The sequence below is a fragment of the Pelomonas aquatica genome (genome assembly GCF_026712205.1).
GTDB lineage: Bacteria > Pseudomonadota > Gammaproteobacteria > Burkholderiales > Burkholderiaceae_C > Pelomonas > Pelomonas aquatica.
On record NZ_JAPPUW010000001.1, the window covers coordinates 330,286 to 383,633 of the forward strand.

General features: G+C 70.8%; 56 protein-coding genes (2 of these 56 only partly in view). 38 read left to right on the forward strand and 18 right to left on the reverse strand.

All coding sequences use genetic code 11. From position 1 onward, the window contains the following. From dgoD to NYP07_RS01655, 12 genes are all read left to right on the forward strand, one after another. On the forward strand, positions 1–93 hold the final stretch of the coding sequence (dgoD, locus tag NYP07_RS01600; protein WP_268146680.1) for a galactonate dehydratase. The gene continues 1,056 nt to the left of window position 1, outside the view; the window shows 93 of its 1,149 coding nt (coding positions 1,057–1,149); its start codon lies beyond the left edge, outside the window; it ends in the stop codon at positions 91–93. Further along, a complete protein-coding gene (locus NYP07_RS01605; protein WP_268146682.1) occupies positions 93–1,016 on the forward strand; it encodes a 2-dehydro-3-deoxygalactonokinase in 924 nt (307 codons plus the stop codon). Before dgoD ends, NYP07_RS01605 begins: the two co-directional genes overlap by 1 nt. Further along, positions 1,016–1,654, forward strand: coding sequence for a 2-dehydro-3-deoxy-6-phosphogalactonate aldolase (locus NYP07_RS01610; RefSeq protein ID WP_268146684.1), 639 nt, complete (start codon positions 1,016–1,018; stop codon positions 1,652–1,654). The genes NYP07_RS01605 and NYP07_RS01610 overlap by 1 nt, the downstream gene beginning before the upstream one ends. A 34-nt stretch (positions 1,655–1,688) precedes the next feature. Then, positions 1,689–4,088, forward strand: coding sequence for a beta-galactosidase (locus tag NYP07_RS01615; RefSeq protein ID WP_268146686.1), 2,400 nt, complete (start codon positions 1,689–1,691; stop codon positions 4,086–4,088). A 122-nt stretch (positions 4,089–4,210) separates the two neighbouring features. Beyond that, positions 4,211–5,143 (forward strand): SMP-30/gluconolactonase/LRE family protein, encoded by a 933-nt coding sequence (locus tag NYP07_RS01620; protein WP_268146688.1) that lies wholly within the window; start codon positions 4,211–4,213, stop codon positions 5,141–5,143. 21 nt (positions 5,144–5,164) lie between these two features. Then, a complete protein-coding gene (locus tag NYP07_RS01625) occupies positions 5,165–6,139 on the forward strand; it encodes a substrate-binding domain-containing protein (protein ID WP_268146960.1) in 975 nt (324 codons plus the stop codon). Beyond that, on the forward strand, positions 6,140–7,666 hold the full coding sequence (gene araG / locus NYP07_RS01630) for an L-arabinose ABC transporter ATP-binding protein AraG (protein WP_268146690.1): 1,527 nt from the start codon (positions 6,140–6,142) through the stop codon (positions 7,664–7,666). A 74-nt stretch (positions 7,667–7,740) separates the two neighbouring features. After that, complete coding sequence (gene araH / locus NYP07_RS01635) at positions 7,741–8,649, forward strand: L-arabinose ABC transporter permease AraH (protein ID WP_378989788.1); 909 nt, start codon at positions 7,741–7,743, stop codon at positions 8,647–8,649. Continuing rightward, positions 8,642–9,820: a glycosyl hydrolase 53 family protein gene (locus NYP07_RS01640; protein WP_268146694.1), complete on the forward strand. Its 1,179-nt coding sequence runs from the start codon at positions 8,642–8,644 to the stop codon at positions 9,818–9,820. Before araH ends, NYP07_RS01640 begins: the two co-directional genes overlap by 8 nt. After that, on the forward strand, positions 9,817–10,593 hold the full coding sequence (locus tag NYP07_RS01645; RefSeq protein ID WP_268146696.1) for an SDR family oxidoreductase: 777 nt from the start codon (positions 9,817–9,819) through the stop codon (positions 10,591–10,593). The genes NYP07_RS01640 and NYP07_RS01645 overlap by 4 nt, the downstream gene beginning before the upstream one ends. 15 nt (positions 10,594–10,608) lie before the next feature. After that, positions 10,609–11,574, forward strand: a complete 966-nt coding sequence (locus NYP07_RS01650; protein ID WP_268146698.1) for a LysR substrate-binding domain-containing protein — start codon at positions 10,609–10,611, stop codon at positions 11,572–11,574. Between the two features lie 43 nt (positions 11,575–11,617). Further along, a complete protein-coding gene (locus NYP07_RS01655) occupies positions 11,618–12,553 on the forward strand; it encodes a WD40 repeat domain-containing protein (RefSeq protein ID WP_268146700.1) in 936 nt (311 codons plus the stop codon). Between the two features lie 3 nt (positions 12,554–12,556). Here the strand turns inward: NYP07_RS01655 and NYP07_RS01660 are convergent, their stop codons facing one another. Continuing rightward, complete coding sequence (locus NYP07_RS01660) at positions 12,557–16,114, reverse strand: L-glutamate gamma-semialdehyde dehydrogenase (RefSeq protein ID WP_378989687.1); 3,558 nt, start codon at positions 16,112–16,114, stop codon at positions 12,557–12,559. 87 nt (positions 16,115–16,201) lie between these two features. On the opposite strand from NYP07_RS01660, the gene NYP07_RS01665 reads away from it, so the two are divergent. From NYP07_RS01665 to NYP07_RS01680, 4 genes are all read left to right on the forward strand, one after another. Then, a complete protein-coding gene (locus NYP07_RS01665; RefSeq protein ID WP_268146702.1) occupies positions 16,202–16,666 on the forward strand; it encodes an Lrp/AsnC ligand binding domain-containing protein in 465 nt (154 codons plus the stop codon). Between the two features lie 80 nt (positions 16,667–16,746). Continuing rightward, on the forward strand, positions 16,747–17,352 hold the full coding sequence (locus tag NYP07_RS01670; protein ID WP_268146704.1) for a TetR/AcrR family transcriptional regulator: 606 nt from the start codon (positions 16,747–16,749) through the stop codon (positions 17,350–17,352). Between the two features lie 53 nt (positions 17,353–17,405). After that, positions 17,406–18,227, forward strand: a complete 822-nt coding sequence (locus tag NYP07_RS01675) for an oxidoreductase (RefSeq protein WP_268146706.1) — start codon at positions 17,406–17,408, stop codon at positions 18,225–18,227. 26 nt (positions 18,228–18,253) lie between these two features. Then, positions 18,254–19,255 (forward strand): NADP-dependent oxidoreductase, encoded by a 1,002-nt coding sequence (locus NYP07_RS01680; RefSeq protein WP_268146709.1) that lies wholly within the window; start codon positions 18,254–18,256, stop codon positions 19,253–19,255. Here NYP07_RS01680 and NYP07_RS01685 read toward each other — a convergent pair. Both NYP07_RS01685 and NYP07_RS01690 read right to left on the reverse strand, forming a co-directional pair. Further along, a complete protein-coding gene (locus NYP07_RS01685; RefSeq protein ID WP_268146711.1) occupies positions 19,242–19,859 on the reverse strand; it encodes a uracil-DNA glycosylase family protein in 618 nt (205 codons plus the stop codon). The two genes, NYP07_RS01680 and NYP07_RS01685, sit on opposite strands and share 14 nt — an antisense overlap. 2 nt (positions 19,860–19,861) lie before the next feature. Beyond that, on the reverse strand, positions 19,862–20,557 hold the full coding sequence (locus tag NYP07_RS01690; protein WP_378989684.1) for a dienelactone hydrolase family protein: 696 nt from the start codon (positions 20,555–20,557) through the stop codon (positions 19,862–19,864). A gap of 97 nt (positions 20,558–20,654) precedes the next feature. On the opposite strand from NYP07_RS01690, the gene ribA reads away from it, so the two are divergent. The 3 genes from ribA to NYP07_RS01705 all read left to right on the forward strand — a co-directional run bounded on the left by ribA (position 20,655) and on the right by NYP07_RS01705 (position 24,404). Then, the gene (ribA, locus tag NYP07_RS01695; RefSeq protein ID WP_268146962.1) at positions 20,655–21,260 is read left to right on the forward strand and encodes a GTP cyclohydrolase II; all 606 of its coding nucleotides are present in this window, start codon (positions 20,655–20,657) and stop codon (positions 21,258–21,260) included. Positions 21,261–21,369: 109 nt separating this feature from the next. Further along, positions 21,370–23,097: an ABC transporter permease gene (locus NYP07_RS01700; protein ID WP_268146716.1), complete on the forward strand. Its 1,728-nt coding sequence runs from the start codon at positions 21,370–21,372 to the stop codon at positions 23,095–23,097. An 11-nt stretch (positions 23,098–23,108) separates the two neighbouring features. Beyond that, positions 23,109–24,404, forward strand: a complete 1,296-nt coding sequence (locus NYP07_RS01705) for an ABC transporter ATP-binding protein (RefSeq protein WP_268146718.1) — start codon at positions 23,109–23,111, stop codon at positions 24,402–24,404. Between the two features lie 36 nt (positions 24,405–24,440). Here NYP07_RS01705 and NYP07_RS01710 read toward each other — a convergent pair whose 3' ends face one another. Next, positions 24,441–24,962 carry a DUF1697 domain-containing protein gene (locus tag NYP07_RS01710; protein ID WP_268146720.1) on the reverse strand — a complete coding sequence of 174 codons (522 nt, stop codon included), beginning with the start codon at positions 24,960–24,962 and terminating at the stop codon, positions 24,441–24,443. A 78-nt stretch (positions 24,963–25,040) separates the two neighbouring features. Next, a complete protein-coding gene (locus NYP07_RS01715; RefSeq protein ID WP_268146721.1) occupies positions 25,041–25,817 on the reverse strand; it encodes a helix-turn-helix domain-containing protein in 777 nt (258 codons plus the stop codon). Between the two features lie 110 nt (positions 25,818–25,927). Between NYP07_RS01715 and NYP07_RS01720 the strand changes: the two genes are divergently transcribed. Beyond that, entirely contained in the window at positions 25,928–26,236 is a 309-nt protein-coding gene (locus tag NYP07_RS01720; RefSeq protein WP_268146723.1) for a DUF2834 domain-containing protein, read from the forward strand. Between the two features lies 1 nt (position 26,237). On the opposite strand, the gene NYP07_RS01725 is transcribed toward NYP07_RS01720, so the two are convergent. From NYP07_RS01725 to NYP07_RS01745, 5 genes are all read right to left on the reverse strand, one after another. Beyond that, entirely contained in the window at positions 26,238–27,905 is a 1,668-nt protein-coding gene (locus NYP07_RS01725; RefSeq protein WP_268146725.1) for a long-chain-fatty-acid--CoA ligase, read from the reverse strand. After that, entirely contained in the window at positions 27,902–28,777 is an 876-nt protein-coding gene (locus NYP07_RS01730; RefSeq protein WP_268146726.1) for a DMT family transporter, read from the reverse strand. The genes NYP07_RS01725 and NYP07_RS01730 overlap by 4 nt, the downstream gene beginning before the upstream one ends. Continuing rightward, the gene (locus NYP07_RS01735) at positions 28,774–28,998 is read right to left on the reverse strand and encodes a cysteine-rich CWC family protein (protein WP_268146728.1); all 225 of its coding nucleotides are present in this window, start codon (positions 28,996–28,998) and stop codon (positions 28,774–28,776) included. Before NYP07_RS01735 ends, NYP07_RS01730 begins: the two co-directional genes overlap by 4 nt. Next, positions 28,995–29,684, reverse strand: coding sequence for a hypothetical protein (locus NYP07_RS01740; protein WP_268146730.1), 690 nt, complete (start codon positions 29,682–29,684; stop codon positions 28,995–28,997). Before NYP07_RS01740 ends, NYP07_RS01735 begins: the two co-directional genes overlap by 4 nt. A 76-nt stretch (positions 29,685–29,760) precedes the next feature. Continuing rightward, on the reverse strand, positions 29,761–31,089 hold the full coding sequence (locus NYP07_RS01745) for a DUF4397 domain-containing protein (protein ID WP_268146732.1): 1,329 nt from the start codon (positions 31,087–31,089) through the stop codon (positions 29,761–29,763). Between the two features lie 181 nt (positions 31,090–31,270). Between NYP07_RS01745 and NYP07_RS01750 the strand changes: the two genes are divergently transcribed. After that, positions 31,271–33,322: an NADPH-dependent 2,4-dienoyl-CoA reductase gene (locus tag NYP07_RS01750; protein ID WP_268146735.1), complete on the forward strand. Its 2,052-nt coding sequence runs from the start codon at positions 31,271–31,273 to the stop codon at positions 33,320–33,322. Between the two features lie 3 nt (positions 33,323–33,325). On the opposite strand, the gene NYP07_RS01755 is transcribed toward NYP07_RS01750, so the two are convergent. Beyond that, entirely contained in the window at positions 33,326–33,532 is a 207-nt protein-coding gene (locus NYP07_RS01755) for a hypothetical protein (protein ID WP_268146736.1), read from the reverse strand. A 174-nt stretch (positions 33,533–33,706) separates the two neighbouring features. Next, a complete protein-coding gene (locus NYP07_RS01760; RefSeq protein ID WP_268146738.1) occupies positions 33,707–34,381 on the reverse strand; it encodes a DNA alkylation repair protein in 675 nt (224 codons plus the stop codon). A gap of 66 nt (positions 34,382–34,447) precedes the next feature. Here NYP07_RS01760 and NYP07_RS01765 point away from each other — a divergent pair, with 66 nt between their 5' ends. The 5 genes from NYP07_RS01765 to NYP07_RS01785 all read left to right on the forward strand — a co-directional run bounded on the left by NYP07_RS01765 (position 34,448) and on the right by NYP07_RS01785 (position 40,067). Beyond that, entirely contained in the window at positions 34,448–36,028 is a 1,581-nt protein-coding gene (locus NYP07_RS01765; RefSeq protein ID WP_268146740.1) for a thioredoxin family protein, read from the forward strand. A 127-nt stretch (positions 36,029–36,155) separates the two neighbouring features. After that, a complete protein-coding gene (locus tag NYP07_RS01770; RefSeq protein ID WP_268146741.1) occupies positions 36,156–37,628 on the forward strand; it encodes an alpha/beta hydrolase in 1,473 nt (490 codons plus the stop codon). Further along, complete coding sequence (locus NYP07_RS01775; protein WP_268146743.1) at positions 37,625–38,407, forward strand: ABC transporter ATP-binding protein; 783 nt, start codon at positions 37,625–37,627, stop codon at positions 38,405–38,407. Before NYP07_RS01770 ends, NYP07_RS01775 begins: the two co-directional genes overlap by 4 nt. Then, complete coding sequence (locus tag NYP07_RS01780; RefSeq protein WP_268146745.1) at positions 38,404–39,567, forward strand: ABC transporter permease; 1,164 nt, start codon at positions 38,404–38,406, stop codon at positions 39,565–39,567. The genes NYP07_RS01775 and NYP07_RS01780 overlap by 4 nt, the downstream gene beginning before the upstream one ends. Beyond that, positions 39,564–40,067, forward strand: coding sequence for a hypothetical protein (locus NYP07_RS01785; RefSeq protein WP_268146747.1), 504 nt, complete (start codon positions 39,564–39,566; stop codon positions 40,065–40,067). The genes NYP07_RS01780 and NYP07_RS01785 overlap by 4 nt, the downstream gene beginning before the upstream one ends. On the opposite strand, the gene NYP07_RS01790 is transcribed toward NYP07_RS01785, so the two are convergent. Then, complete coding sequence (locus NYP07_RS01790) at positions 40,064–40,564, reverse strand: hypothetical protein (RefSeq protein WP_268146750.1); 501 nt, start codon at positions 40,562–40,564, stop codon at positions 40,064–40,066. The genes NYP07_RS01785 and NYP07_RS01790 overlap by 4 nt on opposite strands. Positions 40,565–40,594: 30 nt before the next feature. After that, entirely contained in the window at positions 40,595–40,855 is a 261-nt protein-coding gene (locus tag NYP07_RS01795; protein WP_268146752.1) for a YkgJ family cysteine cluster protein, read from the reverse strand. Between the two features lie 252 nt (positions 40,856–41,107). On the opposite strand from NYP07_RS01795, the gene NYP07_RS01800 reads away from it, so the two are divergent. From NYP07_RS01800 to NYP07_RS24010, 5 genes are all read left to right on the forward strand, one after another. Then, on the forward strand, positions 41,108–41,581 hold the full coding sequence (locus NYP07_RS01800; protein ID WP_268146754.1) for a hypothetical protein: 474 nt from the start codon (positions 41,108–41,110) through the stop codon (positions 41,579–41,581). Positions 41,582–41,695: 114 nt separating this feature from the next. Continuing rightward, on the forward strand, positions 41,696–43,645 hold the full coding sequence (mnmG, locus tag NYP07_RS01805) for a tRNA uridine-5-carboxymethylaminomethyl(34) synthesis enzyme MnmG (protein WP_268146756.1): 1,950 nt from the start codon (positions 41,696–41,698) through the stop codon (positions 43,643–43,645). Further along, positions 43,642–44,268 carry a 16S rRNA (guanine(527)-N(7))-methyltransferase RsmG gene (rsmG, locus tag NYP07_RS01810; protein ID WP_268146758.1) on the forward strand — a complete coding sequence of 209 codons (627 nt, stop codon included), beginning with the start codon at positions 43,642–43,644 and terminating at the stop codon, positions 44,266–44,268. Before mnmG ends, rsmG begins: the two co-directional genes overlap by 4 nt. Positions 44,269–44,347: 79 nt before the next feature. Beyond that, positions 44,348–45,121 carry a ParA family protein gene (locus tag NYP07_RS01815; protein ID WP_268146761.1) on the forward strand — a complete coding sequence of 258 codons (774 nt, stop codon included), beginning with the start codon at positions 44,348–44,350 and terminating at the stop codon, positions 45,119–45,121. Further along, positions 45,118–45,864, forward strand: a complete 747-nt coding sequence (locus NYP07_RS24010; protein WP_268146763.1) for a GNAT family N-acetyltransferase — start codon at positions 45,118–45,120, stop codon at positions 45,862–45,864. Before NYP07_RS01815 ends, NYP07_RS24010 begins: the two co-directional genes overlap by 4 nt. Positions 45,865–45,937: 73 nt before the next feature. Here the strand turns inward: NYP07_RS24010 and NYP07_RS01825 are convergent, their stop codons facing one another. Continuing rightward, the gene (locus tag NYP07_RS01825) at positions 45,938–46,603 is read right to left on the reverse strand and encodes an OmpW/AlkL family protein (protein ID WP_268146765.1); all 666 of its coding nucleotides are present in this window, start codon (positions 46,601–46,603) and stop codon (positions 45,938–45,940) included. Between the two features lie 28 nt (positions 46,604–46,631). After that, the gene (locus NYP07_RS01830) at positions 46,632–47,720 is read right to left on the reverse strand and encodes an SGNH/GDSL hydrolase family protein (RefSeq protein ID WP_268146767.1); all 1,089 of its coding nucleotides are present in this window, start codon (positions 47,718–47,720) and stop codon (positions 46,632–46,634) included. A 369-nt stretch (positions 47,721–48,089) separates the two neighbouring features. Here NYP07_RS01830 and NYP07_RS01835 point away from each other — a divergent pair, with 369 nt between their 5' ends. From NYP07_RS01835 to NYP07_RS01845, 3 genes are all read left to right on the forward strand, one after another. Continuing rightward, complete coding sequence (locus NYP07_RS01835; RefSeq protein ID WP_268146768.1) at positions 48,090–48,404, forward strand: nucleotide pyrophosphohydrolase; 315 nt, start codon at positions 48,090–48,092, stop codon at positions 48,402–48,404. A gap of 10 nt (positions 48,405–48,414) precedes the next feature. Then, positions 48,415–49,068 carry a 3'-5' exonuclease gene (locus NYP07_RS01840; RefSeq protein WP_268146769.1) on the forward strand — a complete coding sequence of 218 codons (654 nt, stop codon included), beginning with the start codon at positions 48,415–48,417 and terminating at the stop codon, positions 49,066–49,068. A 108-nt stretch (positions 49,069–49,176) separates the two neighbouring features. Continuing rightward, positions 49,177–49,695, forward strand: coding sequence for a GNAT family N-acetyltransferase (locus NYP07_RS01845; protein WP_268146770.1), 519 nt, complete (start codon positions 49,177–49,179; stop codon positions 49,693–49,695). Between the two features lie 48 nt (positions 49,696–49,743). Here NYP07_RS01845 and NYP07_RS01850 read toward each other — a convergent pair whose 3' ends face one another. Continuing rightward, on the reverse strand, positions 49,744–50,787 hold the full coding sequence (locus tag NYP07_RS01850; protein ID WP_268146771.1) for a hypothetical protein: 1,044 nt from the start codon (positions 50,785–50,787) through the stop codon (positions 49,744–49,746). Between the two features lie 116 nt (positions 50,788–50,903). Between NYP07_RS01850 and NYP07_RS01855 the strand changes: the two genes are divergently transcribed. The 4 genes from NYP07_RS01855 to NYP07_RS01870 all read left to right on the forward strand — a co-directional run bounded on the left by NYP07_RS01855 (position 50,904) and on the right by NYP07_RS01870 (position 52,940). After that, a complete protein-coding gene (locus NYP07_RS01855; protein WP_268146772.1) occupies positions 50,904–51,878 on the forward strand; it encodes a helix-turn-helix transcriptional regulator in 975 nt (324 codons plus the stop codon). Positions 51,879–51,949: 71 nt separating this feature from the next. Then, the gene (locus tag NYP07_RS01860; protein ID WP_268146774.1) at positions 51,950–52,258 is read left to right on the forward strand and encodes an ElaB/YgaM/YqjD family protein; all 309 of its coding nucleotides are present in this window, start codon (positions 51,950–51,952) and stop codon (positions 52,256–52,258) included. Continuing rightward, the gene (locus NYP07_RS01865) at positions 52,255–52,644 is read left to right on the forward strand and encodes a phage holin family protein (protein WP_268146776.1); all 390 of its coding nucleotides are present in this window, start codon (positions 52,255–52,257) and stop codon (positions 52,642–52,644) included. Before NYP07_RS01860 ends, NYP07_RS01865 begins: the two co-directional genes overlap by 4 nt. Continuing rightward, complete coding sequence (locus tag NYP07_RS01870) at positions 52,641–52,940, forward strand: hypothetical protein (protein WP_268146778.1); 300 nt, start codon at positions 52,641–52,643, stop codon at positions 52,938–52,940. The genes NYP07_RS01865 and NYP07_RS01870 overlap by 4 nt, the downstream gene beginning before the upstream one ends. A 1-nt stretch (position 52,941) precedes the next feature. On the opposite strand, the gene NYP07_RS01875 is transcribed toward NYP07_RS01870, so the two are convergent. Further along, positions 52,942–53,348: the 3' portion of a cob(I)yrinic acid a,c-diamide adenosyltransferase gene (locus NYP07_RS01875; RefSeq protein ID WP_268146780.1), read on the reverse strand. It continues 178 nt past the right edge of the window; 407 of the gene's 585 nt are visible here — the last part of the coding sequence; its start codon lies off the right edge, out of view — the gene reads right to left on this strand; the stop codon is at positions 52,942–52,944.

The window sequence follows — 53,348 nt, forward strand, 5'->3', positions numbered from 1 at the left end:
GACGAGGACAAGGTCATCGCGGCCAGCCAGGCCGCGCCCGACTGGCGCAACCCGCTGTGGCGCCACGCGGACGGCAGCGTCGCCGAATGGTGATGGCGATGATCGGCCTGGACTGGGGCAGCAGCAGCCTGCGCGCGATGCGCCTGGGCGCGGGCGGCGAGGTGCTGGAGCTGCGCCAGTCCGCCGCGGGCGCGTCGACGCTGCACGGTCGCGCCGAGGAGTTCGCCGCGGCGCTGGATGCGCTGATCCCCGACTGGCACGAAGGCAGCGCGCCCATCCTCGCCTGCGGCATGGTCGGCAGCCAGCATGGCTGGCGCGAGGTTCCCTATGCCGACGGCCCGGCCGATGCCGGCGCGCTGATGCGCCTGTCCCTCGCGGTCGACTGGCGCGGCCGGCCCGTGCGCCTGCTGCCGGGCCTGCGCTGCAGCGGCGCGGCCGGCGCGCCCGACCTGATGCGCGGCGAGGAGACGCAAGTGCTGGGCGCGCTGCAGCTCGAACCCACTTTGGCCGCGCAGTCCTGCCTGGTGCTGCCCGGCACGCACAGCAAATGGGCGCAGGTGCAGGACGGCTGCGTGGCCGGCTTCGCGACGCAGATGACGGGCGAGCTGTTCGCCGTGCTGCGCCAGCACTCGGTGCTGGGCCGGCTGATGCCTGCCGAAGCCGACCCCTCGCCCGAGGCCTTCGAGCAAGGCGTGGCCGCCGCGCGCGACCACGGCGAGGCCGGCCTGCCGAACCAGCTCTTCGGCGTGCGCAGCCTGGGCCTGGCCGCCCGCATCGTGCCCGAGGGCCTGGCCGACTACCTGTCCGGCCTGCTGATCGGCCACGAGCTGCGCGCGGGCCTGGCCTGGCGCGAAGCCCGCGGCCTGAATGCCGCGCCGCTGCGCCTGATCGGCGAGCCCGCGCTCTGCGAGCGCTACGCCCACGCGCTGGCGCTGTTCGGCGAACCCGGCTCGCAAGCCCTGTCCAACACCGCGCCGGCCGGCTTGTGGCGGCTGGCCAACCAAGGAGGCCTGTGATGAGCAGCACCAGCCCCAACCGTTTCGACGCCGCCTTCGCGGCCCTGCCCCTCGTGGCCATCCTGCGCGGCGTGAAGCCCGGCGAGGTGCTGGCCATAGCCCAGACGCTCTACGACGCCGGCTTCCGGCTCATCGAGGTGCCGCTGAACTCGCCCGAGCCGCTGGACAGCATCGCCCGCCTCGCACAGGGCCTGCCGGGCGACGCCGTCGTCGGCGCCGGCACGGTGCTCGACACCGAGGCCGTGGCCCGTGTGCAGCAGGCCGGCGGCCAGCTCATCGTGATGCCGCATGCCGACACCCGCCTCGTCGCGCTGGCCAAGGCGCGCGGCCTGTACTGCGTGCCCGGCGCCGCCACGCCGACCGAGGCCTTTGCCTGCGTGGAGGCCGGTGCCGACGCGGTCAAGCTCTTCCCGGCCGAGCTGATCACGCCGCCCATCGTGAAGGCGCTGCGCGCCGTGCTGCCCAAGGCCCTGCGCCTGCTGCCCGTGGGCGGCATCACGCCCAACGGCATGGCCATCTACCGCCATGCCGGCGCCGACGGCTTCGGCCTGGGCGGCGCGCTCTACACGCCGGGCATGGGCGCGGCCGACGTGGCCGACCGCGCCGCCGCCTTCGTCGGCGCCTGGCAGCAGCGCTGACGGCGCCGCTCACAAGAACAAAACCGGAGACGCCGTGAACCGCCCCACCCGGCTGATCGCGCTGGCCGCGCTGCTGTGCGCGCACGCCCAGGGCCAGACGCTGCTCAGGCTCGATGCCAGCGCCCCCGCCGCCGTGCCGACGACGGGCCACCTCAAGCTCGGCAGCGCCGCCGCGCCCGGCGGCCACATGCTGGCGGCCAACAGCCAGTACCTGCTGCGCGACGGCCAGCCCTGGCTGCCGGTCATGGGCGAGTTCCACTATTCGCGCAGCCCGGCCGCGAGCTGGGCCGCCGAGCTGGCCAAGATGAAGGCCGCCGGCGTCGACATCGTCGCGAGCTATGTCATCTGGAACCACCACGAGGCCGAGGCCGGCCGCTTCGACTGGACGGGCAACCGCGACCTGCGGCGCTTCGTGCAGCTGGCGGCCCAGGCCGGGCTGAAGGTGCTGGTGCGCCTGGGGCCGTGGGCACACGGCGAGGCGCGCTACGGCGGCCTGCCCGACTGGATCGTCGACGCGCTGCCCACGCGCCGCGACGACCCCGACTACCTGGCCCATGTCGAGCACCTCTACGCACAGATTGGCGCCCAGCTGCGCGGCCAGCTCTGGAAGGACGGCGGCCCCGTCGTCGGCGTGCAGCTGGAGAACGAATACAACCTGACCGGCCCCGGCCGGGGCGAGGGCCATATCCGCACGCTGAAGGCCCTGGCGCTGAAGGCCGGCCTCGACGTGCCGCTGTACACGGTGACCGGCTGGGACGGCACCGTCTACCCCTCCGGCGAGGTGACGCCGGTGTTCGGCGGCTACCCCGACGAGCCCTGGGGCACCCCCACGACCGAGCTGCCGCCCAAGGAGACCTACGCCTTCCGCTTCGACACCCGCGTCAGCGGCGACCTCGGCGCGCAGACCCAAGCCCACGCGCCCGGCACGGCCGAGACCGACATGGACCGCGTGCCCTTCCTCGGCGCGGAATACGGCGCCGGCCTGCCCGCCATGTACCGCCGCCGCACGCTCGTCAGCCCCGACGACATCGCCTCCATGCTGCCCGTGCAGCTCGGCTCGGGCGTGAACCTGCTGGGCTACTACATGTTCCACGGCGGCCGCAACCCGGTCAGCGCCGCCGGCACCGGGCTGGAGGAGAGCACGCTCAGCGGCGGCTACAACGACACGCCCCGCATCAGCTACGACTTCAACGCCCCCCTCGGCCCCGACGGCCAGCAGCGCCCCGTGCTGCAGAGGCTGCGCCCGCTGCACTACTTCCTGCACGATTTCGGCGCCCGGCTCGCGACGATGACGGTGCGCAAGCCCGACGTGACGCCCGACTCGCCGGCCGACCTGGCGCGGCCGCGCTGGTCGGTGCGCAGCCGCGGCGACAGCGGCTTCCTGTTCTTCAACAACCATGTGCGCCAGTACCCGATGCCGGCGCAGCGGGCCGTGCGCTTCAGCCTCCAGTTGCCGGGCCGCACGCTGACGCTGCCGAGCCGGCCGGTCGACATCGCCGACGGCGCCTACTTCGTCTGGCCCTTCGGCCTGGACCTCGACGGCGTCGCGCTCGACTACGCGACCGCCCAGCCCATCGCGCGGCTGGACGCCGGCCGCGACGGCATCGTCTACCTGTTCTCGGCCAGCGACGGCATCCCGGCCGAGTTCAGCATCGGCGGCGCGCTGCGCACGCTGGAGGCCGGCACCGGCATGCTGCAGCGCATCGGCGAGGCGAAGGGCCGCGCGGTCAGCGTGCTGCTGCTGAGCCCTACCCAGGCCCGCCAGCTCAGCATCGTCGAGCTGGGCGGCCAGCGCCGCGCGGTGCTCAGCGCCCAGCAGGTCAGCGTCGAACAGGGTCGGCTGCAGCTGCGCTCCGTCGGCGAGCCCAGCATGAGCCTGGCCGTCTACCCGGCGCTGGCCCGGCCCCGTGCCGACGGCGCCACGCTGAGGGCCGCACAGCGCCAGGGCGTCCTGCAATGGCTGGAGGCTGCGCTGCCGGCGCGCGACATCGCCGTCACCCCCCGCCTCGTGCGCGCGGCCGGCAGCGCGCCGCCGGTGCAGCGCGGCGGCCTGGCCGGCGCCGCGCTGCAGCCCGTCCCCGAGGCCTTCGCGCAGGCCGCGAGCTGGCGGCTGGAGCTCTCCGGCACATCGCTGCAAGGCCTGGACGACGCGCTGCTGGAGCTGGACTTCGTCGGCGACATCGGCCGCCTGTTCGCCGGCACGCGGCTGCTGGACGACTGGTATTTCAACGGCCAGCGCTGGCAGGTCGGGCTGAAGAACATCCAGGCCCTGCTGAAGCAGCCGCTGAGCCTGAGCGTGCTGCCGCTGCGCGCCGATGCGCCCATCTACATCGACCGTGCCCACCGCCCCGATTTCGCGGACAAAAAGCCACAGGTCGCCGAACTGCGGGGGGCCAGCGTGAAGCCGGTCTACCGCCTGGCCATCGCGCCCTGAGCGCGAGCTATTCCAGCGCCGGATAGCTCGACCGAAAGAATTCAGTAGTCCGATATGGAACGGCTCCGTAACTTAGCGAGCCTGGGCCGACAGCCCACGACACGAGACCGGAGACCCGCCCCATGACCCGCCCCGCCCCGCGGCCCGCCACGATTGCCGAAGGCCGACTCGACCTCGCGCTGCCGCAGGCCGCCACCCTCGGCGAGAGCCTGATCTGGCAGGACGGGCGCTGGTGGTGGACCGACATCGAGGCGGCCACGCTGTTCGCGTGGCGGCCCGGCAGCGAGGCGCCGCAGTCCTGCCGCCTGCCGGACCGGCTGGGCAGCTTCGCCCACTGCCGCTCGGGCCGCGTGCTGCTCGGCCTGGCCAAGCGCCTGTGCCTGGCCACGCTGGGCGACGGGCTCGCGCTGGGCCAGCTGCAGACGCTCGCCCCGGTGGACGCGGCCGAGCCGCGCACCCGCATCAACGACGGCCGCACCGACCGGCGCGGCCATTTCGTGTTCGGCACGCTGAACGAGGCGCGCGAGCGCCGGCCAATTTCCACGATCGCGAGCTTCTACCAGTTCTCGCTGCGGCACGGCCTGCGCCGCCTGGCCCTGCCGGCGGTGGCCATCGCCAACAGCATCTGCTTCAGCCTGGACGGCCGCACGATGTACTTCTGCGACACGCTGTCCCGGCGCATCCAGCAGTGCGACTACGACGCCGAGACCGCCCAGGTGGACAACGTCCGCCCGTTCGCCGAGATGGACCGCGCCGACGCCTGGCCCGACGGCTCCGTCATCGACGCCGAAGGCTGCCTGTGGAACGCGCAATGGGGCGCCGGCCGTGTGGCACGCTACGACCCCGACGGCCGGCTGCTGGACAGCTTTGCCGCGCCGGCCGCACACACCAGCTGCCCCGCCCTCGGCGGTGCGGGCGGCGACCAGCTGATGGTCACCACCGCCCGCGCGGAGCTGAGCCGCGAGGCCCTCGCCGCCCAGCCGCTGTCCGGCAGCCTGTTCGCGCTGGGCCTGCCCAAGGCCCTGGCCGTGCCCGACGCCCTGTTTGAAGATTGAGAACAAGGAGACAACATGAAGATGCAAAGACGCGCCGCACTGGTCCTCGCGCTGCTGGCCGCACCGCTGGCCGCGCTGGCGGCCGAGCCGGTCAAGGTCGGCTTTCTCGTCAAGCAGGCCGAGGAACCCTGGTTCCAGGACGAATGGCGCTTCGCCGAACAGGCCGCCAAGGACAAGGGCTTCACCCTCGTGAAGATCGGCATCCCCAGCGGCGAGAAGATGATGGCCGCCATCGACAACCTGGCCGCGCAGAAGGCCGTCGGCTTCGTCATCTGCGCACCCGACGTGAAGCTCGGCGTGGCCGTGAACCGCGCGGCCAGGCGCCACAGCCTCAAGGTCATGTCGGTGGACGACCAGCTCGTGGACGGCGCCGGCAAGCCCATCGCCGACATCCCCCACATGGGCATCTCGGGCTACGAGATCGGCAAGCAGGTCGGCCAGGGCCTGCTGGCCGAGATGAAGGCGCGCGGCTGGAAGCCCGACGAGGTCGGCGTGCTGCGCGTGGCCTTCGACCAGCTGCCCACCGCCCGCGACCGCACGATGGGCGCCGTCGATGCGCTGAAGGCCGCCGGCTTCGCCGCAGCCAACGTGGTGGACGCGCCCCAGGCCAAGACCGACACCGAGAGCGCCTTCAACGCGGCCAATATCGCGTTCACGAAGAACGCCAGGTTCAAGCGCTGGGTCGCCTTCGGCCTGAACGACGAAGCGGCGCTGGGCGCCGTGCGCGCGGCGGAAGGCCGCGGCATCAAGCACGACGCGATGCTGGCCATCGGCATCGGCGGCAGCCAGACGGCGCTGAACGAGTTCACCAAGCCGACGCCGACGGCCTTCTACGGCACCGTGCTGATCAGCCCCAGGCGCCATGGCTACGAGACTGCGGTGGCGGTGTACGAGTGGGCCACCGCTGGCAAGGCGCCCGCGCCCGTCACGCTGACCGCTGGCACGCTGATGACGCGCCAGAACCAGGCCGAGCTCCGCAAGCAGATGGGTCTGTAAATGTCTGTCTTGCAGTTCGACAACATCACGAAGACCTTCCCCGGCGTCAAGGCGCTGAACGGGGTGAGCTTCGAGGCGCGGCCGGGCCAGGTCATGGGCCTGCTCGGCGAGAACGGCGCGGGCAAGAGCACGCTGCTGAAGATCCTCGGCGGCCAGTACCGGCCCGACGGCGGCCGCCTACTGCTGGACGGCCGGGAGCGCCATTTCGGTTCAGCGGGCGATGCCATTCGCGCCGGCGTGACCATCATCCACCAGGAGCTGCAATACGTGGCCGAGCTGACCGTGGCCGAGAACGTGCTGCTGGGCCGCTTGCCGACCAGATTCTCGACGCGCTTCGGCCTCGTCGACCACCAGGCCGCGCGCAAGTTGGTCGCAGAACAGCTGGCCAACATCGGCGTGGACCTGGACCCGGCCGCGCGCCTGTCGGAGCTGTCCATCGCCCAGCGTCAGATGGTGGAGATCTGCAAGGCCGTCATGCAGGACGCCAGGGTCATCGCCTTCGACGAGCCCACCAGCAGCCTGTCGCACCGCGAGACCGAGATCCTGTTCCGGCTGGTCAGGCGCCTGCGCGCGGAAGGCCGCACGCTGATCTACATCTCGCACCGCCTGGAAGAGCTCTACGAGCTCTGCGACGCCTGCACCATCTTCCGCGACGGCCGCAAGATCGTCACGCACGAGGTCATGGCCGAGGTGCCGCGCGAGCGCCTGATCGCCGACATGGTGGGCCGCGAACTGCAGGACATCTATGACTACCGCGCCCGCCAGCAGGGCCCCGTGCGGCTGGAGGCCCGCGGCCTGCACAGCGCACGCCTGCCCGAGCCGCTGAGCTTCGCGATGCGGGGCGGCGAGATGCTGGGCTTCTTCGGGCTCGTCGGCGCCGGCCGCAGCGAGCTGATGCGCCTGCTCTACGGCGCCGACGCCCGCCGCGGCGGCGAGGTGCTGCTGGACGGCCAGCCGGTGTCGTCCGCGGGGCCTTCGGCCGCCATCGCCGCCGGCATCGTGCTCTGCCCCGAGGACCGCAAGGAGCAGGGCATCCTGGCGCACAGCTCGGTCGCCGAGAACATCAACATCAGCTGCCGCCGCCACGGCCTGGCCGGCGGCGTCTTCCTGCGCCACCGCCAGGAGGCGCGGCGCGCCGACGACTTCATCCGGAAGCTGCGCATCAAGACGCCGAGCCGCGAGCAGGAGACCCGGCTGCTGTCCGGCGGCAACCAGCAGAAGGTCATCCTCGCGCGCTGGCTGGCCGAGCCGGGGCTGAAGGTGCTCATCCTCGACGAGCCGACGCGCGGCATCGACGTGGGCGCCAAGAACGAGATCTACCGGATCATCCACGACGTGGCCGCCACGGGCTGCTGCGTCATCGTCATCTCCAGCGAGCTGCCCGAGGTGCTGGGCATCGCCGACCGCCTCATCGTCATGCGCGACGGCCGCATCAGCGGCGAACTCGCGCGCGAACAGGCGAGCGAGACCGCCGCGCTCGCGCTGGCCCTGCCCGACGGAAACCCGGGCGCTGCCGCCCTGCATTGATCATGAACACGACCACCCTTTCTCCGCGCCCCGCCATGACCTCCCCCGCCCGCGCCCTGCTCAAGGAACACAGCATGACGCTGGGCTACGGCCTGCTCTTCGTCGTGCTGGCCTTCACGGTCGAGAACTTCTTCTCGACGGCCAACGTCACGGGTCTGCTGCTGTCGGTCGCGCAGATCGGCATGGTGGCCTGCACGATGATGCTGTGCCTGGCCTCGCGGGACTTCGACCTCAGCGTCGGCTCCACCATCGCCTTCGCCGGCGTGCTGGGCGCGATGGTGCTGGAGCGCACCGGCAGCGTGGGCCTGGCCATCGGCGGCGGCTTGGCTGCAGGCGCGCTGATCGGCGCGTTCAACGGCGTGCTGATCGCCTATCTGCGCGTCAACGCGCTGATCGCCACGCTGGCCACCATGCTGATGGTGCGCGGCCTGGCCTTCATCGCCTCCCAGGGCCAGGCGGTCGGCATCGCCGACGAGGGCTTCATCGGCTTCGGCGACACGAGCTGGCTGGGCCTGCCGCTGCCGGTGTGGCTGACGGCCGGCTGCTTCCTGGTCTTCGGCGTGCTGCTCAACCACACCGTCTTCGGCCGCAACACGCTGGCCATCGGCGGCAACCCCGAGGCCGCGCGGCTGGCCGGCGTGAAGGTGGAGCAGCTGCGCGTGTGGATCTTCCTGCTGCAGGGCGTCGTCACGGCCCTGGCCGGGCTGGTGCTGGCCTCGCGCATCACCAGCGGCCAGCCCAACGCGGCCACCGGCTTCGAGCTGGACGTGATCTCGGCCTGCGTGCTGGGCGGCGTGTCGCTGCAGGGCGGCAAGGCGCGCATCTTCGGCGTCGTCATCGGCGTACTCATCATGGGCACCGTCGAGAACGTCATGAACCTGCTGAACGTCGATGCCTTCTACCAATACCTCGTGCGCGGGCTGATCCTGTTGGCGGCGGTGCTGCTCGACCAATTGAAGACGCGAGGCGAGCGCCGTGCTTGATCGCCGCACGCTGCTGGCCTCCGCGCTCGCCGGCGCGCTGCCGGCCCGGGCCGCGGCCACGCCCTTCCTGGCCGGCGGCGACATCTCCGCGCTGACCTGGATGGAGCGCGTCGGCGCCGTCTACCGCGACCGCGACGGCCAGCCGGGCGACTGCCTGGCCCTGCTGAAGCGCTATGGCCACAACATCGTGCGCATCCGGCTCTACGAGCAGGTCGGCCCCGGCACCGGCGCCGACGGCTGGTACTGGCCCGAGGGCTCCATGGACCTGCCCGACGTGCTGGCCCTGGCCCGCCGCGCCAAGGCGCTGGACCTGCAGATCCAGCTGACCCTGCACTACAGCGACTTCTGGACCAATTCCAAGACCCAGGACCTGCCCCACGCCTGGCGCCGCGAGCTGCGCAAGCTGCCCGACGAGATGGCCCGCTTCAAGCGCCTGCTGGCGCTGGTGCAGGCGCGCAGCCGCGCGGTCGTGCAGGCGCTGGTGGACCAGGGCACGGCGCCCGAGTTCGTGTCGCTGGGCAACGAGATCGAGCACGGCCTGCTCTACCCCTACGGCCACGCCACGCCGCAGGACCCCGGCGCCTGGCCGCTGCTGGGCGCGCTGCTCAAGGCCGGCCACGCGGGCGTGAAGGCCGCCCACCCGGGCGCGCGCATCGTGCTGCATCTGGACGGCGGCGGCGACGAGGCCAAGTACCGCGACTGGTTCGACAACGCGCGCAGGCAGGGCGTGCGCTGGGACGTGATCGGCTCGTCCTACTATCCCTTCTGGACCCGCAAGACCGTCGCCGAGATGGCCGCGTTCTGTCGCGCCGTGACGACGCGCTACGACTGCGAGCTGCTGGTCATGGAAGCCGGCTTCAACTTCGCGCCCCTGCGCGCCGACGGCTGGCCCGGCCAGCTGGAGAACAACGGCCCCTACCCGGCCGGCATGAGCAGCCCCGAGGGCCAGCGCGACTTCATGGCCGAGCTGCTGGCCGCCATGAAAGCCACGCCGCGCGTGCTGGGCCTGCTGTATTGGGACCCCATCATGATCGCCAACCCCAAGGTCGGCTGGGCCCTGCAGGAAGGCACGGGCCAGCCCGGCCCCAACGTGGTCTCCAACACCACCCTGTTCGACTTCCAGGGCCGGGCGCTGCCGGTGCTGGACATCTGGAAGCAGTACACCCTATGAGTTCCACTCCCCGCCTACAGGGCAAGGTCGCGCTGGTGACCGGCTCCACCCAGGGCATCGGCAAGGCCATCGCCCGCCTGTTCGTCGCCGAGGGCGCCAGGGTCATCCTGAACGGCCTGGCGGGCGACGCGGCGCTGGCCGCAGAACTCATCGCCGAGCTGGGCGAGGACAACGCGATGTTCGTCCCTGCCGACATCTCCGACGAGGCCGCCGTGCAGGCCATGGCCGCGCAGGGCGCCACGCGCTTCGGCACCATCGACGTGCTCATCAACAACGCCGGCATGGACGTCTTCGCCGAGCCGCTGGCCATGACGTCGGCCCAGTGGCGGCGCTGCCTGGCCGTGGACCTGGAAGGCGCTCTGCACTGCGCCCGCGCCGTGCTGCCCGGCATGCTGGCGGGTGGCGGCGGCAGCATCGTCAACGTGGCCTCCGTGCACGGCCATCGCATCATCCCGGGCGCCTTCCCCTACCCGGTCGCCAAGCACGCGCTGATCGGCATGACCAAGGCGCTGGGCATCCAGTACGCGGCGCAGAACGTGCGCGTCAACTCAATCTCGCCGGGGCTGATCCTGTCGGAGCGCGTCGTCGAATGGCTGGCCGGCCTGCCGCCCGAGGAGGCCAGGCGCCAGGTCGAGCTGCTACCCTGCAAGCGCGTCGGCGAGCCCCTCGAGGTGGCCTACACCGCCCTCTTCCTGGCCAGCGACGAGGCGCGCTTCATCAATGCGACCGACATCCTCATCGACGGCGGCCGCTCCCAGCTCTATCACGAGTAAACGCATCCCCGCGGCATGCACGACCCCAAAGCCAACCGCTTCGTCCGCTCGCACCTGAAGACGCGCCACTTGGTGCTGCTCGTCGAGCTGGGCCGGCATGGCTCCATCCTGCATGCGGCCCAGGCCGCCCACCTGACGCAGCCCGCCGCGTCCAAGCTGCTCGGCGAGCTGGAGCATGCGCTGGGCGTGCCGCTGTTCGAGCGCCTGCCTCGCGGCGTGCAACCGACGCGTTATGGCGAGGTCATGATCCGGCGCGCCGGCGCGGCCCTGGCCGAGATGGACGCCGCCCACCAGGAGCTGATGGAGCTGCAGTCGGGCCTATCGGGCCGGGTCGCCGTCGGCACCGTGATGACGCCGTCCACGGGCCTGCTGCCCGAGGTCATCAAGCGACTGAAGCAGGCACACTCGCGCGTGCAGGTCGCCATCACGGTGGACACCAGCAAGCTGCTGATCCAGAACCTGCGCAACGGCGAGCTCGACCTCGTCATCGGCCGCATCCTCGACGCCGAGTCCGCCGCCGAGCTGAACTTCGAGCCGCTGACCGACGAGCCGCACAGCCTCATCGTGCGCGCCGGCCACCCGCTGATGCAGCGCGAGAACCTGCGCCTGGAAGACCTGGCCTGCGAGGCCTGGATCATGCCGCCGCACGGCAGCATCCTGCGCGACCGGCTGACGGCGCTGTTCCTGTCCCATGGCCTGGACCAGCCGGCCGAAACCGTCGAGACCCTGGCCCTGCCCGTCATCACCAACCTGCTGATCGGCAGCGACATGCTCGTCGCCCTGCCCGAGGAGCTGGTGCTGCCCTATCTGGACGCCGGCCTGCTGGCCGTGCTGCCCTTCGACCTCGGCCTGCGCATGGACGCCTACGGCATCGTCACGCGCCGCCAGCACCAGCTGTCGCCCGGCGCCGAGGCGACGCTGCGGACGCTGCGCGAGGTGGCCGCCGAGCGTTATCGCAGGCGGCCGAGGGACGAAGGGTGAAAGCACCTCGGCCCCCGCTGGAGATTCCGCCGATGATGTTGGAATGCCTCGACGACATGACATCAAGCTCGGAAAGTCTTTCGTGGTCAGGTTCGTCCCTGGCACTGACCTTCTCGTCTGCCTGGGTCAAAAGGTCAAACTGAGGCGACGGTTCGGTGCGGCGCATGTGGCCGACGCACTGCCCTTCTCGCACCCGGCCACATGCGCCATTGCGCCCGACTCCGCATCGGTCGCCGTCAAGAACAGCAGCGGCGCCGTGGCGCTGCTGGAACTGCCGACCCTGCGGACACGTTGGGTCAACCCGCCAGACAACGAAGGTTGCCAACTGCTCTTTTCGCCTTGTAGCCAATTTCTCGTCACCGGCTCATGGCAGGGCGAGCTCAGCGGCATCGACGTGGCAACGGGCGCAGTCCGAAACTGGGGGCGCGCCCCGGATTCGATGATCACGTACCTGTCACAGTCCGCAGATCGCCGCCGTTACGTCTACGTCGAACAGCCCATCGCGAGAGGAGACGCACCGCCTGCGAACTCCGTGGTGTCGCTGCAGTCCTGGCCATTCGACGCGCAGCCCGCGCTGCGATTGAAGGGGCCCTGGCGCTATGTCGAGGCTGCCGAGCTGTCACCCGACGCACAGCGCTTGGCCGTCCTGCATCAAATTGACGGGCTCAACTACCAGCTCGATCTGGTTGACGCGTCGAGTGGTCATGTCTTGTCGAATGCACCTATCGACTACGGCGGAACTAAGTTCTGCATGGCATGGTCCCCCGATGGACGCCACCTGGCCTGCGTCCGCAAGGGTGGGTTGACGCTCTTTGGCACCGACACGCTCCAGATCGCAGCAAAGGTGGACCTCGCCTACGCCTGCGATGTGGCGTTTTCGCCGGATGGCGAGTGGTTGGCGATTGGCGATTGGCAGCAGGGCGTCGTCAGATCGCTGGCCGAAGTATTGGCCGGCGCCGAAGTTACGCCCCCATCCTGACCTTCAGTGCATCCCCGCCAGCAGCGCGGCGTTGCCGCCCGCTGCCGCCGTGTTGACCGTCAACGTCTGCTCGGCCGTGAAGCGGTAGAGCTGGCGGGCATGGCCGGCCGCCGTGACGAGCGGCAGGATGGCGCCCGGGCGGGCGGCGAGGATCTGCGCCAGCCGATGGGCCGTGGCGGTGTCCGAGGACGCGAGCGCGACACCGGCCAGCTGAGGCGCGGCGAGCAGGCCGGCGGTGGCCGAGTCGGGCAGCAGGGTCAGCGCGTTGGCGGGCAGGCCGGCATGCAGCAGGGCCTGGCGGGCCTGCTCGGCGCCGCCCAACCAGACGACGCTGTTGCCGGCCAGCAGTGCGCTGACGGCCGCCGCCAAGCCGGCCTCGGCGCGGCCCAGCACGGCGAACACGCCGCGGGCGTGGTGGCGCAGCGTGTTGCTCTCGCCGGTGGGGCCGGGCAGCAGCGCATCGGCGAACAGCGTCTGCGCGGCATTGAAGAGGCCGCGCAGCGCGATGGCCGTGGGCGCATCCAGCGTGTCGGCCGCGCGGCGCAGCGTGGCGATGCGGTCGAGCAGCGGCGTGTTGCGCCAGGTGGCGTCGGCAGCCACGGCCAGCGGCGTGGCCGGGCCGTCCAGCACCAGGGCCGGTGCGGGCGCGTCGAGTCGCGGCTCGGCGGCGAAGCGGCGCAGATAGTCCGGCCCGCCGGCCTTGGGGCCGGTGCCCGACAGGCCCTCGCCCCCGAAGGGCTGCACGCCGACGACGGCACCGATGATGTTGCGGTTGACGTAGACGTTGCCGATGCGGGCCTCGTCGGCCAGGCGCTGGGCGCGGCTGTCGATGCGGGTCTGGATGCCCAGCGTCAGGCCATAGCCGAGGCGGTTGATGTCGGCGATGACCTCGTCCACCGAGTCCTTGAAGCGCACGACGTGCAGCACGGGGCCGAAGATCTCCTCGCCGAGTTGCTGGATGCGCTCGATCTCGAAGGCGACGGGGCGGATCTGGCGCGGCAGCAGGTCGCGCACGGGCGCCTCGCCAATCAGCTTCGCGTCGCGCTTGAGGCGCTCGACATGCCGGCCGATATTGGCGTGGGCCTCGTCGTCGATGACGGGGCCGACGTCGGTCGCGAGCTGCTCGGGCTTGCCGACCCAGAGCTGCTGCAGCGCGCCCTTCAGCATCTCGACGACGCCGTCGGCGATGCTGTCCTGCACGCAGAGCAGGCGCAGCGCCGAGCAGCGCTGGCCGGCGGAGCGGAAGGCCGATTGCACGACGGCGTCGATGACCTGTTCGGGCAGGGCCGTCGAGTCGACGACCATCGCGTTCAGGCCGCCCGTTTCAGCAATGAGTGGGATCGGCGAGTTCGGCTTGGCCGCCAGCGCCTTGTTGATGATCTGTGCGACGACGGTGGAGCCGGTGAAGCAGACGCCGGCCGTGTGCGCATGGGCCACGAGACCCGCGCCGACGGTCTCGCCCGCGCCGTGCAGGTGCAACAGGGCGTCGGCCGGCACGCCGGCCTCGTGCAGCAGCTCGACCATCTTCAGCGCGACGAAGGGCGTCTGCTCGGCGGGCTTGGCGGCCACGGTGTTGCCGGCAACCAGCGCGGCGGCGACCTGGCCCGCGAAGATGGCGAGCGGGAAGTTCCAGGGGCTGATGCAGACGAAGACGCCGCGGCCCTGCATCAGCGCGGGGTCCTGTTCGGCGATGTCGGCGTAATAGCGCAGGAAGTCCACGGCCTCGCGCACCTCGGCGACGCAGTCGGCCTGGGTCTTGAAGGCCTCCTTGACGAGCAGGGCGCAGAACTCGGCGAGGCGGGCGTCGAGCGCGTTGGCCGCGCGGCGCAGGATGATGGCGCGCTGTGTGACGGGCTTGCCGTTCCAGTTCGCGAAGCCGGCCTGCAGGCGCTGCATCGCAGCGTCGACTTCGGCGGCGGTCGCCTCTGGCACGGCCTCGATGCGCACGCTGTCCAGCGCGGCCTGCAGCGGCGCGCGCTGGGCCGGGGCCGTCAGGTCGGCGCCGGTGGAGTTGGCGCGGCCTCGCCCGTGTTCGTCCAGGTAGAGGGCCGGCGGCAGCGGCAGGGCGCTGCTGCTGCGCAGGTCCAGCAGCGGCGAGCCGAGCAGCTCGGGCAGCTGCACGCTGGGGTCGGCCAGCTGGTGGACGAAGGAGGAGTTGGCGCCGTTCTCCAGCAGGCGGCGCACGAGATAGGCCAGCAGGTCGCGGTGCTCGCCCACCGGCGCGTAGACGCGGCAGGGGATGGAGCCGTCCTTCAGCACCTCGCGGTAGACGCCCTCGCCCATGCCGTGCAGGCGTTGCATTTCGAAGGCCGCATTGGCGGAGCGCGCCATCTGCACGATGGCCGCGATGGTGCCGGCGTTGTGGCTGGCGAACTGCGGATAGATGACGTCGGCATGCTGGATCAGCGCGCGGGCGCAGGCCAGGTAGCTCACGTCGGTGTGCTGCTTGTGCGTGAACACCGGGTAGGCATTGAGGCCCAGCTCCTGGGCGCGCTTGATCTCGCCGTCCCAGTAGGCGCCCTTGACGAGGCGCACCATGAAGCGCAGGCCATGCTTGCGGGCGATGGCCGCCACCTCGTCGATGACGGCCAGCGCGCGGCTCTGGTAGGCCTGCACGGCCAGGCCGAAGCCGCGCCACTGCGGGTGGTGCTTGGCGATCCGTTCGGCCAGGCTGTCCAGCACGTCGAGGGACAGCTCCAGGCGGTCCACCTCCTCGGCATCGATGGTCAGGTTGATATTGGCCTGGGCGGCCAGCTCGATGAGCTGCCACACGCGCGGCAGCAGCTCGGCGAAGACGCGCTCGCGCTGCAGCACCTCGTAGCGGCTGAACAGCGCGCTGAGCTTGATGGAGATGCCGTCGGAGGCCTCCGGCGAATCCGCACGCCGGCCGGCCGCGATGGCCTGGATCGCGCCGATATAGGCGGCCTGGTAGCGGCGCGCATCGTCCTCGGTGCGGGCGCCTTCGCCCAGCATGTCGTAGCTGAAGCGCAATTGCTTCTGAACCTTGCGAGCCGCGTCGGCCTCGCCCATGGCCTCGCCGATATTGCGGCCCAGCACGAACTGCCGGCCCAGCAGCTGGATGGCGCGCACCGTCGCGCCCACCACGGTCTGCGCGCCCAGGCGCTTGAACAGGCCGCCATCGTCCTCGGCGCCGGGCAGGAAGCGCTTGGACAGCGAGATCGCCGAGGCCGACAGCGCGGCCAGCATCTTGTGCGGGCTGCCGGCGCTGGCGCCTTCGAAGTCCGCGCGGCCGAGCTGGTCGGCCGTCAGCGCGATGGCCGTGGGCGCGTCCGGCACGCGCAGCAGGGCCTCGGCCAGGCGCATCAGGGCCAGGCCCTCGGCGCTGGTGATGGGGTACTCGCGCAGCAGCGACTCCATCGCCCAGAACGGCGCCGGGTTGCGCCGCACCTGCTCGACCCAGGGGCCGGCCATCGCGAGGACCTGGGGCCAGTCCAGTGCGCCGCCGACGCGTTCGGCCAGGGCCTGCACGACGCCGGCCTCGGCGCGGTAGGGGTCGGGCAGGCGGGCATGCTCGGGCGGGGCGACGAAGGGCGTGGACATGGCGGTCTCCTGGTGAGAACGGGCACTTTATCGACGAGCTTCTTGGATTAAATTCCAAGGATTCGCGGTTCAGCCGACAAAAATCCAATGAGCGACACCCTCGACAAGATCGACGAACGCATCCTGCGCGTGCTGCAGGCCGACGGGCGCATTTCCAACCTCAAGCTGGCCGAGACCGTACACCTGTCGCCCACCGCCGTGCTGGAGCGCGTGAAGCGGCTGACGCGCGACGGCTACATCCTGGGCTACGAGGCGCGCCTGAACCCGGCCAAGCTGGGCGCGGCCATGCTGGTCTTCATCGAGGTGCACCTGGACCGCACCGTGCAGGACGTGATGGACACCTTCAAGGGTGCCGTCCAGGCCCGGCCCGAGATCCTGGAATGCCACCTCGTGGCCGGCGGCTTCGACTATCTGCTCAAGACCCGCGTGCGCGACATGACCGCCTACCGCGAGTTCATCGGCAGCGTGATCTGGACGCTGCCTGGCGTGCGGGAGACGCGGACGTATGCGGTGATGGAGGAGGTGAAGTCGACGACCGCGCTGCCGTTCTGAACCCGGGTCGCAGCGGCAAATTCGCACACCCGTCGCGCCGACATGATCCCGGGCCCTGGCGCGGGCCGGGAGATTTAAATATGATGAACATCATGCGAAACACGGATTCCAAGGCCCGGGCAGCCGCCAAGCAAGCTTCACATGAACGCATCGTGGCCGCCGCTGCGCGGGCCATCCGGCGCAGCGGCTATGACGGCACGGGCGTCGCCGACATCATGAAGGAGGCCGGCCTCACGCATGGCGCCTTCTATGCTCACTTCGAGTCGCGCGAGGCCATGCTGGCCGAGGCCGTGGGCCGAGCCTGCGCAGAGTCGGCCGCCGCCGCCGCCGAGGTCGTTGCCCGCACGCCGCCAGAACAGACGTTGGCCTGCATGCTGGGCGCCTATCTGTCGCCCGAGCATGTGGCCAACGCCGAGCTGGGCTGCCCGCTGGCCGCACTGGGCTCGGAGACACCGCGCCAGGCGCCCGAGGTGCGCCGCGCGACCACCACCCACATCAAGGCCATGGTCGACCTGCTGGCCCGCCAGTCGCCCGACTGGGGCCGGCCCGAGGCCCACGAGCAGGCGCTGCTGACGCTATCGACGATGGTCGGCGCACTGATGCTGGCCCGCCTCGTCGACGAGCCCGCGCTGTCCGAACGGCTGCGCGGCACCGCCCTCCAGCACCTCACCCCCACCGCCGCCTGAGCCGCGCCAGGCCTGCGCCGGCTTTTCTTTCGCCAACACATATGACGGCCATCATGCAAAATACCCCATCGACCCAGAACATCGCCCTCGTGACCGGCGCCTCGTCCGGCATCGGCCAGGCCACCGCGGAGCGCCTCGCCCAGGCCGGCTACAAGGTCTACGGCACCAGCCGGCGGGCCGCGCCTGCGGGCCGGCGCGGCTTCGAGATGCTGCCGCTGGACGTGACCTCGGACGATTCGGTCGACGCCCTCGTGCAGGATCTGCTGCGGCGCGAAGGCCGCATCGACCTGCTCGTCAACAACGCCGGCTTCGGTGTCGCGCCGGCCGGCGCCGAGGAGAGCTCGCTGGACCAGGCCCGGGCCGTGTTCGAGACCAATTTCTTCGGCCTCGTGCGCATGACGCGCGCCGTGCTGCCGCAGATGCGCCGCCAGCAGGCGGGCCGCATCATCAACATCGGCTCGGCGCTGGGCTTCCTGCCCATGCCCTATATGGCGCTGTACGCCGCCACCAAGCACGCGGTCGCCGGCTACTCGGAGTCGCTGGACCACGAGCTGCGCACGCTGGGCATCCGCGTGGTGGTCGTCGAGCCGGCCTATATCAACACGCCCTTCGAGGCCAACCTGCTGCCGCCCGATGCCCCGCTCGAGGTCTACCGCGAGGCCCGCACCGGCGTGGAGAAGCGCATGAAGGAAGTGCTGGTCGGCGCCGACGGGCCCGAGGTCGTCGCCGCGGTCGTGCTGCAGGCTGCCCGGGCGGCGCGCCCGCAGCTGCGCTACGCGCCCGGCCTGGCCGGCCGCATGCGCTGGCTGCGCCGCTTCGCCCCGGCCGGCGTGCTGGACGCCGGCATCCGCCGCGACCTGCGCCTGCAGGCCTGATCCCCATTCACCATCAAGGAAGACCCATGAAGGCTTTCGTTCTCGACCGCTACGCCAAAAAGGGCGCGCTGCGCCTGGCCGACATGCCCGAGCCCACGCTGGGCGACGACGAGCTCCTCGTCGAGGTCCATGCCGCCGGCGTGAACCTGCTGGACTCCAAGATCAAGAGTGGCGAGTTCAAGCTCATCCTGCCCTACCGCCTGCCCACCGCCCTGGGCCATGACGTGGCCGGCGTCGTGCTCAAGGTCGGCGCGCGCGTGCGCCAGTTCAAGCCGGGCGACGAGGTCTACTCGCGGCCGGACGATTTCCGCATCGGCGCCTTCGCGGAACGCATCGCGATCCGCGAGGCCTCGCTGGCCCTCAAGCCCAAGAATCTGACGATGGAAGAGGCCGCGTCCATCCCGCTGGTGGGCCTGACGGCCTGGCAGGCCCTCGTCGAGCGGGCCGGGCTGAAGCGCGGCCAGAAGGCCTTCATCCAGGCCGGCTCGGGCGGCGTCGGCACCTTCGCGATCCAGCTCGCCAAGCAGCTCGGCGCGACGGTCGCGACGACGGCCAGCGGCGCCAACACCGAGCTCGTGAAGCGCCTGGGCGCCGATATCGTCATCGACTACCGCAAGCAAGACTTCGAGCAGGAGCTGCAGGGCTTCGACGTCGTGCTGCACAGCCAGGACGCAGCGGCGCTGGCCAAGTCGCTGCGCGTGCTCAAGCCCGGCGGCCGGCTGATCTCGATCTCGGGCCCGCCGGACCCGGCCTTCGCCCGCGACATCCGCGCGCCCTGGTTCGTCGGGCTCGTCGCGCGCCTGCTCAGCGCCGGCGTGCGCCGGCAGGCGGCGCGGCGCGAGCTGGGCTACGAGTTCCTGTTCATGAGCGCCAGCGGCGCGCAGCTGCAGCGGATCACGGCCCTCGTCGAGGCCGGCGCCATCCGGCCGGTCGTCGACCGGGTCTTCCCGTTCGCGCAGACGAATGAAGCCATGGCCTATGTCGAGACGGGGCGGGCCCGGGGCAAGGTGGTCGTCAAGCTGAGGTAGCGGCGTGCCCGGCGCGTTGGCTTGCGGCCAGCGCCCCGGCCACCGCGCGCCGCAGCGCGGGCAGCACCTCTGCCTCGAACCAGGGCCTGTCCTTCAGCCAGCGCTGGTTGCGCGGGCTGGGATGGGGCAGCGGCAGCAGGCCGCGGGCCAGGCCATCGCGCCAGCCCGCCACCAGGGCGTCGACCGAGGCCTTGCGTTGCAGGTGCCAGGCCAGGGCGTGCTGGCCGACGGCCAGCGTCAGCCGGATGTGAGGCAGCGCGTCCAGCATCGGCCGGCGCCACTGCGCGGCGCACTCCGGCCGCGGCGGCAGGTCGCCCGAAGCGCCCGTGCCGGGGAAGCACAGGCCCATGGGAAAGATGGCGAAGCAGGCCGGGTCGTAGAAGGCCTCGCGCGAGACGCCCAGCCAGGCGCGCAGGCGGTCGCCGCTGACATCGTCGAAGGGCCGACCCTTCTCGTTGGCGACGCGGCCCGGCGCCTGGCTGGCGATCAGGATGGGAGCGCGGGCATCCAGCTGAAAGATGGGCCGGGCGCCCAGCGGCAGCTGCGGCTCGCAGCGGCTGCAGGCGCGCAACTCGGGCAGCAGGCGGTCGAGCGCCGTCGCCATGCTCAGCCCAGGTGCTGCCCGCAGAACCTCATCGCCCGATCCCAGGCCTGCTGGGCCCAGGCCGCGTCGTACTGCGTCCTGGCAATGCGCCCCGGCCCCTGGGCGGTCTCGTTGGCGAAGCCGTGGTGGGCCAGGTAGCGGTGACCCTCGTAGCGCACGCCGGCCTCGGCCAGCTTGGCCTCCAGCGCATCCACGCCGGCAATGGCGAAGAACTCGTCCTGCGTGGCCCAGTGGGCCTGCAGCGGCAGCCCGATCTTGCCGGCGTCCACGTACTCGACCGGCGGCATGCCGTACCAGACGACGGCGGCGTCGGCCTCGGGCACGAGCATGGACGCCAGCAGGGCCAGCGCGCCGCCCATGCAGTAGCCGCTCACGCCGACCTTGCCGCTGCCGAGCTTCAGGCCCTTCAGGTATTGCACGGCGCCGCGGATGTCCTGCGCGGCGGCCGCGCCGAAGTCCAGGCCCGTCATCAGGTGGTCGGCCTCTTCCTCCTCGACGGTGCTCCGGCCGCGGTAGAGGTCGGGCACCAGGGCCGTGAAGCCGGCGCCGGCCCAGCGCCGGGCCACGCCGCGGATCTGCTCGTTCAGGCCCCACCATTCCTGGATGACGACGACGGCGCCCACCGGCCTTTCGGCCGCGGCGAGGTAGCCGGACACGGCGGCGCCGTCGGGGCGCGTGAAGCTGATGGCCTGGGCCATGCGCATCTCCTGGACACTCGTTGGAGCCGACAGACTAACCCCTGCGGCCCGGGTTTCCCCAGGGGCGGCGAGAATATCCCCCTTGCTGAACGCCATCATGAAGATCGAACGCATCGTCTCCACCCGCCTGCCGACGCCCTACGGCGAGTTCGCCATCCACGGCTTCCGCGAGAGCGAGTCGGGCCAGGAGCATGTCGTGCTGAGCATGGGCGAGCTCACCGGCAGCGAGCCGCCGCTGGTGCGCGTGCATTCCGAGTGCATGACGGGCGAGGTCTTCGGTTCGCTGCGCTGCGACTGCCGGTCGCAGCTGCAAAGCGCCATGAAGCGCATCGCCGACGAAGGCCGCGGCGCCATCGTCTACATGCGCGGCCACGAGGGCCGCGGCATCGGCCTGGTGCAGAAGCTGCGCGCCTATGCCGAGCAGGACGCCGGCGCCGACACCATCGAGGCCAATGCCGCGCTGGGCCTGCCCATCGACGCGCGCCGCTACGACGCCGCGGCCTGCATGCTGCGGGCGCTGGGCGTGAACCGCATCCGGCTGCTGACCAACAACCCGCTGAAGATGGCGGCGCTGGCCGAGTTCGGCATCGAGGTCGTCGAGCGGGAGGCCTCGCTGACCGAGCCCGGCCCGGAAAACGAGCGCTATCTGCGCACCAAGGCCGACCAGATGGGTCACCACGACCTCGGTCATCTGTTCGAATAGCGCCTCGGCCACGGCGCAGCGCAAGGCGGGCGCAAGGCCCGCGACAGCGGGCGTTCACGGGGCTGAGATGCAGGCCCGTTAGGCTGCGCGCCGCTTTTTGCTCAGGATCATGGCCGACCGTCGCTTCTTCCCCCGCCCCGCCGTCGAGGCCAGCTTCAACCGCTGGGACTGGATGCTGCTGCCCCTGGTGATGGCCGTGCTCATCCTGCTGGCGCTGGCCGCGTCGCAGATGGCCCGGCCCTTCCACCTCGGCGAGCAGCTGCCGCTGAGCCTGGACGTGGCCTATCTGCCCTACTACCTGCTGCGCACGACGCTGCGCATGTTCATCGCGCTGGGCGCGTCGGTCGTGTTCGCCTGCGTGTTCGCGGTGCTGGCGGCCAAGGTGCGCGCGGCCGAGAAGGTGCTGGTGCCGCTGCTGGACATCCTGCAGTCCATCCCCATCCTGGGCTTCCAGGCCATCGCGGTGGCGCCCTTCATCGCGCTGTTCCCGGGCAATCTGTTCGGCGTGGAGCTGGCGGCGCTGTTCGCCATCTTCACGAGCCAGGCCTGGAACATGGCCTTCAGCCTCTACCAGTCGCTGCGCACGGTGCCGGGCGAACTGCAGGAGGCCGCGCGCATCTTCCAGCTGTCGGGCTGGCAGCGCTTCTGGCGGCTGGAGCTGCCGTTCGCGATGCCCGGCCTGCTGTGGAACATGATGATGAGCATGTCCGGCGGCTGGTTCTTCGTCGTCGCGTCCGAGGCCATCTCGGTGGCCGGCCAGGACATCAAGCTGCCCGGCGTGGGCTCCTACATCGCGCTGGCCATCGAGGCCAAGGACCTGGCCGCCATCGGCTGGGCCATCCTCGGCATGCTGATCGGCATCCTGTTCTACGACCAGCTGTTCTTCCGCCCGCTGCTGGCCTGGGCCGACAAGTTCCGCTTCGAGGAATCGGGCAGCGAGAACGCGCCGCAGTCCTGGCTGCTGACCTGGCTGCGCCGCACCGAGCTGCTGCAGCGCTTCAGCGAATGGCCGGCGCGCTGGATCACGGCGAGCTTCCGGCCGCTGCGCAAGACCTACGACGGCCGCTCCATCCGCGCCAAGGCCAGGCCCGCCAACCCGCTGTGGACGCGCGGCTGGGACGCGCTGATCGCCGCGCTGGTGCTGTTCGCGCTGTGGCGCATGGCCAGCTTCATCCACACCGAGGTGGGCTGGGGCGAGGCGGCCCATGTGTTCAAGCTGGGCCTGTTCACGCTGGCGCGCGTGCTGACGCTGATCGCCATCGCGTCGCTGATCTGGGTGCCGGTCGGCGTGTGGATCGGCCTGAACCCGCGCATCGCCGGCCGCGTGCAGGCGGTGGCCCAGTTCCTGGCGGCCTTCCCGTCCAACCTGGTCTTCCCGGTCGCGGTGGTCGTGATCGTCAAGCTGGGGCTGAACCCCGACGTCTGGCTGTCGCCCCTCATCATTCTCGGCACGCAGTGGTATCTGCTGTTCAACGTCGTCGCCGGCGCGTCCACCATCCCGACCGAGCTGCGTCTGGCCGCGCAGAACCTCGGCCTCAAGGGCTGGCTGGCCTGGCGGCGCTATCTGCTGCCGGCCATCTTCCCGAGCTTCGTGACCGGCGCCATCACCGCCAGCGGGGGCTCCTGGAACGCCAGCATCGTGGCCGAATACGTCACCTGGGGCGACACCCATCTGCAGGCCGCCGGCCTGGGCAGCTACATCCAGCAGATGACGACGGCCGGCGACTTCCCGCGCATCGCGCTGGGCATCGGCGTCATGTGCGTCTTCGTGATGACGCTCAACCACTGGGTCTGGCGGCGGCTCTACCGCCTCGCCGAAGACCGTATGCACTTTTGAAGGAGGCCGCCATGACCGCCTTGATCGAACTGAAAGACGTGGCCAAGGGCTTCAAGTCCGCCGACGGCAGCCTGCGCTCGGTGCTGGACGACGTGGACTTCCGCCTGGCCAAGGGCGAGATCGTCGCGCTGCTGGGCCAGAGCGGCTCGGGCAAGAGCACGCTGCTGCGCATCATGGCCGGCCTGATCCCGGCCGACGCCGGCGACGTGCGCTACCGCGGCCAGCCGCTGTTCGGGCCGGCCCAGGGCATCGCGATGGTGTTCCAGAGCTTCGCGCTGTTCCCGTGGCTGACCGTGCAGCAGAACGTCGAGCTCGGCCTGGAGGCGGCCGGCGTGGCCGAGGCCGAACGCGCCGAGCGCGCCGAGAAGGCCATCGAGCTGATCGGCCTCGCCGGCTTCGAGGGCGCGCTGCCGCGCGAGCTGTCGGGCGGCATGCGCCAGCGCGTCGGCCTGGCGCGCGCCCTCGTCATGGAGCCGCCGGTGCTGCTGATGGACGAGGCCTTCTCGGCGCTGGACGTGCTGACCGGCGAGCGCCTGCGCAACGAGATCCTGGAGCTGTGGGACGGCGGCCAGATGCCCACGCAGGCCATGCTGGTCGTGTCGCACAACATCGAGGAGGCCGTGATGATGGCCGACCGCGTGCTGATCTTCGCCAGCAACCCGGGCCGCGTGCGCGCCGAGCTGCCCATCACGCTGCCGCGCCCGCGCCGCGCCGACAGCCCCGAGGTGCGCCTGCTCATCGACGAGGTCTACCGGCTGATGACCAGCGCCACCACGGTGACCGGCGCGCCCGAGGAGGCACCCAGGCCCCACCTCAGCGACCGCCTGCCCGAAGCCGACGTGGGCCGCATGGAGAGCCTGCTGGAGCTGCTGGGCGACGAGCATTTCAGGGGCCGCGCCGACCTGCCGCAGCTGGTGGAGGAGAGCGAGCTCACCGACGAGGAGGTGCTGCCGCTGGCCGACGCGCTGCACCGCCTGGGCCTGGCCCAGCTCAGCGGCGGCGACCTGCTGATGACGCCGCTGGGCCACAACTACGTCGAAGGCAGCCACGAGTTCCGGCGCGAGATCTTCGGCCAGCAATTGCTGACCAACGTGCCCCTGGCGGCCTTCATCCGCCACAGCCTGGAGCAGGAGGCCGACGGCGAGCTGAAGGAAGAGCCCTTCCTGAAGCTGCTCAGCGAGAGCATGGACGTGCAGGAGGCCGAGCGCGTGCTGCGCGTGGCCATCGAATGGGCGCGTCATGGCGAGGTCTTCGAATACAACTACCACACCGGCATGATCCATCTGCCGGAGTCGGACGAGGACTGATCCGGCCTGCGGGCCGGAGGGCATGAGCGGCTTGCTTCAGGCCTTGGCGCACTTCGCGACCGTGTCCCAGGTGCGCGTCGTGACGTCCTTGCCGAAGGTCCTTTCCAGCAGCTGCATGAAGACCGGGCCCTTGTCGCTCGGCACGTAGACGCTGAAGACCTCGCCGTCGATGCGCTTCAGGATGCGCGCCTCGTCGCGGGCGATGGGCAGCTCCACCTCGCCCACGGCCTGCGGCTCGCGCAGAAAGGTGACGACGCGCTTGGCCAGCGGCGGCAGCTCGAACGCGGCGAAGGGGTCGGCATCGAGCATCTGCCGCAGACAGGCCGTGGGCCGCACGATGGTCGCGAAGCGGTAGCCCGCGCCGTCCTGCATGGCCTTCTCGACACGCTGCTGCAGCGTCTCGGCCGAGGCGGCACGCGCCGTCGAGAAGACGACGTTGCCGCTGCTCAGCAGCGTCTTCACGTCAGTGAATCCGGCCTGCTCGAAGCAGCGCCTGAGTTCAGGCATCTTGGCGTTCATCGGGCTGACTCCGCGCAGCAGGGCGACGTAGCGGGGCATGGATGGGGGCTCCAGAAGCCGGTCGGAAAGAGCCAGCAACGATAGCGCCTGGGGTTGCGCTTTCGTTGTGGCTGGCCGTCAATCCGACGCCACGCCTCCCGCTCCAGCCAGCGCCGCCCGCGTCGCCTCGTCCGCCGGGAACAGATGCTCCACCTTCAACGACGCCAGCGTGATGTCCAGTGGCGTGCCGAAGCTCGTGAAGGCGGAGAAGAAGCTCAAGGTCCGGCCATCCGTCGCGCGCAGGCGCAGCGCCAGCACAGGCAGGCCGCCGGGCTCGATCCGGCCCCAGGGCTGCAGCGTCGCCCGCAGCTCGTCGAGCAGTGCGCGCAGCCTGGGCAGGTGCTCGGCCTCGCGGCTGGCGCGGGCCCACATCTCGCCGCAGAGCTCGGCCTCGTTGATGCACAGCGCACGCAGTCCATCGGGCGCGAACACGATGCGCAGCAGGTTCAGCGGCCGGCCCGGCATGGCCTCGGCCGGCAGGCCCAGCAGCGCGAGCAGCCGCGCCAGGCCGGCGTTGGTCATGACGACGTTGTACTCGCCGTCCAGCACCAGGGCCGGCGTCTGGTCGTGGGCGTGCAGCAGCTGGCCCAGCGCGGCGCGCACCGGCGCCATCTCGGGCGCGTCCAGCGCGCGCTCGGCGTGAGCCGGCGCATAGCCGGCGGCGAGCAGGGCCTGGTTGCGCTCCTCCAATGTCGCACCCAGCGCATCCAGCAGCGCGATCAGCGTCTCGCGGCCGGCGCGGGCGCGGCCGGTCTCGATGCAGCTGAGGTGGCGTTGCGAGACGCCGGCGCGCAGCGAGAGCTCCAGCTGGCTGACGCGGCGCGACTTGCGCAGGGCGGCGAAGGTGGCGGTCATGCGCCGCATTCTGGGCCGCGGCCCGCGCGGCGGCCATGACCTCGCAGGTCATTGCGGCGATGCGGGCAAGCGCCCAGCATGACGCCACCATCAACCGCAAGGAGATCGCCATGCGAACCGTCCTGATCCTCGTCCTCGCCGCCTTCGGCGCCTTCACGACCTATGCGATGTGGCAGGTCGGCTACCTCGGCATCTGGCAGGCCGGCATGGGCAGCGTCGGCGCCTGGCAGGTGCTACTGGACCTGATCGTCATGTCCTGCATCGCGCTGGGCTTGATCTGGCGCGACGCGCGGCTCACGGGCCGCACGGTCTGGCCGTTTGCACTGCTGACCGTGGCGGCGGGGTCGTTCGGGCCGCTGCTCTATCTGCTGCTGGCGCCGCGCAGCGCAGCGCGTGGCACGCTGCGCGCGGCGACCTGAGTCAGCCCTTGGCCCGCTCCCGCTCCTGCAGCGCCCGCCACATGACCTTGCCGGCTCCGCTCTTGGGCAGGCTGTCGGCGAACTCGACGAGGGCCGGCACCTTGTAGGCCGCCATATTGGCCTTGCACCAGTCGCGCAGCTGCTCGGCCGTCAGCGACTCGTGGCCGGCGCGCCTGACGACGACGGCCTTGACCGTCTCGCCGCGGTAGGCGTCGGGCGACGAGATGATGCAGGCCTCGGCGATGCCGGGGTGGGCGTGCATCAGGGTCTCGACCTCGCTCGGCCAGACCTTGAAGCCGCTCGCATTGATCATGCGCTTGAGCCGGTCGGTCATGAAGAAATAGCCGTCGGCGTCGGCATAGCCGATGTCGCCGGTGCGGAAGAAGCGCTTGCCGTCGAGCTCGACGAAGGCGGCCGCGGTCGCGTCGGGCCGGCGCCAGTAGCCGTCGAAGACCATCGGGCCGTGCACGATGATCTCGCCGCTCTCGCCCGCCGGCAGCTCGCGCAGCGTGTCGGGGTCGACGACGCGGGCGTCGCAGCTCACATAGGGCACGCCCAGGCATTGCTGCTTGGGGGCGTCGTAGGGGTTGCTGTGGCTGGGCGCGGCGGTCTCGGTGAGGCCGTAGCCCTCCTGGTAGCGCAGGCCCCAGCGCTGCCACAGCCGCTCGGCGATGGCCTGGGGCATGGCCGCGCCGCCGCCGCCGATGGAGATCATGCTGCTGAGGTCGAAGCCGTCGACCTGCGGGCTGGCCAGCAGGTCGATGACCATGGTCGGGATATTGGTCCAGCGCGTGACGCGGTGCTCGGCAATCAGGCGGGCCGCGTACTCGCGCTGCCAGCGCGGCATCAGCACCAGGGCTGCGCCGCAGGCCAGCGTGCCGTGCATGATGACGACCATGCCGGTGATGTGGAACATGGGCACGACGCCGAGCACGACGTCCTCGTGGCAGACGTTGGCCCACAGCGCGCCGGCGAAGACGTTGTGCTGCAGGCTGCGGTGCCTGTGCATGCAGCCCTTGGGGTTGCCGGTGGTGCCGCTGGTGTAGGGCAGCAGCGCGAGGTCGTCGGCGCCGACGGCAAGCGGCGGCGGCGCGGCCGTGCAGGCCTGGGCCTCGGCCCAGGGCGTGCAGCCGGCGGGCAGGGCGGTGTCGGCATCGAGCCAGTCGGCCCAGCCCGGCGGCAGGCCGGCGTCGGCGGCCACGCGGCCGCCGGGCAGCACCTCGGCCAGGCGGGTGACGACCATGTCGCGCGCGGCCATGCCGGCCGCCAGCCATTCGGCGGCGAGGTCGGCGCTGGTGAAGGCCAGCAGCGCGCCGCTGTCCTCGATGAGGTGCCTGAGCTCGGCGGACCGGTTCATCGGGTTGACCGGCACGACGACGGCACCGGCGCTGAGGATGGCGTAGTGGGCGATGACGAGCTGCGGGCAGTTCTGCAGGCCCACCAGCACGCGGTCGCCCTTCTTGACGCCGCGCCGTGCCAGCCAGGCGGCCAGGCGTGCGACCTGGGCGGCCAGCTCGGCATAGCTCGTCGTCTGGCCGAGGAAGACCAGGGCCGGCCGATTGGGGAAGCGGCGCGCGTTGACGAGCAGGTTGTCGGGCAGGGCCGTGGCCGGCGGGCTGATCGCGTGGGGCACGCGGGCCGGCCAGAACTTGTGGTGCGCTCGGGTCATGCGGCGGTCTCCGTTGGCTTTCTCGCGACGACGAGGTAGACGCCGAGCAGCGTCACGCCCATGCCGGCGATGGCTTGTGCGCCGAGTGTCTCGCCGAACAGCAACCACGCCATCACCGAGGTGACAGAGGGCACCAGATACATCGTGCTCGACACCGCCGTGACGCGGCCGTGGCGCAGCATGTGGAACATCAGGCTGATGCCGCCGGCCGTCAGCACGAGCACGCTCCAGGCCATCGCGACCCCCACCGACGCGTTCCATTCGATGCGCATGGGCTCCGTCAGCCAGGCCAGCGGCAGCGTGACGGCCAGTGCGGCGGCGAACTGCACGACCTGGCCGGTGCGCAGGTCGAAATGCGGCGCGAAGCGCTTCTGGTAGAGCGTGCCACCGGTGATGGCCAGCAGGGCCATCACGCACAGCAGCAGCGGTGGGCCAAAGCTCGCGCCCAGCGTCAACTTGTGCCAGATGACGAGGACGACGCCGCCGAGGCCCAGGGCTACGCCCAGCCACTGCCGCGGCGCGACGCGCTCGCCGATCAGCGGCGCCAGCGCGGCGACGAGCACCGGCTGCAGGTTGACGATGAGGGCCGCCGTGCCCGCCGGCAGGCCCTGGCGGATGGCGACCCAGACGCCGCCCAGATAGACGGCCTGGATGCCCAGGCCGGCAACGGCCAGGTGGAGCATGTCGCGCCGCGACGGCCAGGGCGCGCGGGCCGCCAGCGCCAGCCCGAGCATCAGCGCGAGCACGCCGGCATAGCGCCAGCTCAGGAAGGTCAACGGGTCGGCATGGGGCGCGGCCAGCTTGGCGACGATATAGCCGGTGGCCCAGATGAAGATGAAGAGGGGAGGGGCGACGCGGTCGAGGACGGTCATTGCCGCGCGTCCTGCCCGCGCCGCTGCGCTTCGGCGTCGATGAGCTCGCGCAGGCAGGGCAGGCACAGGCAGCCGCTGTAGCGGGCCGCCAGCTGCGTGCGCAGGCTGTCGGTCAGGTGGATGCCGTTGCAGGCGCAGTCGCCGGCCTGGGCGCCGCATTCGAAGCCGCCGCAGCAGCGCGGGCAGCGGGCGTCGAGCATGGGACCGTGGCGTGAACTCATAGCGGCGATTGTGGATCGTCGTCGGGCGGCAGCAGCGGCGTCGCGCGGGCCAGCGCCATCCAGGTGGCGAAGTCGGGCTTGTGGGCGCGCTTCGGTGCCGGCCGCGCCAGCTCGAGATGGCCGGCGTGGCCGATCAGCACACCGTACTCCGGCGGGATCTCGTCGGGCTCGGCGATGCCGGCCTTGATGACGAACCAGCACTGGCCGCAGAGCGCACGGTAGGCGGCGGACTTGGCCGGGCGGCGCAGCTCGCCGAGCAGGTCGCTGCGCTGCACCTTGATCTCGTGGATGGCGGGCTCCAGCCAGTCCTCGACGGTGCTGTGGCGGATGGAATAGACGTCGGGCATCGCGTTGACCCACTGCGTCCCGCCGTCCTCCCGGGCCAAGCCGGCACGCAGGCTGAGGCCGCGCCAGGCGATGCGGCCGGCGCGCTGCATCTCGGTGGCGACGCGCTCGACGAGGGCCTCGTGGGCATCGCGCGCGGCGCGGTTGCGGCTCAGCGACTCGGCGATGAGGGCGACGCCCGCATCGGTCACGCGCAGGCGCTCGCGGCCGTCGGCCTCCTGCAGGCGCTCGACCCAGCCGGCGGCCAGCAACTCGATCTCGACGAGGTCCTGGCTGGGCCAGCCGGCGCTGCGCCAGAGCTGGCGCAGGCGCTGCAGATGGGCGCGCTGGGGCGTGGGCATGGCCGCATCTTCGCGCCGGAAAGGACAAAGCCCCCGGCCGGTGGGCACGGGGGCTTTGCGTTCGGGAGGCCGAGGCTTACGGGCGCTCGCGCTTGGGCAGACCGGCCAGGCCAGGCACGGGCAAGGTGGCCGAGGGGGTCGTGGTCGTGTTGGGCACCGCGAAGAAGGTCCACACGCTGCCGCTGGGGAAGGCCATCGCGGAGTTGGTGTAGATCGACTGGGACTGGTTCGGCACGGTCAGGTCGACCTGGGTGCTCGTCGTGGACGAGGTCGTGTTGGGCGTGGAGGCCGTGCCCGAGGCGACGTTGGAGGCGATGGAGCCGAACGCGACGTTCAGCGCGACACCCGAGGTCGGCAGCGCGTTGACCACGCGGATCTTGACGTCGCCCGAGCCGGCGACGCCGGTCGGCAGGCGGTTGTCGTCGTCCAGCGCGGCGAGCTTGGGCGCGGCCGGGTCGCCCCAGACCATCAGCGTGTAGTCGTGGCCGGCCACCAGCGTCGGCGCAGGGAAGCTGACGTTGGCGCCGTTGACGGCGGCGGTCAGCGTGCTGGCGCCGGAGGCGGTCGTCACGTAGTCGCTGATCAGCGGGCTGATGGCGCCGCTGAACATCGTCTGGCCGTTGATGGACGAGGCGACGGTGCCGCCACTGGCCAGCGCGGCCACGGTGCGCACGCGGCTCTGCGTGTTGGGGAAGTTGGCGGCCGCGCCCTTCTGGACCAGGCCGATGCCGTTGACCAGCACGCCGCCTTCGGACGAGGTCAGGAGCAGCGTGTTCACGGAGGCCGAGGCCAGCGCCAGGGCCGGGATGTTCAGGCGCAGGTCGCTGCGCTTGCCGGGGCCCGTCACGCAGACGCGGAAGGTGCCCGAGTTGATCTGGATGTAGCCGCTGCCGGAGCCGCCCGCGAGGCTGGTCGTCAGCGCGGTCTCGGACGTCAGCGAGCAATCGGCGGCGGACGTGACGTAGATGTCCAGCGCACCGGCGTCCGGGGCCAGGTTCAGCACCAGCAGCGAGGCCTTGTTGGCGTCGGGGGCGGTCTGGTTCTCCTGCAGCAGCGTCGTGCGGACGGCGCCGGCGAAGCCATAGGTGATGTAGGTGTAGTTGCTGCCCGAGGTCAGCGTCGGGGTCGTTGCGGAGATGCTGGTGCCGACGTCGCTGGTCAGCACCTTGCTGGCCGTGTTGCCGGTGTCGACGCTGCCGTAGTCGCCGACCGCGGCATAGGCCACCTTGCTGTTGACGGTCTTGTCGTTGACCGTCAGGTCCAGCGCTGCGTAGGAGCGGGTCGCATTGAGCAGGCGGACCTGCGTGTTGCTGCCGTGACCACCGCCACCGCAGGCAGTCAGCATGGCCGTGGCCGTCAGGCTCAGCGTCAGGGCCATCCGGGTGGCCCAAGGGGTGAATCGCATCGAGAACTCTCCGAAAAAACCAAACCCGCCGGGCCGAATCCCAGGAACGCGGACTGGCGATTAGAACTCAAGCCGCAGGCGTCGCGATTTCCGGCATCTGGCGGCGGGTGAAGAACTGTTGCTGCCGAGCTGAGGAGAACACTCCAATTCGGCCGGCGCACCCGCGGCTAGCATCGCCCGGATGAACTACCCCCACCTCCTCGCCCCCCTGGACCTTGGCTTCACGACGCTGAAGAACCGCGTGCTGATGGGCAGCATGCACACCGGCCTGGAGGACGGGCGCAAGCACTTCGAGCGCATGGCGGCCTTCTTCGCCGAGCGCGCGCGCGGCGAGGTGGGGCTGATCGTGACGGGCGGCTTCGCGCCCAATATCGAGGGCTGGGCCAAGCCCTTCGCCGGCACGCTGGCGACCTCGGGCGCGGCGCGCCGCCACAAGATCGTCACGGACGCCGTGCATGCCGAGGGCGGCAAGATCGCGTTGCAGATCCTGCACACCGGCCGCTACGGCTATTCGCCGCTGTGCGTGGCGCCGTCGCGCATCCAGAGCCCGATCTCGCCGTTCACGCCGCGGGAGCTGGGCGCCCGCGGCATCGAGCGCCAGATCCGCGCCTTCATCCGCTGCGCGAAGCTGGCCCGCGAGGCCGGCTACGACGGCGTGGAGGTGATGGGCAGCGAAGGCTATTTCATCAACCAGTTTCTCGTCGCCCACACCAACCAGCGCAGCGACGACTGGGGCGGTTCGTATGAGAACCGCATGCGGCTGCCGCTGGAGATCCTGGCCCGCATGCGCGAGGCCGTCGGGCCGGACTTCATCATCATCTACCGCCTGTCGATGCTGGACCTGGTGCCCGACGGCAGCAGCTGGGAGGAGGTCGTGGAGCTGGGCCGGCGCGTCGCGCGCGGCGGCGCCACGATCATCAACACCGGCATCGGCTGGCACGAGGCGCGCATCCCGACGATTGCGACCAGCGTGCCGCGCGCCGGCTTCGCATGGGTCACCGCCAAGCTCCGGGCCCAGCTGCGCGCCGAAGGCATCACGACGCCGCTGGTCACCAGCAACCGCATCAACACGCCCGAGGTGGCCGAGGGCGTGCTGGCCGACGGCAGCGCCGACATGGTGTCCATGGCCCGCCCCTTCCTGGCCGACCCGCATTTCGTCAGCAAGGCGCGCCAGGGCCGCGCCGACGAGATCAACACCTGCATCGCCTGCAACCAGGCCTGCCTGGACCACACCTTCGCGCAGAAGATCTCGACCTGCCTCGTGAACCCGCGCGCGGCCTTCGAGCAGGAGATCGTGCTGAAGCCCGTGAACGGCGCGGGCAAGCGCATCGCCGTCGTCGGCGCCGGCCCGGCGGGCCTGGCGGCCGCGACCACGCTGGCCGAGCGCGGCCATGCGGTGACGCTGTTCGACGCGGCGGCCGAGATCGGCGGCCAGTTCAACATGGCCCGGCGCGTGCCGGGCAAGGAGGAGTTCAGCGAGACGCTGCGCTACTTCCGCCGCCGCATCGAGGTCACGGGCGTCGCGCTGAAGCTGAACTGCCGGGTCGGCGCCGACGAGCTGAAGGGCTTCGACGAGGTGCTGCTGGCCACCGGCGTCAGCGCCCGCGACCCGCGCATCAAGGGCCAGGACGAGGGCCTGGCCCGCGGCCAGGTGCTGAGCTATGTCGACGTGCTGAGGCACGACAGGCCGGTGGGCCGCCGCGTCGCCATCGTCGGCGCCGGGGGCATCGGCTTCGACATGGCCGAATACCTGCTGGAGGCCGGCCACTCGCTGACGCTGGACCCGGCCGCCTGGCGCCGCCACTGGGGCGTGGGCGACCCCGAGCAGGTGCGCGCCGGCCTGCTGCGGCCCGCGCCCGACGCGCCCGCGCGCCAGATCACGCTGCTGCAGCGCAAGGCCGGCAAGCTCGGCGCCGGCCTCGGCAAGACGACGGGCTGGATCCACCGCGCGGCGCTGAAGATGAAGCAGGTCGACATGCTGGCCAGCGTGAACTACGAGCGGATCACGCCGGAGGGGCTGTGGGTCAGCTACGGCGAGCAGCGCGCCGACGCCCAGCTGATCGAAGCCGACACCATCGTGCTGTGCGCCGGCCAGGAGCCGCTGCGCGAGCTGGAGGCGCCGCTGCGCGCGGCCGGCGCCCGCGTGCACCTGATCGGCGGCGCGCTGGCGGCCGGCGAACTGGACGCCAAGCGCGCCATCCTGCAGGGCACCCAGCTGGCCTGCGCGTTGTAGGCCTCAGTTCTGCGACAGCTCCCAGAGCTGGTAGATCGTGTCGTTGTCTTGCTCCGACACCTCCAGGCCATGGGCCAGGTCGAAGCTGGAGTCGTACCAGCCGCAGTCGAGCTTGCGGGCACCGCCCCTGCCGCCGGCGGCCAGCGCCGCCACGCCCAGCGGCAGCTTGGCGTCGGGCCAGGGGAACTGCGAGGAGCTGAAGAATTGCATGGCGGCCTCCGGTTTTGATGGGTTCGGCGTCGTGGACAACGCCATGCCGCCAGCATCGGTGGCCGGCCTTTTTCAGCACATCACCCAGAGGGTGGGACGAGGGGGGATGAGGCCCCCCGCATCCCCCCGACATCCCTCCAAAGGGGGAGACGGAACGGGGCCGGACGCCCCGGTTCAGGCCCGGCGCTGCAGCTCCCGCCGCGCATCGCCGCCGATCCAGCGCGCCGCCTTCCCGCTGCGCCGGCACAGCCGCTCCGCGACGGTGAGTGCCGGCTCACGCAGGCCCGCGCTGCGCTTGCCGATCTGGCGCAGCGCCCAGTTGACGGCCTTCTTCACGAAGTTGCGCTCGTCGTCCGCCGCCGCCTCGATGAGGGGCAGGCGGGCCAGGAAGTCGGCATCGGGCCGCTGCTTCTGGTGCAGGGCGGCGACGGCCAGCAGCGCGAAGCCGGCGCGCTTCTCGAACTCGGCCTCGCGCGCGGCCCAGCGCGGGATGGCGGCCCAGGCCAGCGGGCTCTTCACGAAGGCGTTGGTGCAGGCCTGGTCGCAGACGTCCCAGGCGCGCATGCCGGCGACCCAATGGTCCATCTGCGCGACGGTCAGGCCGGCGGGCTCGGCCACCATGCCGGCCAGGATCTGCGCGTCGGGGATGGCGGTGTCCCACAGGGCCAGCGCCAGCTCGTGGTCGCGCCCGAACTGCCGGGCCAGCAGGCGCAGCGTCGGCACGGCCAGGCCCAGGCGGCCGTCGCCGGTGATGCCAAAGCGGGCCATCGCGTCGAGCTGCTCGGGCCGGGCGCGTTCGCGCAGCGCGGCGAGCGCGATATTCAGCCGGTGGTCGGGCTTATTCGGCATGCGCGGATTCTGCGGTTCGGCGGCGGCACACAATGGCGGCTTCGACACGATCGATCCCCAGGCCCGATGAAGATCAGCTCCGCAGCGCCGACCCTGGCCGCCCTGGCCACCGCCGTCCTCCTCCTTGCCGCCACGCCGGCGGCCCAGGCCGGCACCGGCCCGGGCGTCGCCTGGCAGGCCGCCGCGGCCGATGCCGACATCGACCGCTACTTCCAGCAGGCCAAGGCCGAGAAGAAGCCCGTGCTGCTGTACTGGGGCGCCAAGTGGTGCCCGCCCTGCAACCAGCTCAAGGCCACGCTGTTCAACCGCGCGGACTTCATCGAGCAGAGCAAGGCCTTCGTGGCCGTGGGCATCGACGGCGACGCGCCCGGCGCGCAGAAGCTCGGCAACCGCTTCAAGGTGCGCGGCTACCCGACGCTGATCCTGTTCAGCCCGAGTGGCAGCGAGATCACCCGCCTGCCCGGCGAGGCCGACGCGGCCCAGGTCATGAAGGTGCTGCAGCTCGGCCTGTCCAGCGGCCGGCCCGTCAAGGCCGTGCTGGCCGACGCCCGGGCCGGCAAAAAGCTGAGCGCCAACGAATGGCGGCTGCTGGGCTTCTACGGCTGGGAGACGGACGAACAGCAGCTGCTGCCGGCCGAGCAGCGCACCGCAACGCTGGCCCAGCTGGCCAAGGCCAGCGAAGGCGCGGGCGCCGAGCTGGCGGAAACCTCGACGCGGCTGTGGCTGAAGTCGGTCGGCGCGATGGCCGAGGGCAAGGCGGCCGACCCGGCCCAAATTTCGACAGGTTTGCCGCGCCTGCGCGCCGTGCTGGCCGACGCCCCCCAGGCCCATGCGCAGATGGACGTGCTGACCAACGAGGCGCCGGACCTCGTCAAGGCCTTCGCGCCGCAGCCCGGCGACGCCCGCAACGCCCTCGTCGCCGAGTTCGACGCCGCGCTGAGGCGCCTGAACGCGGACGCGACGCTGTCCCGCGCCGACCGGCTGAACGCGCTGCAGGGCCGCGTCGACCTGGCCCGCCTGGACTCGCCCAGGGACGACCCCAACCCCAAGGGCATCCCGGCCGCGCTGCTGGCCGAGGCCCGAGACCAGGCCGGCCGCGCCAACCGCGAGATCACCGACGGCTACGAGCGCCAGGCCGTCGTCACCGAGGCCGCGCATCTGCTGGGCAGCGCGGGCCTGTGGAAGGACAGCGACGAGTTGCTGAAGTCGGCCCTGGCGCGCAGCCACTCGCCCTACTACCTGATGAGCCAGCTCGGCGGCAATGCCAGGAAGCAGGGCCGGAAGGCCGACGCGCTGCACTGGTACGAGGAGGCCTTCAACAAGAGCGAGGGCCCGGCCACGCGGCTGCAATGGGGCTCGAACTATTTCGCGGCCCTGGTCGAGCTGGCGCCCGAGGACACGGCCCGCATCGAGAAGACGGCCGCCCAGCTGTTCGCCGAGGCCGACAAGGACCCGGGCGCCTTCTACGAGCGCAGCGAGCGCTCGCTGAAGAAGGTCGCGACGCTGCTGGCCGGCTGGAACAAGACCCCCGCCCAGGCCGCTGCCGTCGGCCGGCTCAAGGCCCAGCTCGACGGCGTCTGCGGCCGGCTGGACGCCAGCGACGCCAAGGCCCGCTCGGCCTGCCAGGGGCTGATGAAGAAGGCCTGAGCCGGCCAGCCGACCCGCGTTTCTGGCCGCTGGCGCGCCCCCGCTCGCCACTCATCCCATGACCGGCGCGGGCGCGCCGGCCCGCGCCGCATACTGCGCGCCGTCCCAACGACAAGAAGAGATTGGCATGCGTGACTGGCGAGGGCGGCTGCTGGCGCTCCTGATGACGGCCGGGCTCGGAGGCACGGCGATGGCGGCGGCGACAACGGCGCCGCTGAAGCCCTGCCGCGTCGACGGCATTCCCAACGAACTGCAGTGCGGTAGCCTGCAGCGCCCGCTGGACCCGGCCCGGCCGGACGGCGTGAAGATCGACATCCACTACCTCGTCGTGCCGGCGATGGCACGCAACAAGCTGCCCGACGCGGTGCTGATGCTGGCCGGCGGCCCCGGCCAGAGCGCGATCAACGTGGCCTCGCGCGTGCTGCCGCGCCTCTCGAGGCTGAACAACCGCCGCGACCTCGTCTTCATCGACCAGCGCGGCACCGGCCGGTCCGCGCCGCTGGACTGCCCCGACGACAGCAAGCTGCCCATCGCCGAGCAGTTGGAGCCGGCCGCGCAGATGCGCCGCATCGACGCATGCCGCGCCAAGCTGGAAAAGCTCCCCTATGGCGACCTGCGCTTCTTCACGACGACGATCGCGATGCAGGACATGGACGCCGTGCGCCAGGCCCTGGGCGTGCCGCAGTGGGACCTGATCGGTGGCAGCTACGGCACGCGGGCCGCGCTGGAATACCTGCGCCAGTTCCCGGCCCAGGTGCGCCGCACCGTCATCGACGGCGTCGCGCCGCCCGACATGGTGCTGCCCGCCAGCTTCTCGCCCGACACCCAGGCCGCGCTGGACAAGCTGATCGAGGCCAACGCCAAGGCCTTCCCCGGGCTGCGCGCCGACTGGCAGAAGCTGCTCGCCTCGCTGCCGCGCCAGGTGACGGTGGCCCGGCCGCTGACCGGCGCGGCCGAGCATTTCACGGTCGACCGCGGCCTGCTGCTGCGCGCGGTGCGCCCGCCCCTCTACCAGCCGGCGCTGGCGGCCGCCCTGCCTGCGGCCATCCACGCGGCGGCCACCGAGGGCCGCTTCGAGGGCCTGTTCGGCCTGACGACGGCCTTCGGCGGCGGCAAGGGCATGAAGCTCGCGATGGGCATGCACTTCTCGGTCATCTGCGCCGAGGACGCGCCGCGCATCGGCCAGGCGACGGACGCGCCCGGCACTGACTTCGGCCGCGTCGACGCCGAGATGTACGCCCGCGCCTGCCGCGACTGGCCGCGGGGCGAGGTGCCGCCCGAGTTCTACAAGGTGCCGCCGGCGCCCAGCCCCGTGCTCGTGATGAGCGGCGGCGCCGACCCGGCCACGCCGCCGCGCCACGGCGAGCGCGTCGCGAAGGCGCTGGCGGCGGGCCACCCGGAGCGGGTGCAGCACCTCGTCGTGCCCGAGTCCGGCCATGGCGTCATGGCGGTGGGCTGCGTGCGCGACATCGTGTTCCGCTTCATCGACGCCAAGAGCGCCGCCGACGCGCTGCCCCAGGACTCGGCCTGCGCGACCCGCATCCCGCGCCCCGTCGCCTTCCAGCCCGTGCAGTCCACGCCGGAAGGAGCGGCCCAATGATCGACATCCAGGACGTTCACAAGCAGTTCACCGCGCAGAGCGGCGGCAGCCTGTTCAAGCGGGGCGCCAAGCGCATCGTGCACGCGGTGCAGGGCGTCAGCCTCGCAGCCGCCAACGGTCGCATCACCGGCCTGCTGGGCGCCAACGGCGCCGGCAAGACGACGACGCTGCGCATGCTGGCCGGCCTGCTGCCGCCGGATGCGGGCCACATCGCGGTCGACGGCATCACGGTCAAGGCCGAGCCGCTGAAGGCGCTTTCGCGCATGGGCATCCTCGGCGATGCGCACGGCCTCTACCCGCGGCTGTCGGCGCGCGAGAACATCGTCTACTTCGGCCGCCTGCAGGGCATGGCGCCCGAGGCCGCGAACGCGCGTGCGGAAGAGCTGGCGCGGCTGCTGGACATGCAGTCCATCCTGGACCGCCGCGCCGACGGCTTCAGCCAGGGCGAGCGCATGAAGACGGCGCTGGCCCGCGCCCTCGTGCACGACCCCGCCAACATCGTGCTGGACGAGCCCACCAACGGCCTCGATGTGCTGGCCACCCGCGCGCTGCGCGAGGCCCTGCGCTGGCTCAAGAGCCCGGCGGGCGGCGGCAAGTGCATCGTCTTCTCGACGCACATCATGCAGGAGGTGGAGCAGCTCTGCGACGAGGTCGTCGTCGTCTCCCACGGCCGCAGCGTCGCGCACGGCAGCGTGCCCGAGCTGCTGGCCCAGGCCGGCGAAGCCCGCTTCGAGAACGCCTTCGTGAAGCTCGCATTCCCCGAGGAGGTCGCGGCATGAAACAGGCCTTGATCGTTTTCTTCAAGGAGCTCAGCGACGCGCTGCGCGACCGCCGCACGCTGCTGCGCCTGCTGATTCCCGCCGTGCTGATGGGCCCGCTGCTGCTGACGGCGCTGTCCGGCCTGATCGCCTCGCTGGAGGAGCGTGCCGACAAGCGCGAGGTGTTGGTCGTCGGCATGGACGCCGCGCCGACGCTGGCCAACTACATCGAGCGCCAGACCTACACGATGAAGCCCGCGCCGGCCGACTACGAGGCCCGGTTGCGCGCGACGACGCTGCTCGAGCCCGTGCTCGTCGTGCCCAGGGACTTCGAGGCCAGGCTGCGCAGCGGCGAGGCGCCGACGGTGGAGGTCGTCAGCGACAGCGCCAACCAGCGCGCGATGGCCGGCACCGGTCCGCTGCGCGGCCTGCTGCTGGGCTTCAGCCACGAGCGCGCGCTGCTCAACCTGGCGATGCGCGGCGTCTCCACCGAGCTGCTCGACCCCGTGGACGTGCAGGAGCGCGACCTCGCCAGCGCCCGGGCCCGTGCCGCGCGGCTGACCAGCATCATCCCGATGTTCATCATCATGGCCGTGCTCTACGGCGCGCTGACCGCGGCGCTGGACAGCACGGCCGGCGAACGCGAGCGCGGCTCGCTGGAGCCGCTGCTGATGAACCCGGCGCCGCACGGTGCCATCGTGGCCGGCAAATGGGGCGCCGTCGCGCTGCTGGGCATGGCCGTGGCGCTGATGTCGTCCCTGAGCTTCATCCCGGCGCAGTGGCTGCTGAAGAGCGACGTTCTGCAGGCCCAGTTCAGCTTCGGCGGCCCCGAGGTGCTGGCCTTCTGGCTGCTGCAGATCCCGCTCGCGGCCGGCCTGTCGGCGCTCTTGATGGCCCTGGCCATCCGCTCCAAGACCTTCAAGGAGGCCCAGGCCAGCAGCACCCTCGTCATCACCGCCATCAGCCTGATGCCCATGGTCAGCCTCTTCAACCCCGGCGGCGACGCGCCCTGGTATCTGTGGGTGCCGGGCCTGGCCCAGAACACGTTGATGCTGCAGGTGCTCAAGGGCGAGACGCTGCGCTGGGCCCAGGTGCTGCCGGGCGTGCTCGTCGGCTTCGCGCTGGCGGCCGTGGCGCTGGCCTATGTAGCGCGCTCGATGCGCGCGGCGGTGGCACGATGAGGGCCGCCGCCACCGCCCTCGCCGCGGCACTGCTGGCCGGCTGCGCCGCCTACCAGGGCTTCCAGCCCGCCACGCCCGACGGCTACGACGGCCCGACCGTCAACGTCGCCGACCAAACGGTCCAAGTGAGCGGCAGCCTGGTCCACGTCTTCGAGATGACGCGGGTCGACGGCCGCCGGCTGCTGAGCACCAGCATCGCGACGCTGCAGGCCAACCAGGGCCGCGGCTTCGGCGTCGCGCCGGTGGCCCTGAGCAACGAGCTGCCGCCCGGCCCGGCCCGCGTGAGGCTGCAGGCCGTCACGCAGTACGCCGCGCCCATCCTGGCGATGACGAACCCGACCTGCCGCGTGGAGGGCGACGTGGCCTTCGCGCCCGAGGCCGACCACCGCTACCGCGTGGCCGGCCGCATCACGGCCGCGGAGTGCATGGTGTGGATCGAGGACGCGACCTCGGGGCATGCGGTGACCGAAAAGGTCTCGGGCAAGGGAACCGGTTCCTAAGCCAGCCTGCGCGCCGCCGCCTTCAGCAGCGCCCGCGAATACCGGCGGTGAAAACCCAGCAGCGCGTGGAAGATCCAGCCGAAGCGCGGCTCGCCGCCCGGGCCGCGCCGGCGCGGGATCAGCGCCGAGCCGAACCACAGCGTCGTCGCGCCGCCCTCGCCCGCCTCCACCTTGAACCAGGAGCGCGTGAAGCCGCTGTCCTCGTGCATCAGCAGCTCGTCTTGGGCGCGCGCCTCGACGGTCCAGGCCGCCATGCGGCGGTCCTCGCCACGGGCGACGGCGCGCACGTCGGCATCGCTGGACGGCCGGCCGCTGCGGGCGATCAGCCAGCGCTCCAGCTTGAACAGCCGCGTCGTGTAGAAGGCTTCGACGAACTCGGCCAGCGTGACGCCGCGCGGCAGGCGCAATGCGTAGGCATCGGCGAAGGCGCCACGCTCGGCGGCCAGGCGGCCGAGCAGGCTGGCGGAGGGGACAGGGCTGTCGGTGACGGAGGGCATGGCCGCGCAGTCTGCCGCAGATTGATGACCTCAAGCGCGTGGCGCCGTCTGCTCCTCCATCCTGCCCAGCCAGCGTATCGCCTGCTCGCGGCTGCTGCCGCACATGTCCTCCTGAGGCCGCAGCGAGCCGCAAACGGCCGGGCGCTCGGGCCTGCCGAAGAGGCGGCAGCGGTCCTCGTCGTCCAGCTGCACGCAGCGCACGCCGGCCGGCTTGCCATTCGGGTGGCCTGGGATGGGCGAGCTGATCGAAGGCGCGATGCAGCAGGCGGCGCAGCGGGGGCGACAATCCATGGTGAATCTGGAGGTGAGCAATGAATTGTCGGTGCAAGCTCGCCGCTACATTCACGGGGCGCTCTTACCGTCGCCATGTCGATACGAACCTCTGCTGTCCTTGCACTCTGCCTGATGGTTTTAGGCCCGCATGCCCGGGCTCAGACACCGGCGCGCCTGCTGCCCGTTGACCAGGCAGCATCGGTCCCGGACTTCTTCAGCTTTCGCGCCCGCCTTCAAGCCGCCGTGGCGCAACACGACACGGCCGCCGTGTTGGATGCGCTCAGCAAGGATGTCGAGCTGTCCTTTGGTGGTGATCACGGTTTGGACGACTTCAAGACGATGTGGAAGCCAGAAGCTGCCGACAGCCTGTTGTGGGAGACCCTGGCAACCACGCTGGCCCTGGGCGGCAGCTTCGACAAAAACGGCCGGTTCATCGCGCCCTACACCTTCTCGCGATGGCCGCAGGGCCTGGACGGCTTCAGCCATGTGGTGGCCGTCGGCACCGGCGTGCGCGTGCGGTCCGCGGCCAACGACGCTGCGGCCGTGGTCGCCAGCCTCGATTTCTCGATCGTCGAAACGGCCGACCCGTCTGGCGAGCCGGACGGCTGGGTTGCCGTGAAGCTGCCCTCGGGACAGATCGGCCACGTGCGCGACCGGCTAATGCGTAGTCCGCTCGAATACCGCGTCGGCTTCTCCAAGCAGGCGGGGCGCTGGCAGATCGACTTCTTCATCGCGGGCGACTGATCTCACGCGTCGCGCCAGGGATAAGCCACCCATGGGTGACTTATCCACACCCGCTTCGTAAAATTCGGGGTTTGCCCGAGCTTTCGCCCGGGCCCTGTTCTTTCCAGGACCGAGATGCTCTACCCCAAGGAATTCGATGTCATCGTCGTCGGCGGCGGCCATGCCGGCACCGAGGCGGCGCTTGCGGCCGCGCGAATGGGTGCGCAGACGCTGCTGCTGACCCACAACATCGAGACCCTGGGCCAGATGAGCTGCAACCCCAGCATCGGCGGCATCGGCAAGGGCCACCTGGTCAAGGAGGTCGACGCGTTGGGCGGCGCGATGGCCCTGGCCACCGACGAAGGCGGCATCCAGTTCCGCATCCTCAATGGCTCCAAGGGCCCGGCCGTGCGCGCCACCCGCGCCCAGGCCGACCGCATCCTCTACAAGGCGGCCATTCGCCGCCGGCTGGAGAACCAGCCCAATCTTCAAATCTTCCAGCAGGCCGTGGACGACCTGTTGGTGGAAGGCGACCGTGTCATCGGCGCCGTCACGCAGGCCGGCATCCAGTTCCGCGCCCGCGCCGTCGTGCTGACGGCCGGTACTTTCCTGGACGGCCGCATCCACGTCGGCCTGGAGAACTACAGCGCCGGCCGCGCGGGCGACCCGCCGGCGGTCTCGCTGTCGGCCCGGCTCAAGGAGCTGAAGCTGCCGCAGGGCCGGCTCAAGACCGGCACGCCGCCGCGCATCGACGGACGCACGATCGACTTCTCCAAGTGCGAGGCCCAGCCCGGCGACCTCGATCCGGTGCCGGTGTTCAGCTTCCTCGGCAATGCGGCCATGCACCCGCAGCAGCTGCCCTGCTGGATCACGCACACCAACCTGCGCACGCACGAGATCATCCGCAGCGGCTTCGACCGCAGCCCGATGTTCACCGGCGTCATCGAAGGCGTGGGCCCGCGCTACTGCCCGAGCATCGAGGACAAGGTGAATCGCTTCGCCGACAAGGACTCGCACCAGATCTTCCTGGAGCCCGAGGGCCTGACGACGCACGAGTTCTACCCGAACGGCATCTCCACCTCCCTGCCCTTCGACATCCAGCTCGCCGCGGTGCGCAGCATCCCCGGCCTGGAGAACGCCGACATCCTGCGCCCCGGCTACGCCATCGAGTACGACTACTTCGACCCGCGCGGGCTGAAGGCCTCGTTCGAGACCAAGGTCATCCAGGGCCTGTTCTTCGCCGGCCAGATCAACGGCACGACCGGCTACGAGGAGGCGGCGGCCCAGGGTCTGTTCGCCGGCCTGAACGCGGCGCTGCAGGTGCGCGGCGACGGCCCGTGGACGCCGACGCGCGACCAGGCCTACCTCGGCGTGCTGGTGGACGACCTCATCACCAAGGGCGTGACCGAGCCCTATCGCATGTTCACCAGCCGCGCCGAGTTCCGGCTGCAGCTGCGCGAGGACAACGCCGACGCCCGCCTGACCGAGACCGGCCGCCGGCTCGGCCTGGTGGACGACGAACGCTGGGCCGCCTTCAACCGCAAGCGCGACGCGGTTTCACGTGAAACCGAGAAGCTGAAAAGCACCTGGGTCCACCCCGGTATCCTGCCGGCGGCGGACGCCGAACGCTTGGTCGGCAAGGCGCTGGAGCGCGAGTACAGCCTGGCCGACCTGTTGCGCCGGCCCGGCGTGGGCTTCGACACCATCGCCGAAGTGGCCGCGATTGCGAAGCCGGAGGCGGGTGTTTCACGTGAAACGCTTGTCGCTGAGCTGGGCCAGGAGCTGGCCGACCTCGTGGCCGAGCAGGTCGAGATCAGCACCAAGTACGCCGGCTACATCAACAAGCAGGTCGACGACGTCGCCCGCGCCGCCCACTTCGAGCACCTGAAGCTGCCCGAGGACCTGGACTACGGCCTCGTCCACGCCCTCTCCTTCGAGGCCCGCCAGAAGCTGAACGTTCACCGCCCCGAGACGCTGGGCCAGGCCTCGCGCATCTCCGGCATCACGCCGGCCGCGATCTCGCTGCTGCTTGTGCATCTGAAGAAAGGCAAGTTCAAGGGCTTCACCGAGGCGGAAGCGGCATGAGGGACACGCTCGCCGCGGCAGCCACGGAACTCGGCCTCGAACTCACAGACACCCAACTCGACCAGCTGCTGGCCTACCTGGCCCTGCTGCAGAAGTGGAACAAGGTCTACAACCTGACCGCCGTACGCGACCCGGCCCAGATGCTGAGCCACCATCTCGTGGACAGCCTCTCCGTCATCGCACCGCTGCAGCGCCACGGCGCGCCGGCCAGGCTGATGGACGTGGGCGCCGGCGGCGGCCTGCCCGGCGTGGTCATCGCGATCTGCTGCCCGGGCACCGACGTCAGCTGCGTGGACGCCGTTGTCAAGAAGGCCACCTTCATCCAGCAGGTGGCGGCCGAGCTGAAGCTGCCCAATCTGCATGGCGTGCACAGCCGCGTCGAGCAGCTCAGCACCCCGCCCTTCGGCGTCATCACGTCCCGCGCCTTCGCGTCCCTGGTCGACTTCACGAGCCTGACCCGCCAGCATTTGGCGGAAGGCGCGGTCTGGATGGCCATGAAGGGCCAGCACCCGGCCGACGAGATCGCCGCCCTGCCCGCCGACGTGGACGTGTTTCACGTGGAACAACTGGCCGTCCCCGGCCTGGACGCCCAGCGCTGCATCGTCTGGATGCGCCCCCGCTGAGCGGCTCACGCGGGTCGCGCCCGAGGGTCGGCCCGCCCTCTCCCCGGTACGATGCCGGCAGTCCCGCAAAACCCCAGCCATGGCCAAGATTTTCTGCATCGCCAACCAGAAGGGTGGCGTCGGCAAGACCACCACCACCGTCAACCTCGCCGCCGGCCTGGCGCAGCTCGGCCAGCGCGTGCTCGTCGTCGACCTGGACCCGCAGGGCAATGCGACCATGGGCTCCGGCATCGACAAGCGCAAGCTGGAGACGACGGTCTACGACGTGCTGCTGGAGTCCGCCTCCATCGCCGAGGCCAAGGCCCGCTCCGAGAAGGCCGGCTATGACGTGCTGGGCGCCAACCGCGAGCTGGCCGGCGCCGAGGTCGAACTGGTGGAGCTGGAGCGCCGCGAGGCCCGGCTGAAGGGCGCGCTGGCCGAGGCGGCCAAGGACTATGACTTCGTGCTGATCGACTGCCCGCCGTCGCTGTCCATGCTGACGCTGAACGGCCTGTGCAGCGCCCACGGCGTCATCGTGCCGATGCAGTGCGAATACTTCGCGCTGGAGGGCCTGACCGACCTGGTCAACACCATCAAGCAGATCCACGCCAACCTGAACCACGACCTGCAGATCATCGGCCTGCTGCGCGTCATGTTCGACCCGCGCATCACGCTGCAACAGCAGGTCAGCGACCAGCTCAAGGCCCACTTCAACGACAAGGTCTTCGACACCGTCATCCCGCGCAATGTGCGCCTGGCCGAGGCACCCAGTTACGGGCTGCCGGGCGTCGTCTTCGACCCCAGCTCCAAGGGCGCGCAGGCCTTCGTCGACTTCGCCAGGGAGATGGTGAAGCGCATCGAGACGATGCGGTGATCGACGCCCTCGCCCTGCGCGCCGAACTCGCCGGCCTCGACGCCAGCGCCCCGCCCCAGCAGGCCGACATCGACGGCTGGCTGATCCGGCTGTCGCCCGGCAAGGCCAAGCGCTCGCGCTGCATCAATGCGCTGCGCCAGGGCGCGCTGCCGCTGGACGATCTGCTGGCCCGCTGCCAGGCCGCCTACGACGCCGCCGGCCTGCCGCTGGCCGTGCGCGTGACGCCCTGGAGCCAGCCGGCCGACCTGGACGCACGCCTGGCCGCCAAGGGCTGGGGCGCCTTCGACGCAGCCGACGTGATGGTGCTGGACACCCTGCTGCCCGACCCCGCGCCCGTCGCGCTGCAGGCCCTGGGCGCGCAGGACTACGCCGCCCGCGTCGGCGCATTGCGCGGCTCGTCGGACACGGCCATCGCGGCCCACGCGGAGCGCATCGCTAACGCTCCGGTCAGCTACCAGGGCTTCGCGCTGAACGACGCCGACGGGCGGCTGCTGGCCTGCGGCCAGATGGTGGTCGACCGCGACATCGTCGGCCTCTACGACATCGCGTCCGCCGTCGAACGCCAGGGCCATGGCGAGCGCCTGTGCCGCGCGCTGCTGGCCCTCGCCCATGCCCAGGGCGCGCGCCAGGCCTATCTGCAGGTCGGCAGCGACAACTCGGTGGCCCGGCGGCTGTACGCGCGCCTGGGCTTCGTCTTCGCCTACCGCTACCACTACCGCAGCCCCGAGCACGAGCTGACGTGACGCCGCGCCTGGTTCGACGCACCAACAAAAAAGGGAGCCGCCGGCTCCCTCGGGATGATCGGCCGGGGCCGGATCAGAAGCGGTAGCCGACGCCGAACTTGATGGACACCGGGTCCAGCGTCGTCTCGATGGCCTGGCCGGTGGACAGGCTGCCCGTGGTCTTGATGAAGGTCTTGGTCACCGACAGGCTGGCGGACCAGTCCTTGGTGATGTTGTAGGCGCCGCCCAGTTCCAGCGTGGCGCCGAAGCGGCTCTTCATCGACAGCGTGGTCGGGTTGCTGGGCGTGCCGCCGGTGATGCCCGACAGCGCGGCCGTGGCCTTGGGCTTGTAGAAATAGCCATAGGTGACGCCGGCGCCGACGAAGGGGCGGAAGGCGCTGCCGGCCTCACCGAAGCGGTACTGGGCCAGCAGCGTGGCCGGCAGCGACTTGACCGTGCCGAGCTTGCCGACGCCCTGGATCGCGCCCGCGCCGATGACGTCGTGCGTGAACGGCGCCGAGATCGGCAGGTCGATGCTGATGTTGTCGGTCCAGTAGTAGGTGATGCCGCCGACGAAGGACGTGGCCTTCTTCACATCGATCTTGGTACCGGGCGCGCTGGGCGCGCTGAGGTCGCCGCTGTCGACCTGCGGCGTGATCTGGGCCGCGCCGCCGTAGACGACGATGCTGCCGGCCGACTGCGCGTGAACAAGACTAGTGGCGCAAAGCAGGGTTGCTGCAAGCAGGGATTTGATATTCATAAAGTTCTCCTGATTGGCTCACGCGGACTCAGAGCCAGCCTTTGCGAGCCAGTTCCAGGGACACTGCCTGCGACAGCAATTGTTCCCCGTAGGGAGTAGGGTGGACGGTGTCGGCGAACAGGTAGTGGCTGACATCGCCGGCGACGACATTGTTGGCATTGCAGACCAAGGACGAAGCCAAGGGGTTCTTGGCCGGGCTGAGGTCGCAGGCCGGCATGGTGACATTGGCCAGGCTGTACTTCGCGGGATTGGCAATCTCGTCGCGCACTCCCTGGGCGGCATCGACCCAAACCAAGTCGGTACCGGACAAACCGCCCTTGAGCTGATCGTTGAAGGTGTTAACCATCTGCAGGATCAGGCCCTGCGTTGCGGCAGGCAGGCTCTTGGCGAAAGGCGTCAGGCTGACATCGGGCAGGTTGATAACCACGACGTTCTTGGCACCCTTGCCAACCACCAAGGCCTTGACATAGCCGGCCAACTCGGCACCTGCCTGGCCCATTGCAGTCACACCTGCGGTAGCGGCAGCGGTCGGGTCGCCACCAGCGGCTATGGTCGCCTGCACGGTGGCAAGGTTGATGAACACATCGTTGCCACCGGCATAGACGAACACGAGCTCGGTGCCCTTGTAGCTGCCGCCGACCGCGGCGAGGTGGTTTTGCAACTGCGTCACGACGGGCACCGTGAGCTGGCCCAGCACGGCGTTGGAGCCACCCAGCAACTTATTGCCCGGACCAACCGGATTGGTCACGCGCGAGCCGCCCTGGCCATAGGCGAAACAACCTGCATTGTTCTTGACAGGCACGCTGAACCCTTGAGAGGCGAGTCCGTCTAGGCCTTGCTGGGCCGGGCAAGGCTTGGCCAGGCCATAGAGGGCGGCGATGCGCGCCAGCCAGCTGGGACCGACGCCGTTGACGGTGTATTGGCCGCCGCCCAGAGCGGCGACCGTGCCCACCTGATAGGTCCCCTGGTCACTCAGGCTGTCGCCGAAGGACACCACGCTGCCGGGGCTGAACTTGGGCGTCGTGTCCGCGGTGGCACCGCCGCCGCAACCCGCCACCAGCAGGCCGGCCATCAGCGCCGCGGAGGCCGCGGCAATCCGGGTGAGGAAGGGTTTCATCGTTGTCTCCTAGGGGACACCGCGGCTGCGGCGCATTGAAATTCGGGAGCGCAACTCTAGCCCTTGCACCCGCGGCGGCCGTTGTGTTTTGGGCCGCAAGGCGTAAAGAACTTCCCTGATGAAGGGCTTGAGCAAGTCTGTGGATGGCTGCAGGACAACTGCCCGGATATCCACAGGCCTGGGCCGTTTGGCGAAGTTGTTCCCAAACGCGGGACAAACCGTCCGGGTTCCGGCACACAGGCTTGTTAGCCAGCCAAGCGCTTGCCACGCAAGGGGTTTTCGGCCTTGTCCACAGCGCGGGCCGGCCCCTACTACCACCACCAATTTGAAATCTTGAATACCGTCTTGAATACATTGGACACTTCCGGCATGGATTTCCAAGCCCTGCAGCAGCGTCTGCGCCGCTTCGCCGACGAACGCGGCTGGCAGCCCTACCAGACCCCCAAGAACCTCGCGATGGCCATGACGGTGGAGGCCGCCGAGCTGCTGGAAATCTTCCAGTGGCTGACGCCGGAGCAGTCCCTGAACCTCAACGACGACCAGCGCCGCCACGTCGGCGAGGAACTGTCCGACGTGCTGCTCTATCTGGTGCAGATCGCCGACCACGGCGGCGTGGACCTGGAGGCTGCCGTCGAGCGCAAGCTCGCGATGAATGCGATCAAGCACCCGCCCGGCAGGTCTTGAAGGGGTCTTGATGGAAACCATCGCCGTCATCGACTTCGAGACGACCGGCCTCGGCCCCGCCGGCGGCGGCCGCGCGACCGAGATCGCGGCCGTGCTGGTGCGCGGCGGCCAGGTCGTCGACCGCTTTGCCAGCCTGATGCGCAGCGGCGCCTGGGTGCCGCCGCAGATCCAGGCCCTGACCGGCATCAGCAACGAGATGCTGGCCGGCGCGCCCGATGCGGCCGATGTGATGCGCGAGCTGGCCCGGTTCACCGCGGGCTGCCCGCTGGTGGCGCATAACGCCGGCTTCGACCGGGGCTTCTGGCAGGCCGAGATGCAGCGCGCCGGCATCGAGCCCGACCCCGCCCACGAATTCGCCTGCACGGTGCTGCTGACGCGCCGGCTCTGGCCCGAGGCCAAGAGCCATTCACTGGGCGAGCAGGTGCGCTTCCATCGGTTGAGCTATTCAGGCCGCGCCCACCGTGCGCTGGCCGATGCCCTCGTCGCCGCGGAGCTGCTGCTGAAGGTGCAGGCCGAGGTGGCGCGGCGCTTTGCGCTGGACCTGGGTGGCACCGAGGTCGACCATGCGCTGCTGGCCGAGCTGCAGCGCACGCCGCTGCGCTGGCTCAGGCGCGGCCTGGTCGAGCATCTGAAGGCGCGAAGAGCCGCGTGCGAGGCAGCCTGAGCGCAGCGCAGGAAGCCCAGAAATAATTCTGTCAAGAGGCTGCCGCGCGGGCTCGGGCAAGGACAATGCCGGCCTTTCGTGCCCCGCGTATTGCTGAAGAAGAATTCCATGTCCGTGATCCAGGTTCGCCCCGCCACCCTGCGCGATGCCAAGGCCATCGCCGAGATTCACGTCGCCGCCAGCCAGGACGCCTACAAGTCGCTGCTGCCGGCCGCCGCGCTGGATGCGATGTCGGTGCAGAAGCGCCAGGCCTTCTGGCGCGAGGCCATCGACCTGTGCGAGCCCCAGGTCATCGTGGCCCATCTGGACAACAAGATCATGGGCTTCGCCGGCTTCGACCGTTCGCGCGACAAGGGCACGCCGGCCACGACCGGCGAGGTCTGGGCGCTGTTCGCCGACCCCGTGCACTGGGACAAGGGCGTGGGCCTGGCGCTGTGGGATGCCACGCGCGACGGCCTGCAGGAAGAAGGCTGCACCAAGGCCACGCTGTGGTGCTACTTGCGCAACGAGCGCGCGCTGCGCTTCTTCGAGCTGGCCGGCTTCAAGCGCGAGCTGGGCAGCGCCCGCACGACCGAAGTCGGCGGTGCCCGCGTCGAAGAGATCCGCCTGCACCGCTCGCTGGTCTGAGCGACTCCGGCCAGAAGAAAAGCGCCTCTGGCGAGGCGCTTTGTCGTTTCAGGCCGCATAGCCCTGCGTGGCCAGCGCCCAGCCGTCGGTCGCGTCGTCATGGCGCTGGATGTGTACCGGGCAGAGCTTCTTGGCTGCGGCGCGTTCCACCAGTGCTTCGGCCTGCTCGGGCGTCAGCTGCAGCGCGAAGCGCGTCCAGCGCTTCTGCACCAGCGGCAGGGCCCAGGCGTCTTCCAGCGCCCAGCGGATCTGGTGCGGCTGCTGCAGTTCGGCCGCGGCCAGCACGCGCGGCGCCAGCGCGAGCAGGAAGCGGTTGAAGTCGCTGCGCAGCGCGTCGGTCGGCAGCAGGGCTTCGAGGCGGCTCAGGCGGGCGCTCCAGCCCGGCGTCGCGAGCTGGCGCGTGATGAGGGCTTGCAGCGCCTGGATGGGATTGAACAGGCGCAGCCGGTTGGGCGGCAGCACGCGCAGCGGGATCTGCGCGGCCTGTTCGTGGCTCAGCGGCGTGACGAAGCTGGCCAGCACGGCCAGGCGCTGCCACTCGGCCTCGGCCAGGCCGCCGATGCGGGTGATGGGGCCGGCCGCGCAGCTGGCGGCCATGCCGGCGATGGCCTGCCGGCCGTGGCTGCCCTTGGCGCGGTTGGCGCGGCGGCTCATCACGGCGAGGTTGCCGGCCGCGTAGCCGGCGTCGTCGCGGACGCGGTCGATGCTGCGGTTGTCGTCGCCCAGCAGTTCGCGGGTGATGGGGCAGTGGCTGGTGTCCAGCTGCGCCAGGTGGTGGGGCGTCAGCTGGATGTCCTCGAAGCTGCGGCCGCGAGCCCAGGCATGGGTGCGCAGTGCCAGCCACAGCACCACCGGCGGGCTGGCCGGCGTGCGCACGGCGCGGCCGCGCGTGGCCATCCAGCCGCGCTGCAGCGGCGACTGCGGGTAGAGGTGGGCGATGGGCGGCGTGAGGCCGTGCAGCGCGTAGTCGCGGCCCAGGGCCAGGCCGATGCGCTCGTGGGCGCTGACGGAGGTGGGGGCCTCGATCAGTCCCAAGTCGAACTGGACGAGGGCGGGCTGGGCGGTGGCTTGGGTGTTGAAGGCGGCTTGCATGTCGGGCTCCTGGTCGGTTGGGCTCGCCGATGAAGTTCGCGGGCCTTCTCTGCAGTCTGCGAGCCAGCTGGCTCATGAGATGATCTACCTGCAAAACCACTGTAAATATTTTCAGGATGGACCGCACCGAGCGCTTCTACAAGATCGAGCACCTGATCCGCTCGCGTGGCTGCGTGTCGTTCGCCGAGCTGATCGACGCGCTGGAGGTGTCTTCAGCCACGCTCAAGCGCGACCTGGCCTATCTGCGCGAGCGGCTGGACGCCCCCATCGAGTACGACGTCGGCGAGAACGGCTACCGCTTCGGCCAGCAGTGGCGCGGCGGCAAGCACGAGCTGCCGGGCGTCTGGTTCAACGAGGCCGAGCTGCACGCGCTGCTGACGATGCAGCAGATGCTGGCCGGCCTGGACGAGCAGGGCGTCGTGGGCCGCCATCTGCAGCCCATGTTCGACAAGATCACCGGCATGCTGGGCGTGGACGCGGCCGAGGCGGACGAGCTGCGCCGGCGCGTCAGGCTCATCGGCACCGCGCGCCGGCGCGTGGCCAGCGACAGCTTCGAGACCGTCGGCAGTGCCGTCGTCAAGCGCCGCAGGCTGGCCATCCGCTACCGCAAGAAGCGTGATGGCGTGGCCAGCGAGCGCGAGGTCTCGCCGCAGCGCCTCGTGCACCACCGCCATGCCTGGTATCTGGACGCCTGGTGCCATGCCAGCGACGCCTACCGCCGCTTTGCGCTGGACGGCATCGAAAGCGCGACGCTGCTGGACACCGACGCCAAGGCCGTGCCGCTGGCCGAGCTGGAGGCCGAGCTGGACCAGGGCTATGGCATCTTCGCCGGCGGCACGCCGCGCGAGGCCGAGCTGGTCTTCAATGCCGAGACGGCGGCCTGGGTGTCGCGCGAGGAATGGCATCCGGCCCAGCACAGCGAGTTCCTGCCCGACGGCCGCTGGCGGCTGCGCCTGCCCTATGTGGACGACACCGAACTGCTGATGGACCTGCTGCGCCACGCCGGCCGCGTCGAAGTCGTCGGGCCGCCTGCGCTGCGCGAGGCCTATGCGGCACGCCTGCGCCGGGCCGCCGCGGCGCTCGAGGTTTGAGGCCGGTCATATGGCAGCGGGGTCAATCGCGTTAGGCTCGGCGCATCTTCCATCCGACCGAGGAGCTTGCGATGAGTGACACCACCCTGGCGAAGGAAAAGCTGGCCGCGGACTTCCGCGCCGTCATGGACGACATCGACTCGCTGATGACGGCCACGGGCAGCCAGGCCGAAGGCGAAGCCAAGGCCTTGCGCGCACGCATCCGCGAGCGCCTGGACGATGCGAGGGAAAGGCTGCTCGACGCCCAGCACGAGGCCGTGCGGCGCGCCAGGGCCGCGGCCACGGCCACCGATGACTATGTGCACGACAACCCCTGGCAGGCCATCGGCGTCGCCGCGGCCATCGGCCTGGCCTTGGGCGTGCTGATCGGCCGCCGTTGAGCACGACGCCCGAGCGCGAGCCGGTTTCCGGCCCGCTGCGTCGACTCGGCGCCTCGCTGCTGACGCTGGGCCGCATCCGGCTCGAGCTGCTGGCCGTCGAGGTCCAGGAGGAGAAGGAGCGCATTGCCGGCCTGGTGCTGTGGGCCGTGCTGGCCGCGCTGCTGGCCGGCTTCGCCGTGCTGATGCTGCTGGTGCTGGCCGTCGTCGCGCTGTGGGACAGCCATCCGCTGCTGGCGCTGGGTGCGGCCAGCGGCGTGCTGGTGGTCGCGGCCGCGCTGGCCGTGCGCCGGCTCAAGGCCCTGGCCGCCCAGCCCGCGACGCTCTTCCAGGCCAGCCTGGCCGAGCTGCGCGACGATGCCGACACCCTGCACCGCCGCACGCCATGATCCCGCGCATCCCCGAGGACCCGGCCCGGCGCGCCCAGCGCAAGGCCGACCTGCTGATGGCCTCCCAGCTGCTGCGCGGCCAGGCCGTGCTGGCCGTGGACGACCTGGGCCAGCGGGCAGACCATTGGGGCCGCCGCTGGCTGTGGCTGCGGGCCCAGCTGGCCGACCCCTGGGTGCGGACGGCAGGGGCGCTGGGCGCGGCCTTCATGGCCGGGTCGGGCCGCCGCCGTGGCCGCTGGATGCAGGCGCTGCGCTGGGGGCTGCTGGCCTGGCGGATCTGGCGGCGCAAGCCTTGATTCAGTTCTCGGCCGCGTCCAGCCGCTTCATCCTCTCGCTCTGCCAATAGACGTCGTCGCCGCCCAGCCCGTCGAGGTTGGCGCGGTTCAGCACGCGGGCCAGCACGAAGAGCAGGTCGGACAGCCGGTTCAGGTACTGGCGCGGCGCGGCGTGCAGGGTCTCGCTGGCGGCCAGCGTGATGACGGCGCGTTCGGCGCGGCGGGCCACGGTGCGGCAGACATGGGAAATGGCCGCGCTGCGCGTGCCGGCCGGCAGGATGAATTCCTTGAGCCGCGGCAGCGCCGCGTTGTAGTGCTCCAGCGCCTCGTCCAGGCGCAGCACGGCGGCGTCCTTCAGCAGCTGGCCACCCGGCCAGGAGAGTTCGCCGCCGAGGTTGAAGAGCTCGTGCTGGATCGTGATCAGCAACT

Excerpts from the sequence above, each read along its gene's own strand:
- NYP07_RS01605 (WP_268146682.1), top strand. The coding sequence starts at position 93 with ATGGCGATGATCGGCCTGGACTGGGGCAGCAGCAGCCTGCGCGCGATG.
- NYP07_RS01610 (WP_268146684.1), top strand. The coding sequence starts at position 1,016 with ATGAGCAGCACCAGCCCCAACCGTTTCGACGCCGCCTTCGCGGCCCTG.
- NYP07_RS01620 (WP_268146688.1), top strand. The coding sequence starts at position 4,211 with ATGACCCGCCCCGCCCCGCGGCCCGCCACGATTGCCGAAGGCCGACTC.
- NYP07_RS01625 (WP_268146960.1), top strand. The coding sequence starts at position 5,165 with ATGCAAAGACGCGCCGCACTGGTCCTCGCGCTGCTGGCCGCACCGCTG.
- araG (WP_268146690.1), top strand. The coding sequence starts at position 6,140 with ATGTCTGTCTTGCAGTTCGACAACATCACGAAGACCTTCCCCGGCGTC.
- araH (WP_378989788.1), top strand. The coding sequence starts at position 7,741 with ATGACGCTGGGCTACGGCCTGCTCTTCGTCGTGCTGGCCTTCACGGTC.
- NYP07_RS01645 (WP_268146696.1), top strand. The coding sequence starts at position 9,817 with ATGAGTTCCACTCCCCGCCTACAGGGCAAGGTCGCGCTGGTGACCGGC.
- NYP07_RS01650 (WP_268146698.1), top strand. The coding sequence starts at position 10,609 with ATGCACGACCCCAAAGCCAACCGCTTCGTCCGCTCGCACCTGAAGACG.
- NYP07_RS01655 (WP_268146700.1), top strand. The coding sequence starts at position 11,618 with ATGCCTCGACGACATGACATCAAGCTCGGAAAGTCTTTCGTGGTCAGG.
- NYP07_RS01660 (WP_378989687.1), bottom strand. The coding sequence starts at position 16,114 with ATGTCCACGCCCTTCGTCGCCCCGCCCGAGCATGCCCGCCTGCCCGAC.
- NYP07_RS01665 (WP_268146702.1), top strand. The coding sequence starts at position 16,202 with ATGAGCGACACCCTCGACAAGATCGACGAACGCATCCTGCGCGTGCTG.
- NYP07_RS01670 (WP_268146704.1), top strand. The coding sequence starts at position 16,747 with ATGATGAACATCATGCGAAACACGGATTCCAAGGCCCGGGCAGCCGCC.
- NYP07_RS01675 (WP_268146706.1), top strand. The coding sequence starts at position 17,406 with ATGCAAAATACCCCATCGACCCAGAACATCGCCCTCGTGACCGGCGCC.
- NYP07_RS01680 (WP_268146709.1), top strand. The coding sequence starts at position 18,254 with ATGAAGGCTTTCGTTCTCGACCGCTACGCCAAAAAGGGCGCGCTGCGC.
- NYP07_RS01685 (WP_268146711.1), bottom strand. The coding sequence starts at position 19,859 with ATGGCGACGGCGCTCGACCGCCTGCTGCCCGAGTTGCGCGCCTGCAGC.
- NYP07_RS01690 (WP_378989684.1), bottom strand. The coding sequence starts at position 20,557 with ATGGCCCAGGCCATCAGCTTCACGCGCCCCGACGGCGCCGCCGTGTCC.
- ribA (WP_268146962.1), top strand. The coding sequence starts at position 20,655 with ATGAAGATCGAACGCATCGTCTCCACCCGCCTGCCGACGCCCTACGGC.
- NYP07_RS01700 (WP_268146716.1), top strand. The coding sequence starts at position 21,370 with ATGGCCGACCGTCGCTTCTTCCCCCGCCCCGCCGTCGAGGCCAGCTTC.
- NYP07_RS01705 (WP_268146718.1), top strand. The coding sequence starts at position 23,109 with ATGACCGCCTTGATCGAACTGAAAGACGTGGCCAAGGGCTTCAAGTCC.
- NYP07_RS01710 (WP_268146720.1), bottom strand. The coding sequence starts at position 24,962 with ATGCCCCGCTACGTCGCCCTGCTGCGCGGAGTCAGCCCGATGAACGCC.
- NYP07_RS01715 (WP_268146721.1), bottom strand. The coding sequence starts at position 25,817 with ATGACCGCCACCTTCGCCGCCCTGCGCAAGTCGCGCCGCGTCAGCCAG.
- NYP07_RS01720 (WP_268146723.1), top strand. The coding sequence starts at position 25,928 with ATGCGAACCGTCCTGATCCTCGTCCTCGCCGCCTTCGGCGCCTTCACG.
- NYP07_RS01725 (WP_268146725.1), bottom strand. The coding sequence starts at position 27,905 with ATGACCCGAGCGCACCACAAGTTCTGGCCGGCCCGCGTGCCCCACGCG.
- NYP07_RS01730 (WP_268146726.1), bottom strand. The coding sequence starts at position 28,777 with ATGACCGTCCTCGACCGCGTCGCCCCTCCCCTCTTCATCTTCATCTGG.
- NYP07_RS01735 (WP_268146728.1), bottom strand. The coding sequence starts at position 28,998 with ATGAGTTCACGCCACGGTCCCATGCTCGACGCCCGCTGCCCGCGCTGC.
- NYP07_RS01740 (WP_268146730.1), bottom strand. The coding sequence starts at position 29,684 with ATGCCCACGCCCCAGCGCGCCCATCTGCAGCGCCTGCGCCAGCTCTGG.
- NYP07_RS01745 (WP_268146732.1), bottom strand. The coding sequence starts at position 31,089 with ATGCGATTCACCCCTTGGGCCACCCGGATGGCCCTGACGCTGAGCCTG.
- NYP07_RS01750 (WP_268146735.1), top strand. The coding sequence starts at position 31,271 with ATGAACTACCCCCACCTCCTCGCCCCCCTGGACCTTGGCTTCACGACG.
- NYP07_RS01755 (WP_268146736.1), bottom strand. The coding sequence starts at position 33,532 with ATGCAATTCTTCAGCTCCTCGCAGTTCCCCTGGCCCGACGCCAAGCTG.
- NYP07_RS01760 (WP_268146738.1), bottom strand. The coding sequence starts at position 34,381 with ATGCCGAATAAGCCCGACCACCGGCTGAATATCGCGCTCGCCGCGCTG.
- NYP07_RS01765 (WP_268146740.1), top strand. The coding sequence starts at position 34,448 with ATGAAGATCAGCTCCGCAGCGCCGACCCTGGCCGCCCTGGCCACCGCC.
- NYP07_RS01770 (WP_268146741.1), top strand. The coding sequence starts at position 36,156 with ATGCGTGACTGGCGAGGGCGGCTGCTGGCGCTCCTGATGACGGCCGGG.
- NYP07_RS01775 (WP_268146743.1), top strand. The coding sequence starts at position 37,625 with ATGATCGACATCCAGGACGTTCACAAGCAGTTCACCGCGCAGAGCGGC.
- NYP07_RS01780 (WP_268146745.1), top strand. The coding sequence starts at position 38,404 with ATGAAACAGGCCTTGATCGTTTTCTTCAAGGAGCTCAGCGACGCGCTG.
- NYP07_RS01785 (WP_268146747.1), top strand. The coding sequence starts at position 39,564 with ATGAGGGCCGCCGCCACCGCCCTCGCCGCGGCACTGCTGGCCGGCTGC.
- NYP07_RS01790 (WP_268146750.1), bottom strand. The coding sequence starts at position 40,564 with ATGCCCTCCGTCACCGACAGCCCTGTCCCCTCCGCCAGCCTGCTCGGC.
- NYP07_RS01795 (WP_268146752.1), bottom strand. The coding sequence starts at position 40,855 with ATGGATTGTCGCCCCCGCTGCGCCGCCTGCTGCATCGCGCCTTCGATC.
- mnmG (WP_268146756.1), top strand. The coding sequence starts at position 41,696 with ATGCTCTACCCCAAGGAATTCGATGTCATCGTCGTCGGCGGCGGCCAT.
- rsmG (WP_268146758.1), top strand. The coding sequence starts at position 43,642 with ATGAGGGACACGCTCGCCGCGGCAGCCACGGAACTCGGCCTCGAACTC.
- NYP07_RS01815 (WP_268146761.1), top strand. The coding sequence starts at position 44,348 with ATGGCCAAGATTTTCTGCATCGCCAACCAGAAGGGTGGCGTCGGCAAG.
- NYP07_RS01825 (WP_268146765.1), bottom strand. The coding sequence starts at position 46,603 with ATGAATATCAAATCCCTGCTTGCAGCAACCCTGCTTTGCGCCACTAGT.
- NYP07_RS01830 (WP_268146767.1), bottom strand. The coding sequence starts at position 47,720 with ATGAAACCCTTCCTCACCCGGATTGCCGCGGCCTCCGCGGCGCTGATG.
- NYP07_RS01835 (WP_268146768.1), top strand. The coding sequence starts at position 48,090 with ATGGATTTCCAAGCCCTGCAGCAGCGTCTGCGCCGCTTCGCCGACGAA.
- NYP07_RS01840 (WP_268146769.1), top strand. The coding sequence starts at position 48,415 with ATGGAAACCATCGCCGTCATCGACTTCGAGACGACCGGCCTCGGCCCC.
- NYP07_RS01845 (WP_268146770.1), top strand. The coding sequence starts at position 49,177 with ATGTCCGTGATCCAGGTTCGCCCCGCCACCCTGCGCGATGCCAAGGCC.
- NYP07_RS01850 (WP_268146771.1), bottom strand. The coding sequence starts at position 50,787 with ATGCAAGCCGCCTTCAACACCCAAGCCACCGCCCAGCCCGCCCTCGTC.
- NYP07_RS01855 (WP_268146772.1), top strand. The coding sequence starts at position 50,904 with ATGGACCGCACCGAGCGCTTCTACAAGATCGAGCACCTGATCCGCTCG.
- NYP07_RS01860 (WP_268146774.1), top strand. The coding sequence starts at position 51,950 with ATGAGTGACACCACCCTGGCGAAGGAAAAGCTGGCCGCGGACTTCCGC.
- NYP07_RS01870 (WP_268146778.1), top strand. The coding sequence starts at position 52,641 with ATGATCCCGCGCATCCCCGAGGACCCGGCCCGGCGCGCCCAGCGCAAG.